General features: G+C 50.4%; 51 protein-coding genes (2 of these 51 running past the window's edge). 30 read left to right on the top strand and 21 right to left on the bottom strand.

The genetic code is table 11. The features are described from left to right. Positions 1 to 6076: the 5' portion of a GH36-type glycosyl hydrolase domain-containing protein gene (locus tag H8L32_RS21175; RefSeq protein WP_230412340.1), read on the bottom strand. 2597 nt of this gene lie to the left of the window's left edge; 6076 of the gene's 8673 nt are visible here — the first part of the coding sequence; its start codon is at positions 6074 to 6076; its stop codon lies beyond the left edge, outside the window. 141 nt (positions 6077 to 6217) lie between these two features. Here H8L32_RS21175 and H8L32_RS21170 point away from each other — a divergent pair, with 141 nt between their 5' ends. The 5 genes from H8L32_RS21170 to H8L32_RS21150 all read left to right on the top strand — a co-directional run bounded on the left by H8L32_RS21170 (position 6218) and on the right by H8L32_RS21150 (position 8792). After that, positions 6218 to 6451 carry a hypothetical protein gene (locus H8L32_RS21170; protein ID WP_222619442.1) on the top strand — a complete coding sequence of 78 codons (234 nt, stop codon included), beginning with the start codon at positions 6218 to 6220 and terminating at the stop codon, positions 6449 to 6451. Between the two features lie 41 nt (positions 6452 to 6492). Then, positions 6493 to 6873 carry a DUF4398 domain-containing protein gene (locus H8L32_RS21165; RefSeq protein ID WP_230412339.1) on the top strand — a complete coding sequence of 127 codons (381 nt, stop codon included), beginning with the start codon at positions 6493 to 6495 and terminating at the stop codon, positions 6871 to 6873. Between the two features lie 73 nt (positions 6874 to 6946). Beyond that, complete coding sequence (locus H8L32_RS21160) at positions 6947 to 7876, top strand: OmpA family protein (RefSeq protein WP_186949249.1); 930 nt, start codon at positions 6947 to 6949, stop codon at positions 7874 to 7876. 92 nt (positions 7877 to 7968) lie between these two features. Further along, on the top strand, positions 7969 to 8544 hold the full coding sequence (locus H8L32_RS21155; protein ID WP_186949248.1) for a BON domain-containing protein: 576 nt from the start codon (positions 7969 to 7971) through the stop codon (positions 8542 to 8544). Between the two features lie 71 nt (positions 8545 to 8615). Beyond that, a complete protein-coding gene (locus tag H8L32_RS21150) occupies positions 8616 to 8792 on the top strand; it encodes a hypothetical protein (RefSeq protein WP_186949268.1) in 177 nt (58 codons plus the stop codon). Between the two features lie 167 nt (positions 8793 to 8959). Here the strand turns inward: H8L32_RS21150 and cls are convergent, their stop codons facing one another. The 6 genes from cls to H8L32_RS21120 all read right to left on the bottom strand — a co-directional run bounded on the left by cls (position 8960) and on the right by H8L32_RS21120 (position 12630). Continuing rightward, positions 8960 to 10357 carry a cardiolipin synthase gene (gene cls / locus H8L32_RS21145; protein ID WP_186949247.1) on the bottom strand — a complete coding sequence of 466 codons (1398 nt, stop codon included), beginning with the start codon at positions 10355 to 10357 and terminating at the stop codon, positions 8960 to 8962. Positions 10358 to 10598: 241 nt separating this feature from the next. Then, entirely contained in the window at positions 10599 to 10931 is a 333-nt protein-coding gene (locus H8L32_RS21140; protein WP_186949246.1) for a hypothetical protein, read from the bottom strand. A 37-nt stretch (positions 10932 to 10968) separates the two neighbouring features. Further along, positions 10969 to 11121 (bottom strand): DUF3309 family protein, encoded by a 153-nt coding sequence (locus tag H8L32_RS21135; RefSeq protein WP_186949245.1) that lies wholly within the window; start codon positions 11119 to 11121, stop codon positions 10969 to 10971. Between the two features lie 363 nt (positions 11122 to 11484). Next, positions 11485 to 11781 carry a sll1863 family stress response protein gene (locus H8L32_RS21130; protein ID WP_186949244.1) on the bottom strand — a complete coding sequence of 99 codons (297 nt, stop codon included), beginning with the start codon at positions 11779 to 11781 and terminating at the stop codon, positions 11485 to 11487. Between the two features lie 87 nt (positions 11782 to 11868). Further along, positions 11869 to 12396, bottom strand: a complete 528-nt coding sequence (locus H8L32_RS21125) for a hypothetical protein (RefSeq protein WP_186949243.1) — start codon at positions 12394 to 12396, stop codon at positions 11869 to 11871. Positions 12397 to 12447: 51 nt separating this feature from the next. After that, a complete protein-coding gene (locus H8L32_RS21120; protein WP_186949242.1) occupies positions 12448 to 12630 on the bottom strand; it encodes a CsbD family protein in 183 nt (60 codons plus the stop codon). A gap of 523 nt (positions 12631 to 13153) precedes the next feature. Between H8L32_RS21120 and H8L32_RS21115 the strand changes: the two genes are divergently transcribed. The 4 genes from H8L32_RS21115 to H8L32_RS21100 all read left to right on the top strand — a co-directional run bounded on the left by H8L32_RS21115 (position 13154) and on the right by H8L32_RS21100 (position 15828). Beyond that, positions 13154 to 13696 (top strand): hypothetical protein, encoded by a 543-nt coding sequence (locus H8L32_RS21115; protein WP_186949241.1) that lies wholly within the window; start codon positions 13154 to 13156, stop codon positions 13694 to 13696. 82 nt (positions 13697 to 13778) lie between these two features. Next, positions 13779 to 14090: a BON domain-containing protein gene (locus tag H8L32_RS21110; RefSeq protein ID WP_186949240.1), complete on the top strand. Its 312-nt coding sequence runs from the start codon at positions 13779 to 13781 to the stop codon at positions 14088 to 14090. Positions 14091 to 14639: 549 nt separating this feature from the next. After that, positions 14640 to 15278 carry a Crp/Fnr family transcriptional regulator gene (locus H8L32_RS21105; RefSeq protein WP_230412338.1) on the top strand — a complete coding sequence of 213 codons (639 nt, stop codon included), beginning with the start codon at positions 14640 to 14642 and terminating at the stop codon, positions 15276 to 15278. A 109-nt stretch (positions 15279 to 15387) separates the two neighbouring features. Continuing rightward, positions 15388 to 15828: a BON domain-containing protein gene (locus H8L32_RS21100; RefSeq protein ID WP_186949239.1), complete on the top strand. Its 441-nt coding sequence runs from the start codon at positions 15388 to 15390 to the stop codon at positions 15826 to 15828. Positions 15829 to 15880: 52 nt separating this feature from the next. Here H8L32_RS21100 and H8L32_RS21095 read toward each other — a convergent pair whose 3' ends face one another. From H8L32_RS21095 to H8L32_RS21085, 3 genes are all read right to left on the bottom strand, one after another. Then, positions 15881 to 18277: a tetratricopeptide repeat protein gene (locus H8L32_RS21095; protein ID WP_186949238.1), complete on the bottom strand. Its 2397-nt coding sequence runs from the start codon at positions 18275 to 18277 to the stop codon at positions 15881 to 15883. Between the two features lie 345 nt (positions 18278 to 18622). Next, positions 18623 to 19846, bottom strand: coding sequence for a Yip1 family protein (locus H8L32_RS21090; protein WP_186949237.1), 1224 nt, complete (start codon positions 19844 to 19846; stop codon positions 18623 to 18625). Positions 19847 to 20206: 360 nt separating this feature from the next. Continuing rightward, on the bottom strand, positions 20207 to 20944 hold the full coding sequence (locus tag H8L32_RS21085; protein ID WP_186949236.1) for a DNA/RNA non-specific endonuclease: 738 nt from the start codon (positions 20942 to 20944) through the stop codon (positions 20207 to 20209). Between the two features lie 414 nt (positions 20945 to 21358). Here H8L32_RS21085 and H8L32_RS21080 point away from each other — a divergent pair, with 414 nt between their 5' ends. Beyond that, a complete protein-coding gene (locus H8L32_RS21080) occupies positions 21359 to 22276 on the top strand; it encodes a GNAT family N-acetyltransferase (protein ID WP_186949235.1) in 918 nt (305 codons plus the stop codon). 54 nt (positions 22277 to 22330) lie between these two features. Here H8L32_RS21080 and rtcR read toward each other — a convergent pair whose 3' ends face one another. Further along, positions 22331 to 23944, bottom strand: a complete 1614-nt coding sequence (gene rtcR, locus H8L32_RS21075) for an RNA repair transcriptional activator RtcR (protein ID WP_186949234.1) — start codon at positions 23942 to 23944, stop codon at positions 22331 to 22333. A gap of 418 nt (positions 23945 to 24362) precedes the next feature. On the opposite strand from rtcR, the gene H8L32_RS27850 reads away from it, so the two are divergent. The 8 genes from H8L32_RS27850 to H8L32_RS21040 all read left to right on the top strand — a co-directional run bounded on the left by H8L32_RS27850 (position 24363) and on the right by H8L32_RS21040 (position 33182). Then, positions 24363 to 24818: a hypothetical protein gene (locus H8L32_RS27850; protein WP_230412337.1), complete on the top strand. Its 456-nt coding sequence runs from the start codon at positions 24363 to 24365 to the stop codon at positions 24816 to 24818. Continuing rightward, positions 24815 to 25927 carry a vWA domain-containing protein gene (locus H8L32_RS21070; protein WP_230412336.1) on the top strand — a complete coding sequence of 371 codons (1113 nt, stop codon included), beginning with the start codon at positions 24815 to 24817 and terminating at the stop codon, positions 25925 to 25927. The genes H8L32_RS27850 and H8L32_RS21070 overlap by 4 nt, the downstream gene beginning before the upstream one ends. Positions 25928 to 26833: 906 nt before the next feature. Further along, positions 26834 to 27175, top strand: coding sequence for a zinc-ribbon domain containing protein (locus tag H8L32_RS21065; protein ID WP_230412335.1), 342 nt, complete (start codon positions 26834 to 26836; stop codon positions 27173 to 27175). A gap of 350 nt (positions 27176 to 27525) precedes the next feature. Then, the gene (locus H8L32_RS21060; RefSeq protein ID WP_186949232.1) at positions 27526 to 28761 is read left to right on the top strand and encodes an RtcB family protein; all 1236 of its coding nucleotides are present in this window, start codon (positions 27526 to 27528) and stop codon (positions 28759 to 28761) included. A gap of 178 nt (positions 28762 to 28939) precedes the next feature. Continuing rightward, positions 28940 to 29974: an RNA 3'-terminal phosphate cyclase gene (rtcA, locus tag H8L32_RS21055; protein ID WP_222619441.1), complete on the top strand. Its 1035-nt coding sequence runs from the start codon at positions 28940 to 28942 to the stop codon at positions 29972 to 29974. Between the two features lie 445 nt (positions 29975 to 30419). After that, on the top strand, positions 30420 to 31628 hold the full coding sequence (locus tag H8L32_RS21050) for an RtcB family protein (protein WP_186949231.1): 1209 nt from the start codon (positions 30420 to 30422) through the stop codon (positions 31626 to 31628). 3 nt (positions 31629 to 31631) lie between these two features. Next, positions 31632 to 31805 carry a hypothetical protein gene (locus tag H8L32_RS21045; protein WP_186949230.1) on the top strand — a complete coding sequence of 58 codons (174 nt, stop codon included), beginning with the start codon at positions 31632 to 31634 and terminating at the stop codon, positions 31803 to 31805. Between the two features lie 234 nt (positions 31806 to 32039). After that, positions 32040 to 33182, top strand: coding sequence for a DUF1624 domain-containing protein (locus H8L32_RS21040; protein WP_186949229.1), 1143 nt, complete (start codon positions 32040 to 32042; stop codon positions 33180 to 33182). A 38-nt stretch (positions 33183 to 33220) separates the two neighbouring features. Here H8L32_RS21040 and H8L32_RS21035 read toward each other — a convergent pair whose 3' ends face one another. Further along, positions 33221 to 33694 (bottom strand): YbaK/prolyl-tRNA synthetase associated domain-containing protein, encoded by a 474-nt coding sequence (locus H8L32_RS21035; protein WP_186949228.1) that lies wholly within the window; start codon positions 33692 to 33694, stop codon positions 33221 to 33223. A 434-nt stretch (positions 33695 to 34128) separates the two neighbouring features. On the opposite strand from H8L32_RS21035, the gene H8L32_RS21030 reads away from it, so the two are divergent. Next, positions 34129 to 35505 (top strand): MBOAT family O-acyltransferase, encoded by a 1377-nt coding sequence (locus H8L32_RS21030; protein WP_329605213.1) that lies wholly within the window; start codon positions 34129 to 34131, stop codon positions 35503 to 35505. Continuing rightward, positions 35505 to 36512 (top strand): alginate O-acetyltransferase AlgX-related protein, encoded by a 1008-nt coding sequence (locus tag H8L32_RS21025; RefSeq protein ID WP_186949226.1) that lies wholly within the window; start codon positions 35505 to 35507, stop codon positions 36510 to 36512. The genes H8L32_RS21030 and H8L32_RS21025 overlap by 1 nt, the downstream gene beginning before the upstream one ends. A 54-nt stretch (positions 36513 to 36566) precedes the next feature. Here the strand turns inward: H8L32_RS21025 and H8L32_RS21020 are convergent, their stop codons facing one another. After that, positions 36567 to 37433 (bottom strand): LysR substrate-binding domain-containing protein, encoded by an 867-nt coding sequence (locus H8L32_RS21020; RefSeq protein ID WP_186949225.1) that lies wholly within the window; start codon positions 37431 to 37433, stop codon positions 36567 to 36569. A gap of 104 nt (positions 37434 to 37537) precedes the next feature. Here H8L32_RS21020 and H8L32_RS21015 point away from each other — a divergent pair, with 104 nt between their 5' ends. Genes H8L32_RS21015 through H8L32_RS21005 form a run of 3 tightly spaced genes read left to right on the top strand, consistent with a single transcriptional unit; the run spans position 37538 to position 38898 of the window. Continuing rightward, complete coding sequence (locus H8L32_RS21015; RefSeq protein WP_186949224.1) at positions 37538 to 37900, top strand: carboxymuconolactone decarboxylase family protein; 363 nt, start codon at positions 37538 to 37540, stop codon at positions 37898 to 37900. A 3-nt stretch (positions 37901 to 37903) separates the two neighbouring features. Further along, positions 37904 to 38308: a tautomerase family protein gene (locus tag H8L32_RS21010; RefSeq protein WP_186949223.1), complete on the top strand. Its 405-nt coding sequence runs from the start codon at positions 37904 to 37906 to the stop codon at positions 38306 to 38308. An 11-nt stretch (positions 38309 to 38319) separates the two neighbouring features. Continuing rightward, positions 38320 to 38898, top strand: a complete 579-nt coding sequence (locus tag H8L32_RS21005; protein WP_186949222.1) for a DUF4865 family protein — start codon at positions 38320 to 38322, stop codon at positions 38896 to 38898. 109 nt (positions 38899 to 39007) lie between these two features. Here the strand turns inward: H8L32_RS21005 and H8L32_RS21000 are convergent, their stop codons facing one another. Beyond that, on the bottom strand, positions 39008 to 39430 hold the full coding sequence (locus tag H8L32_RS21000) for an Ig-like domain-containing protein (RefSeq protein ID WP_186949221.1): 423 nt from the start codon (positions 39428 to 39430) through the stop codon (positions 39008 to 39010). A gap of 231 nt (positions 39431 to 39661) precedes the next feature. On the opposite strand from H8L32_RS21000, the gene H8L32_RS20995 reads away from it, so the two are divergent. Continuing rightward, a complete protein-coding gene (locus tag H8L32_RS20995) occupies positions 39662 to 40366 on the top strand; it encodes an SOS response-associated peptidase (protein ID WP_186949220.1) in 705 nt (234 codons plus the stop codon). A gap of 71 nt (positions 40367 to 40437) precedes the next feature. Here H8L32_RS20995 and H8L32_RS20990 read toward each other — a convergent pair whose 3' ends face one another. After that, positions 40438 to 41340 (bottom strand): LysR substrate-binding domain-containing protein, encoded by a 903-nt coding sequence (locus tag H8L32_RS20990; RefSeq protein ID WP_186949219.1) that lies wholly within the window; start codon positions 41338 to 41340, stop codon positions 40438 to 40440. Between the two features lie 103 nt (positions 41341 to 41443). Between H8L32_RS20990 and H8L32_RS20985 the strand changes: the two genes are divergently transcribed. The 3 genes from H8L32_RS20985 (at position 41444) to H8L32_RS20975 (ending at position 43638) form a co-directional block, all read left to right on the top strand. Then, positions 41444 to 42742, top strand: a complete 1299-nt coding sequence (locus H8L32_RS20985) for an MFS transporter (RefSeq protein WP_186949218.1) — start codon at positions 41444 to 41446, stop codon at positions 42740 to 42742. A 124-nt stretch (positions 42743 to 42866) separates the two neighbouring features. Next, on the top strand, positions 42867 to 43037 hold the full coding sequence (locus H8L32_RS20980; RefSeq protein ID WP_186949217.1) for an alpha/beta hydrolase: 171 nt from the start codon (positions 42867 to 42869) through the stop codon (positions 43035 to 43037). Between the two features lie 145 nt (positions 43038 to 43182). Continuing rightward, positions 43183 to 43638 (top strand): cache domain-containing protein, encoded by a 456-nt coding sequence (locus tag H8L32_RS20975; RefSeq protein ID WP_186949216.1) that lies wholly within the window; start codon positions 43183 to 43185, stop codon positions 43636 to 43638. Positions 43639 to 43726: 88 nt separating this feature from the next. On the opposite strand, the gene H8L32_RS20970 is transcribed toward H8L32_RS20975, so the two are convergent. Both H8L32_RS20970 and tviB read right to left on the bottom strand, forming a co-directional pair. Then, positions 43727 to 44770: an NAD-dependent epimerase/dehydratase family protein gene (locus H8L32_RS20970; protein WP_186949215.1), complete on the bottom strand. Its 1044-nt coding sequence runs from the start codon at positions 44768 to 44770 to the stop codon at positions 43727 to 43729. A gap of 28 nt (positions 44771 to 44798) precedes the next feature. Then, positions 44799 to 46073: a Vi polysaccharide biosynthesis UDP-N-acetylglucosamine C-6 dehydrogenase TviB gene (gene tviB / locus H8L32_RS20965; RefSeq protein WP_186949214.1), complete on the bottom strand. Its 1275-nt coding sequence runs from the start codon at positions 46071 to 46073 to the stop codon at positions 44799 to 44801. Here tviB and H8L32_RS20960 point away from each other — a divergent pair. Further along, positions 46072 to 46251 carry a hypothetical protein gene (locus H8L32_RS20960; protein WP_186949213.1) on the top strand — a complete coding sequence of 60 codons (180 nt, stop codon included), beginning with the start codon at positions 46072 to 46074 and terminating at the stop codon, positions 46249 to 46251. The two genes, tviB and H8L32_RS20960, sit on opposite strands and share 2 nt — an antisense overlap. A gap of 241 nt (positions 46252 to 46492) precedes the next feature. After that, positions 46493 to 48484 carry an ATP-binding protein gene (locus H8L32_RS20955; RefSeq protein WP_186949212.1) on the top strand — a complete coding sequence of 664 codons (1992 nt, stop codon included), beginning with the start codon at positions 46493 to 46495 and terminating at the stop codon, positions 48482 to 48484. A 174-nt stretch (positions 48485 to 48658) separates the two neighbouring features. Here H8L32_RS20955 and H8L32_RS20950 read toward each other — a convergent pair whose 3' ends face one another. From H8L32_RS20950 to H8L32_RS20935, 4 genes are all read right to left on the bottom strand, one after another. Beyond that, positions 48659 to 50542 carry a polysaccharide lyase family protein gene (locus H8L32_RS20950; protein WP_186949211.1) on the bottom strand — a complete coding sequence of 628 codons (1884 nt, stop codon included), beginning with the start codon at positions 50540 to 50542 and terminating at the stop codon, positions 48659 to 48661. Positions 50543 to 50635: 93 nt separating this feature from the next. Further along, entirely contained in the window at positions 50636 to 53596 is a 2961-nt protein-coding gene (locus H8L32_RS20945; protein ID WP_186949210.1) for a sugar-binding domain-containing protein, read from the bottom strand. 372 nt (positions 53597 to 53968) lie between these two features. Beyond that, the gene (locus tag H8L32_RS20940; RefSeq protein ID WP_186949209.1) at positions 53969 to 56455 is read right to left on the bottom strand and encodes an adenosylcobalamin-dependent ribonucleoside-diphosphate reductase; all 2487 of its coding nucleotides are present in this window, start codon (positions 56453 to 56455) and stop codon (positions 53969 to 53971) included. 654 nt (positions 56456 to 57109) lie between these two features. Further along, complete coding sequence (locus tag H8L32_RS20935) at positions 57110 to 57271, bottom strand: hypothetical protein (RefSeq protein WP_186949208.1); 162 nt, start codon at positions 57269 to 57271, stop codon at positions 57110 to 57112. 15 nt (positions 57272 to 57286) lie between these two features. Between H8L32_RS20935 and H8L32_RS20930 the strand changes: the two genes are divergently transcribed. Next, on the top strand, positions 57287 to 57671 hold the 5' end (the start) of the coding sequence (locus H8L32_RS20930) for a hybrid sensor histidine kinase/response regulator (protein WP_186949207.1). It continues 4652 nt past the right edge of the window; only the first 385 of its 5037 coding nucleotides appear in the window; its start codon is at positions 57287 to 57289; the stop codon falls past the right edge of the window.

Below are 57671 nucleotides of genomic sequence, written 5' to 3'. Positions count from 1 at the left end.
CTTCGTTGGAAATCTGTTCTACCAGGCGCACAAAAATGCCGCCGGGTCTCTCTATGGCATGGGTGCCGGTGACAGAAGAGATCAGGCCGATAATCTGGTCCTGCAATGCCTGTCTGTAGTTGGCGTGATCTTCATTCCAGATTACCAGATCCACCGCCAGGCCTTTGGCGCGCCAATAGGCATGTGCCTGCACCAGTTGCCGTACCAGTTCTATATTGTCCTGATGATTGATTTGCAACAGGACAATAGGCAGATCACCCGAAATGGCATAACTCCACAAGCCTGACTGGCCGCGGTGGTTGCGTATCAATACGCTGGCATCTGCACGCAGCAGGGGATTGACATAAATGACCGAATTGGCCAGCCTGCCATATAGTTGCGCATCGGTTTCGGTCGCATTCAACTGCCGCAAGACCACCTGATTATGGGTCCATGACAGTTCTATCACGCGGTCAGCCAGATGCTGATCCTGGTATTTTTCTATTAATGCCAGACAGAGATCACGGTTTTCAGCAATGCCGGTCACCACGTCAATAGTGACGACCTGTTCTGCTTCCAGGGTAATCTGGCAGCGTATGGCAACCACCGGGTCCAGCACTGAACCATGACTGCCGGATAGCCTGCCAACCCGCATTGCATCCGGTTTTTCCAGTGTGTTGCCACGACCGATAAATTTTGCGCGGTCGGTCTCATACGACAGTTTGTCCATCCCCGCACCATGCAGCGCTATCAGATGGAACATGCTGGGTACTTTTTCATCGACCGAGCGGGGACGGCGTGCACAGACTATCGCATGTTGCGCCGGCAAAATACTGGTTTCCACGAACAGTTTGCTGAAAGCAGGATGCATGGCATCTGCGGCTGCTGGTGCCAGCACTACTTCTGCATAGGTAGTAAAGTCTATGGTGCGGCGAGTGCGTGAACGGTTGGTAATGCGGGTGCGACGCAATTCGATGTCATCTTCCGGTGACACCACAATTTCGGTATGCATATCGAGATTGTTGTCACTGCGGCGGAATTCCGCACGACCTTCCGAGAAGATGACTTCATAATTGGGTGAGGTTACCAGGCAGGGCTGGAAGGCGGTTGACCAGTAGCGTCCGCTTTCCACATCCCTGACATAACAGAAGGTGCCCCAGTGATCACGTGTGCTGTCTTCTGCCCAGCGGGTGACGGCAAGATCATTCCAGCGGCTATAGCTGCCGCCGGTATTGCTGATCATGACGTGGTAGCGACCATTCGACAAGAGCTGTACTTCGGGTGTCCTGGTGTTGACGTGATGGAGTATCCGTAAAGGCATTTCCTGACCAGCATGGCCGGTACGGATATCAGCCAGTTCCGTCGTATTCGAGTAGGTGGCAGTAGCCTTTGGTACCCTTTCGTGCAACAGCGACATGGTTGCCTGGAAAAAAGGATCAGATTCAAAGCGTCTTTGCAAAGGACGGTCCAGCAGCAGGTAAGCCAGCGACAGAAATCCCATACCCTGGTGATGCACCATGAAAGAACGGATCACCGTGTATGCCTGACCGCGTGGCAGACGTGATGGCGTGTAGTCTATGGCTTCAAAGAAACCGAATTTTCCTTCAAAGCCCTGGGCCGACAACTGCTCCAGATTGCTGCAGGCCTGTTCTGGCACCACCATCAGTGCCATCATTGATGCATAGGGGGCGATCACCAGATCGTCACCAAGGCCGCGTTTGAAGCCCAGTCCTGGCACACCGAATGCGCGATACTGATAATTTAACTGCGCATCGAAAGTGTTGTACCCCGATTCGGAAATACCCCAGGGAACATTGCGCTGCTGTCCGTATTCTATCTGCCGTTGCACGACCGACCGGTAAGTCTGGTCCAGCAGGGTATTCTGAAAATTAGGCATGACCAGCAGTGGCATCAGGTATTCAAACATTGACCCGCTCCACGACAGCAGGATGGGTTCGCCGCCAGCGATGGTTAACTGTCTTCCCAGTGCAAACCAGCTTTCCTGTGGAATTTGCCCTTGTGCGATGGCGACAAATGTAGCCAGTCTGGCTTCTGATGCCAGCAGATCATAGCAGCCAGCATCCCGTCGTCTTTCGTGCACGTTGTAACCGATGGTCAGCAAGTGCGTCGTGGCGTCATACAGGAAGTCATATTCCATTCTGGCAAACTCGCCTGTCTGCAGTATCAACTGCTGGATTTGCAGAATACGCATGGCTGCGCGCTGGCTGGCTTCGCTGATCAGCATGGCCAGGCTATGATTTGCAGCTTCAGGTTCTGTGCGCTGATGGCTGGCAAGACTGTCGTTTTCCAGAGATGGCAGGGCATCCACCAGTTTTGCCAGCGTCTGCAAACTGGGGATGATATCCAGTTCAGGGTGGGCTTGCATCCATTTGGCCGGATCCGGCAAGCTGACCCAGGGCGCAAGAAAGATGATTTCATCCAGTTGCGCGTGACATTGTCTGCTTAATGCAGATGCCCATATCTGGACCGGGGCATCGCTGGCCAGATGCAAATGATTTAAATACACATCGGCATGGTAAGTTAGCCTGCGCAAGCAATCATGGATAACAGTCAGGGAATGGGCCGAGGTCAGGCACAGGTTATCCAGATCGGCAGCAAATCCACTGAGTTGATCTGGTATTTCACCGTTGAGTTCCTGTTTCAAAATCTGAAATGTGTCACGCAAGCCGCAAAAAATATTGGCTTGACAGATGGGGGCATCGATCAGCTCACGCAAGCCAGGTCGCAAGGTCAGCAAATGACCGGCGAGGTTGCCGCTATCCACCGTGGAGATATACAGTGGCTGCAGCGGACTCAGGGTTTTGGTGTCATACCAATTGTAAAAATGCCCCTGGAAACGTTCCAGTTTGGCCAGGCTGCCAAAGGTATTTTGCGTGCGCTGCAACAACTGACCGGCTGGTATATAGGCAAAATCATAGGCGGCCAGGTTGGCCAGCAGGGACAACCCCATATTTGTTGGCGAGGTGCGGTGTGCAGTGACTGCAACAGGCTGAAATTGCACATTGTCAGGTGGCAGCCAATTGTCTTCGGCATCGACATATGTTTCAAAGAAAAGCCAGGTCTTGCGTGACAGGGCATGCAGAAAAGCGGTTTGTGATGGTGACAGATGTGCATCACGTCTGGTCTGGGCACGGCTGATGCGATAAGCCAGCAACGGTGAGCCTGCCCAAAGCAGAAGAAACGGCAAGGCTGCTGCCAGGGCTGCGTTTTTTTCCCACAGCAGCCCGGCCAATATCAGCAGAGACAGGGCCGGTGCCATCCACATGCGACGTATGCTACTCCATATACCGTTTCCATTCTGGTGATTGCTGATGATGGAAGGATTCCATTCCAGCAAATGGTGGCGGCTAACGATAACCCGCCATTGGGTACGGATGATGGCGTCGGCATTTGTCCAGGCTTCAAAAGGTAAAAAGGCAAGATTCAGGAAAGCCTGCATGAAATGCTGCCTGGTTGAGCGGAGCAGGGAGAGTAAATGCTGGCGAAAGAAAACATCTTCAGGCTGCTGAAACAGGCCCAGGAAAAACGCGCTAAGCGATGGCAGCAGCAAGAAAGCAATCATTACGCTATTCCACAGCCATGCATGGCTGATGGCGCTCCAGCCAATGATGAGAAACGTTGTCAGCGCAACCGGCACCAGGCTGCGTCTCAAGTTATCCAGCAATTTCCAGCGCGACAACATAGACAGCGTATTGGTATGCCGGGTTTTTCCCATGCCAGGAACTTTGGGCAGCAGCCATGAGGCGATCTGCCAGTCACCGCGTATCCAGCGATGCCTGCGTTTGACATCGGCCAGATAGGACGACGGATACTCTTCATACAGTTGTACGTCACTGAGCAAACCGGCGCGGGCATAACAGCCTTCCAGCAGATCGTGACTCAGAATACGGTTTTCCGGCATACGGTCTTTCAGCGCATGCTCAAAGACATCAATATCGTAAATCCCTTTTCCTATGAAAGAACCTTCTCCGAACACATCCTGATAGACATCAGAGACACTGCGCGTATACGGATCAATACCTACGTCACCGCTGCATAATAATTTATAGAAAGAGGCATCTTTTTCCGGCAGACTGACAGCCACGCGTGGTTGCAAAATACCGTAACCTTCGACGACTCTCTTTTTATCTTCATCGTAACTGGCGCGGTTCAGGGGATGTGCCATGGCTGCCGCAAATTTGCGGGCTGCATCACGCGGCAGTTCGGTATCGGTGTCCAGGGTGATGACATACTTCATGCGCTCCAGACCGCTGACATTACCAATGATGCAGGTGAAAACCTGGTCGCCCCCGCCACGCAGGTAGCTATTCAGAGCGCCCAGTTTTCCACGTTTTCTCTCATAGGCCATCCAGATTTTTTCTTGCGAATTCCATACTCTGGGCCTGTGCATGGCCAGAAAATGATCACCGCCCGGACGTGGATATTTACGGTTCAGCTCTGCCGTATTGCGGCTTAGACGGTCCAGCAAGATGGCGTCTTCGGGAAGATGTTCCTGATCGGCATCCGTGAAGTCTGTCAGCAGGCAAAACCGCAGATTGGCATCACTGTTGGCCAAAAAGCGTATTTCCATGGCATCGCATAAATTGTCAATGCTTTGCAGGTCGATCAGCAGCGATGGCACGACCACCAGAGTGCTGAATTCGACTGGTATCCCTTTTGAAAAATCCATGCGGGGCAAGGGGCGCGGTAGCGCAATCAGTGTCACTATCCAGTTCACCATATTCAGAGCAAACTGGCTGCTGGCCAGCAGGCTGGCCAAAGTAAACGTGATCAATATATAGACATTGGTGGCATATTGTCTGGCCAGACCAAAGAGCAGGCCGGTAGTCAGCAAACTCACAATGATGATGCTGCCTATGTAAATGCTGAATGCAGATTTTCGTCCGGCATGCTGTATCAATTCTGGCAAGGGCAAGTGGATGGCAGCGGAGCGTTCCAGTTCGGTGACGCCTTTGCCAACCAGGAAATAACCTACATGGGCGCTGCGGTCAGTATGTCCTTTTTTGACTGCGCATTCATGCGCATAACGGATGGCGTTGCCGGCGATCTCGGATTCGGTCAGGGTACTGCGTTTGGCAATTTTCTCAACAGCGTGCCGGTACATATCACGGGTAGCAAAATCCATCCCGGCATAAATGCCGGCCGGGTCATCACGCAGAAAGCGATCAACGACACTCATGTTTTCTACAAATTCACGCCAGTCCATGGCGGTAAGAAACCGCAAACTGCCTATGCTATTGCTGATGGAAACCTGATCGGCAGCCTGTTGTTGTGATTCCTGATGCACCAGTTGTTCTATGGTCTGCCCGTTTTCTGCCAGTCGCTGAGATAGCCAGTTCAATGGCAAGGCCAGGGCAGGCCCCTGGCCTTGCAGGCGCCTGACCATCTCGGCAACAAAGGCACTTTCCAAAGGGGGGTGCGAACGCGACATGTCTGCCACCAGCAATATCAGGTTGCTGGGATCATTGTCGGCGGTTTCTGTCATCCTGCTTGCCCATGATGCTGCCAGATCGCGACTCTTGTGGGCATTGGTCAGACGCGTCGCAACCCGACGCAGGTTTTCTATCAGCGCCAGACGCAGCATGATGGGAATAGCCCATAGTTCACCCAGTTTCAGGACGGAAACCAGTTGATAGGCGCTGATGAAGCGGCTCAGATTTTCCGGATCAACCCGGCCATCACCATGTGAGATTGTTTCGAGTGCAATGTCATAAACCCGTGGTCTGCCTGCTGCGCTGCCGCGCAGCAGTCGTGGTAGTTCTTTGCTGTAGTTCTTGGGCAGGTGACGCCTGGCGGTACGTATTTGTTCCTCAATCAGATAAAAGTTGTCGAGTAGCCACGCTGCTGCCGGTGTCACCTGCTGACCATCCTTGACGGCTTCGGTCAGCAGACTGCAGGTATTCATGATGATGAGCTGATTGTCCGCCAGTCGTGACAGCAACTGGTCACGGCCAAACACGGAACTCAGTTTGTGGCTATTGGCGAGTATGCGGCCATGCTGTTCCATTTGCAGGGCGCTGTACAGATCTGCCCGCAAGGGCAATTCTGCCGCACCGGCAGCCATGTACGAGCCCATTCGCATTTGTCCATTTTTCCAGCTGTTTTTCAAATAGTGCAGGCTGGCGGAAAGCATTGTTTTTGCTGATTTCAAGGCGCTCACTTCTTTCTGTTGTGCAGAAAATTCAGCTATGCAAACGAAGTCAGTCTTGTATGCGATATGCCTGGTCTTCCTGCTTGTTTGATATTGCAGACAGCCTGGATAAGAGAGCGAATCGAAGCCGCTCATGCCGTGTATGTGCGTCATCCGGATGCTATAGGTGGTGCCCGTTTATATCAGTGCGCTACCGAACATTGCATGGCATGGATGACGCCGTTCAGGAATGTGCGTCAGCGCACAGACCGCAGCATGGAGCAGGCCTATAACGATAACCTACAAGCACAGAACATCTGATTGTTACGTTGTAGTTAAGCCGATATTTAATGGAGAAAATGATGAATAAAAATTTCAAATACTGCATAGCTAGTGCATTCGCGATGACCGTATTGCTGGGTTGCAGCAGCATGAAGACACCTGCTACTGCAGAGGTAGCAGTTTCAAAAGAAGCGGTGGACAACGCCGCCGTGGCTGGGGGTGCTGAATTTGCACCTGCCGAGATGAGTTCCGCACGTGAAAAACTGGCGCTGGCAAACAAGGCCATGCAGGATAAAGACTACAAACTGGCGAGCGATCTCGCCACGCAGGCACAGGCTGATGCCAAGCTGGCACAAGGCAAGGCAAATTCTGCCAAGGCCGAAAAGGCAGCCAATGCCTTGCAGGACGATATCCGTATCTTGCGGGAAGAGCTGAATCGCGCCAATAGCAATAAGCAATAAGCAGTTTGGCGAACAGTCTGATTACGCAAAACCACTATCGCAGTCTTTATTACCAATTACTCGGGAAACCATCATGAAGAAAATATTCTTACCAGCAGCACTGCTGACCACTCTTGTACTCGCTGCCTGCAGCAGTATGCCAAAAACTACCAGCTTGCTGGAACAGACTCGTATGGAGTATCAGGCAGCGCAAAACAATCCGAATGTAAGCACCCTGGCGCCTTTGGAAATGAGCCAGGCAACTGTTGCGATGAATGACGCTAATACTGCCGCAAAGAACGATGAAAACTCAGAAAAAATCGATCGTCTGGCTTACCTGGCAAAACAGAAGATAGGCTTGGCACAGGAACTGACCAAACAAAAAATGGCAGAAGCCAGCGCCGCCGCGGCAGCGCAGACACGTGACCAGATACGTCTGGATCAGCGAACCAGTGAAGCCAACCAGGCAAAACTTCAGGCAGATCAGGCAAAAGCGCAGGCCGAGCAAGCCAGGTTGGCAGCACAAATCGCCCAGGCCGAAGCAAGCGATGCACAAAAACGCATCATGGATGAACAGGCCAAAGCCAATGAGATACAAAACCGCAATGCAGCGCTGGAAGCCCAGTTGGCAGAGTTGAAGGCGAAGACTACCGAGCGCGGCATCATCATCACCCTGGGTGACGTGCTGTTTGGTATTGATCAGGCGAAATTGACGCCGGACGGCATGCGTACTACACAAAAACTGGCCGATGTCTTGCAAAGCAATATGCAAAGAACAGTGCTGGTAGAAGGTTATACCGACAACACCGGCTCCAAGGCACATAACCAGGATCTGTCAGAACGACGCGCCGCTGCCGTGCGCAGTGCACTCGTATTGATGGGCGTGTCACGCGACCGTGTTGCCATACGTGGTTATGGCGAGTCTTATCCTGCAGCAGAAAATGACACTGCACAAAATCGTCAGTTGAATCGCCGCGTTGAAATTGTCCTCTCGGACGCCAGCGGCAAGACAATTCCACGCTAACAATTCCGCTCTAACAATCCCGCGCCTTGTTGCATTTCCGGTATGCAACTGCAACAAGGCCTTAATTTCGTCATAGTTTACAAGGAGGAATGATGACTAATTTTCGCCAAACCAAATACATCCTGCCCGCTATTTCTATCAGCCTGTTAATGACGCTGATGGCGTGTAATAAAGGTGCAGATACCAATGGACCCAACGCTGCAACTACCATAGGTGTTGAAATTGACGACTCCGTGATTACTACCAAGGTCAAAACTGCCTTGATGGCGGATGACACAGTGAAAAGTATGGACGTGAAAATAGAAACCCGTAAAGGCGAAGTACTGCTGAGCGGGTTTGCAGATAATCAGGCCCAGATCGATCGCAGCATGGTTGTGGCAATGACGGTCGAAGGCGTTAAAAAAGTCGACAACAAAATGAGTCTGAAAGAAGGTGTACAGACCGTCGGCAACAAGATCGATGACAGCGTCATTACTGCCGGCGTTAAAGCTGCATTGTTGGGTGATGCCCAGATGAAAAGCCTGGATGTATCTGTCGTCACCCGTAAGGGCGAGGTACAGCTCAGTGGCTTTGTTGACAGTGATACCCAGTCCCAGCGTGCTTTGGGTATTGCCAAAGGCGTGTCAGGTGTGACCAGTGTTGTCAATAATCTGGCGATCAAGAAATAAGAATGGCTGCCCGGCGCAACATGGCCGGGCAACGCCAGATAGATTGATAGCCCACATGAACAGGATCAAAAATGAATAAGCAGAATGCTATGACGCCGGAACAGGAAAAGAAAATCGAGTCGCCACCAGTCCCGAATCCGCAGCATAAAGAAAAGAAAGAGAATGCCCTCGATGAAGCCCTGGATGAAAGCTTTCCTGCCAGTGATCCGGTTGCTGTCTCGATTACGCCACCGTCCAAAAAAACCTGATGTCACCCGCCTGCTTTACCTTGAGCATGGTGGTGTGCCATCTGACCTGGCTTATGCAGTCGACCTTGCTGGCATGGGGGAACAAGTTTTCAACTGCAGGTTTAAGCACCATCAGTAGTTCAGCCTGTATTGCAGCCGGCAATACAGTCGGCAATACAGTCACAATACTATAGCCAATACTCAAAGCGTCTTGCCAGCCACTCCTTCAATTTGGTAGTCACTGGTCGTTGCTGCCATTGCTCCATCTGTATTTCACGCGACAGTCGCAAGTCTTCATTAAATGCATTTTCCATCGACAGTGCAAATTCTGTATCGATGACAACGACATTGATTTCCTTGTTGTGCAAAAAGCTGCGGGTATCGATATTGGTTGAACCGACCGTTGACCAGACCTGATCAATGACAGCAGTTTTTGCATGCAGGACGGCAATCTGTAATTCATAGATCTTGATTCCTGCTTCCAGCATCTCTGTATAAAAGGATTGTCCCGCATGGAAGACCAGGCCGCTATCAGTGACGCCGGGCATAATGATTTTGACATCCACACCGCGTTTTGCGGCAGCGATCAATGCCTTCAGGATCTGAGCATCGGGAACGAAGTAGGCTGAAGTAATATGAATCGACGTGCTGGCTTCCTGTATGGCCAGCATATATGCTTTATAAATTGCCGGGTTGCCCTCCGGTTCGCTGGCCAGCACCCTGACCATCTTGTTGCCGCGATTTTGTAAGGGGGGAAAATAGGATTTCTCGGGCAAAGGTGCATCACCGGCATTGGTCCAGGTATCCAGGAATACCCACTGTATTGCAGCCACTGCCGGGCCTTCTATCTTGATATGGGTATCACGCCATCCTACTGCAGCCTGGTCTTTATTCTTTGAACGAAACAGGGAACTATTGGCATAACTGGCGCTGATATTGACACCACCTGTGAACGCGACTTCACCATCGACAATCAGTATCTTCCGGTGATCACGCCGGTTCGGTCTCCAGGGGCCGTTTAATTTGGTGGGATTGACGGGATTAAACGCCAGCATTTGTATACCTGCAGCCTGCATTTTATCGAAGAAGCTTTGTGGTGTGCCTATCGTACCCACGCTGTCATAGATGATGCTGACCTGTATGCCGGCTTGTTGCTGCGCTATCAGCAGGTCAGAAAATGCGGTTCCCAGTTCATCCTGGTCAAAAATATAGGTTTCCAGATGAATATGGCTTTTTGCCTTTTTGATGGCGTCCATCATGGCAGCCATGGTTTGCGGGCCATCGAACAGCAGCGTGACCTGGTTGCCTGATATCAGGGGACTGCCGGTGACTGATTCTTCCAGCACGGCCTGGGCCGCCTGATCCGGGCTGAAATTCTTCCAGCGCTGGCGCATCAGGGCAACGGTTTTCTTGTCGCTTAATATGCCTTTTGCATTTTTTACTGTAGGGGCCGTCTTATTACTGCCAGCAGAATCAACAGCAGAAGCATCCAGGTAGTTAATTTCTGGCAACGTAGCGCAGGCATTCAACAACAGCACCGCTGTCAGTGGCACAGCCAGGCGGATAGCCTTAGTTTGACGCACCATGCCGTTTTCCCTTCATCAAAGAAACAGGCACCTGTACCTGTGGCGCCTGTATATACTCAAATACGAGTCAAACACGAGTCAAACATGTCTGCGGTGGATTGCGCTGCTGTGTACTAGGTACATTTTTATATATGCGAAACGCATTCTGCTCTCACGCATCATTCAGTGCAGAAATAAGTTTCCACCCTTACCATTGCGTATGTCAAGAAGCTTGCACAGTGAGACCTGACAGATGCAGCTATCACCGTGCCCTGATACCGGATTTGCTATACGCTGCGGCCATATCCTGCTGCAAGGTTTCTTTGGCAGCGCGCAGACATGGGCCTGCATCCTTTTTCCCCATTTGCTTGCAGGCGATCGAAGATTCCTGATACACGGCTTCGGCTTCTTTTTTCAGTGTCTTGAAATAGGCCATGGGTGTCATTTCTTCCTGATACCAGCGCGCCGGATCGCCTTGCTGCGTCACAGCATCATTCGGTTCGGCAGCGTGTGCCGAGCTGACCAGTATTGCAGTACTGAGCAGTGCCATCAAGGTCAGTACACGCAGTGCATTGATTTTTGTATTCGTTTTCATACTAGCTCCGTTATGTGAAAATAATTAAAGCATCAAGTTATATCCTGCCCGTCAGCAGCAGGACGATCAGCACGATGACGATAAGGCTGGTGGCACCGCTGGGACCGTAACCCCAGGATCTGCTATGTGGCCAGGCAGGAAACAGGCCGATCAGTACCAGTATCAATACGACAAGAAGAATAGTGCTCATCAAGGTCTCCCTATTGACCACAAATAGCGATCAATAAAATTAAAAACTGCATTAGAACTCATTTCATAAATAGGGATGAGTGCGAGCAAGGCGATTCGGGATGCAGTGCAAGGCGTGACGCGTAGCTAAGGCTGGTTCCTTAGCAAGCGGCACAACGCTGCAATGCGCCCGAATCGCCAGCTCCCGAAGGGTTTGCCTCATAACGCGTGCTGGACTGCGTTGGACTCGTTGTCAATAGACCCGCTATTGACTGCCTCGTCCGCCTTGCCAGCCCACGTTATGAGACAAACGCATCTCACCCCTATTTATGAAATGAGTTCTAGTCATACTGAAAAGCTGCGCTGTGTTTGTCCTGCCCGTTAATTACTTGTCCTTCAATTGCTCTTTGAAGTAATGAAATGAATTCACAAACGCATCCCTGATTTTTTCGGTGCTGTTGATCATGTCTTCCCAGGTTTCTTCGCTAGCGACCTTGATTTCGGCCAATTTGTCTTGAACCTGCTGCGATTGCCTGCGCAGTTTTATCATTTCTTCTGCATAGTGCGCCTGCGCTGCTGCCTTGGTATTCGCGACTTTGGTTTCTATCTCTGCCAAGCTGACATTCAATTCGTCAAGCTGGGTTTTGATGCTGGCTATGTAGGCTTCTCGTTTGGCTTTCATGATGGTTCACCTTCCTGTTGATTTCAGTCTTTCTTGATCTTTCTTGAGACTAGACTGGCTTACTTATACATCTGGTCTTGCGTGGTTTTACATACGTGCATATTCATCGTGCTGCGTCTTCCACGCCAATGCACGATATTCGTCATTTGTGCTGCTAGTGGATTGCGGTGAATGACTGTTTTTTGTTTCCAGATCGCGCTCAAATTGTTGTAAGCGGACGTCGGAAATGCCCCAACCCAGCAATGCACCTATCAAGCCACCCAAAATGACTCCGAATACCGCGCCTGTGACAGCGGCTTCTATTGGTTGTGTGATGAGCAGATTGATTCCGGGTATGACAAAAGGTGATATCAATACAGCCAGCGTCGCATTGATCATGCCCAGAGTGCCACCCACTGCCATGCCCATGGAACTGCCGGTCGACATATTCGATACCAGTTCACTTTCCAATGCCCAGGCGGCAGATGGATGGTTCTTGCCTGTTTTCGCTCTCATTGCTCCATTTTTCTTGATATCACCGCGTCTGGTGGAAGGGCGATTGTGCTGCGGATATAACTTCATCAAATCATCAGACCTGTGATCGCTAGATTGCAGGGTTTCAATGCTTGTGGTCATGATCATTCCTCCGTTGGAGGGCGCCAGCCTGGCGTCCCTCTGTTCTGCAACTTATTTTTTGACGATATCTTTGATGGCTTCTTGCGCATCACCTGAAGTTTTTTCAATTTTTCCTTCGACCTGCTTCAATTGGCCTTTTATTTCCTGTTCTTTGCTGCCTATCAATTTACCGGTGTTTTCTTGCACTTTACCGGCGATGTCTTTGGCTACGCCCTTGATTTGATCTTTGTTCATGAGATTTTCCCTGGTTGAGATGCTGCTGCGTATTCTCTGCGAGAAATGAATGGCAGCTGTTGAAAAAATAGTGCTGCAGCATGTAGTAAGACAGTTAAACCGGTTTCTTTACGCGCTATGCAATCAGGCTGAAAAGAATGTTTGTTCGTCTTTCACATGTCACGTCACTTGTACCAAGCTTATTGTTTTTCAATAGCCAGTTCTGTGCGTTGCCGTACAAAACAATGTTGGCAGGAGCCGGGTAAAACGAATCCTTCTGCGTTGGAGTGCCTTACCGTACTGGAAGGCACCGTCTGCTACCGTCTTCGTCACAGATTTCTTGCCAGGACAATGTTGCGTAAGTTGCGAAAATCCTGTTTGAGAAATTGTTTTTAAAAAATTTTTAGAAATAAATAAATTTATGTTCGATACCGTACAGAAGTGAACCACGCCCCATAGCACAATTTGGTATCGGACTTCTCCGACGCGATATTCATATCCGGTAATTGATGTTCGCTGGATATTCACTCTAAAGAGGAAAAAAATGAACAAGAAATTAGCCATGTTAATCGTGTGTTCGGCAGCATTCTCCAGTGCAGCCTGGTCTGCTACGTCAGAAAAATCTGCCGCTTATACAGCAGCAAAAGATACTGCCGCGACAGAATACAAACTCGCCAAAGCCAAGTGTGATGCTATTACCGGCAATCCTAAGGATGTATGTATTGCAGAGGCCAAAGCTGCACGCGTACATACAGAATCAAATGCCAAGGCAGAATACAAGAATACGCTGGCTGCACGCACCAGCGCTGCCAAGGATATTGCTGACGCCGATTACGATGTAGCAAAAACCAAGTGCGGCAGCCTGACCGGCAACGACAAAGATGTCTGCGTCAAACAAGCCAATGCAGACAAGATTGCTGCCGTTGCCAATGCCAAGGCAGACAAAAAAGTAGTTGAAGCACGTGTCGATGCCAACGACGACAAACGCAATGCCGAATACAAGGTTGCCATTGAAAAATGCGATGCCTTGGCTGGCCCAGGAAAAGACAGTTGTGTCGTGGCAGCAAAAACGAAATTCGGTAAGTAATTTTGATCTGAAGGGCAGGTAGCCCCTGTCTTTCATTCTTTGTTGTTTTTTAAAGTCCCCTCAATCATCCTGAAAGCTAAAAATGAAAATCGCTCAACGCATCATCACATTGATACTCTCTGCATCCTTGCTGGCTATCGCCGGTTGTGCTGCTACTCCTACACGTGAAGGCACCGGTGAATATATTGATGACTCTGTCATCACCACCAAAGTCAAAGCTGAAATACTGAACGAACCTACTCTGAAATCGGCCGAAATCAATGTCGAAACCTTCAAGGGTACAGTGCAGCTCAGCGGCTTCGTCACTTCTAGTGCCAACATCGAAAAAGCGGTCAGCATTACTCGCAATGTCAAAGGTGTTCGTGCCGTCAAGAACGACATGCGTCTGAAATAAGCTCTAAAAAATATCTCGCCATGCCATAGGTAATAGCGAGTTTGTTTGAGAAAGAAAAGCAGCCACATGGCTGCTTTTCTGTTTTTATTTACTTGGCTCACTTATCTTGCTTATCTCGCTTACTGCGCTTATTTGATGTTCTTGAGTGCACTTGATCGCGTATTCATTCAATCTGTTATGAATTGAAGTTGTATGAAATTGCATCAAACTACGTGGCATAACGCACATACGCTTTTGCTGATAAGGTTTATGTTGTTCTGGATGGCATTTTATTTGCAACTATGAAATGCAGATGTCAGATGAGCGTAGTGTTGATGGCCAACATGTTATGCGTTGACAGATAGTGTGCAAATGGAGACAGAATAATGACCGATTTGAAATCTGGTTTTTCCATGCTGAAAATGAGTAGCTTTACAGTACATTGGATAGAGCATTTTTTCCTGGAAAATAACCAGAAAAAAAAAGATTGGGCCGCTTGTGATATTGCCTTCTAAAAATCATTTGTTGGCCAGGTTGCCTGCAGCGGATCAAAAGGCATTGGCAAAAAAAATGCATACACATGCATTTGTGGTGGGTACAGTCTTGTACCGTAATGATGACAAAATGGATACCGTTTATTTTCCGAATGATTGCCTGCTGTCTTTGATGGCAGAGGTCAAAGAAGAACAGGTGCTGGAAATTGCTTTGTTGGGGCGGGAAGGGATGTTGGGTTATTCCGGGCTGGCAAACCATCAGCATTCCGGCTTGCGGGTGATCGTTCAGCAGTCAGGCAGCGCAGATTGTATCAGTGCAGCCGAATTTGGACAGGTGCGGGAACATAGCAAGGCGGTACAGGAAATGTGTTTGTCTTATGGCGAAATGCTCTATGCCGAAGCCAGCCAGATCGCGGTTTGCAGTCATTTTCATTTGCTGGAAGCGCGCCTGGCCAGGTCCTTGTTGACCATGCGTGAACGGCTTCAGTCAGATCATTTTTTTATCACTCATGAATACCTGGCGCTGGCATTGGGGGTGCGACGGGTGGGCGTGACCAAGGCAGCCAGTGTTTTGCAAAAACGTGAACTGATTTCATATAGCCGTGGCAAGGTCAGTGTGCTTGATGCAGTCGGCTTACAGGCGGTCTCCTGCTCTTGTTTTCAACGCATTATCGGACATGCCACTTCCAAATCTTTTACGCAAGGCCGGCGGTGACAGGGGCCTGTACAGGCGCTGTTACCAGCAACACCAATGATCATATAACAAACAACGGCTGCAATAAATAAGTTCAGCTTGCCTTTTGACGTAACCCGGAGTTTGACGCATGAGATCGGATAACGAAATACAGCTGGATATCCTCTCCGGGCTGACATGGGAAACCAATATTACTGCCGCCGATTTTGGAGTTGTGGTGAAAGATGGCGTGGTTACCCTCAGTGGCAAGGTGGCCAGTTTTGCTGAAAAACGCTGTGCAGAGTTGGCCGTCATGCGCGTTTTCGATATAACTGCATTGCATACGAAAGTGGAAGTACATCTGCCGATCGCTGATGTAAGAACGGATAGAGATATTGGATTGGCACTGACGCAATTGATGCAGGGTATGGACTATCTGGACGAAGAAAAGATCAGCTTCATTGTCGAGAATGGTAACGTGACTGTCAGCGGTGAACTGGAATGGGAATTCCAGCACAATGCATTGATGCAGGAGGTTGCCGGGTTGACCGGTGTGCTTGACTTGCGCAGCCGGTTAACAATCCAGCCCTGAAACGCACCGCATTAAATGAGGTTCCAGAGCTGATTTTTTTGAGCAGTCAGGGCTATGTGGTTTTGCTGGCAATTAACTCTTGCAACTGGTCATGAACACGGCTGATCACGGCATTCCAGTCACCGTGTTCAGCTTGTCTGAACAGACGTATGGACGGATACCATGGTGTATCTTCACGATGGCGCATCCAGCGCCAGTCACTACCAATTCTGGGCAGCAATACCCAGCATGGTTTGCCAAGTGCACCGGCAATATGGGCAATAGCGGTATCAACACAAATGACCAGGTCCAGTTGATTGACGATGGCTGCCGTATCAGCAAAATCTTTGATATCCGTGCCCAGTGACAGAATAGGCTGGTTGGCTGCCGGTTGCAGCGCTTCCGTTTCTCCCTGGCCTTTTTGCAGACTGACAAAGCTGATATGCGACAACTGCCACAGAGGGGCCAGCGTTGCCAGACCCGGCAATGAGCGGTTCATGTCATTTTTATGCCCTTCGCTGCCTTTCCATACCAGGCCGACCTTGAAACCGGCATTCGGTATACGGCTTTGCCATTGCGCTGCCCTTTCAGGCAAGACCTTCAGATAAGGGAAGGTCGAAGGGATAGTCTCCAGTGTGGTCTTGAAATGAAAGGACAGGCTGAGTGCAAAACACCAGTAATCATGTGCAGGCAAGGTATCACCGTCGGTCAGGATGCGGTCCACGCCTTCAGCCGTTTCCAGTAATGCCTTCAGTGGCAGCTTGCAGAAAACGCTGATTTTGGCAGCGCCGGCTTGTTTCAACAATGTGACGTAACGGATAAACTGGATGTAATCACCGAAACCCTGCTCAGGCCAGATTACCAGCGATTTGCCGTGCAGTGATTCGCCCTTCCATTGAGGAAATGGAACATCCGGTTTCATGGTATTGGATTGCTGGGTGCGATTATCGTAGCGATATTCATGATAGGACCAGGCTTCTGCATAATGGCCTTTGGCCAGTAACAACAAGCCAAGATTGAATGCAGCATTGGTCATGCCAGAATTGAACTTCAGCGCCTGTTGATAACTTTTCTGCGCTTCATCCAGTTGTTCACAGTCTTTCAATGCCATGCCCAGGTTGTTGTAGGCTTCCGCCATATCCGGTTTGAGCGCTAGTGCGCGGCGGCAATTAGCCACGGCTTCGTCGAGTTGGCCGTGGGCATGCAAGGCGTTACCCAGATTGCTATAGGCTGTAGCCAGTTCGGGGTCGATTGCCAGTGCCTGGCGAAAATAGCTGATCGCCTCGTCGAGTTGCCCAATATCCCTGCAAACATTTGCCATATTATTGAGTGTGTCCGGCGAATCTGGCGCTATAGCCAGTGCCTGACGATAGCTGGCGATAGCGTCATTGTGTTGCCCCAGTTTATGCAAGACGTTACCAAGGTTATACAGTGCGTCAGCAAAATCTGGCTGGATTCTTAAGGCTTCCCGGCAGCTTTTCAATGCTGCATCGAACTCCTCGATTTCATGTGAGGCCGCACCGATATTATTGTGTATATGTGCCAGATCCGGATTCATTGCCAGTACCTTTCTCCAACTGGCAATGGCTTTTTCTGGCTGATTTTGGGGGATGAAGCTCAGTGCCAGGTTTTCGTGGGCTTCGATATTCTGAGGGTGTATCGAAATCGAGCGTTCAAAGCTGTCTATTGCTTCGGCAAACTTTTCCTGGCTATGCAACGCAGTACCCAGGCACAGATAAGCATGCGGCAAACCTGGATTGAGGGCGATGGCCTGTCTCAGCGTGTCAATAGCCTGATCCAGATCATTCATCTTGAACAGGGCATGGCCAAGATTGGTCAGGATGTCGGCATTGTCTGGTTGTATGTGCAGGGCATTTTTAAAATTTTCTGCGGCCGCAGCAAACTGATTGCTTTCATAGTCGATGTTTCCCAGATAATAGTGGAGCTCAAGAGACTGTGGGGTGATTGCCAATGCCTTGATGATGACCTGTCTGGCTTCTTCCACTTGGCCAGTCTGGAATAACAGTAAACATAATTCCCGGTAGGCGAGTTCAAAATCCGGTGCCAGTTCAATCACCTTTTCATAGCTGGCTCTGGCCAGTTCTGCTTTCCCTTGTGCCTGATACAGGCCGCCCAGGAAATAATGGGCGTCAGAGATGGATGGGTCCAGACTCAGTGCCTTTTGCAGATGCGGTTCAGCTTCGTCCAGACGGCCTTGCTCTTTAATCACAAAGCCAAGATTGCCATGTGCCTTTGCCAGGCCAGGATCAAGTGCAATCGCCTGACGATAGCTGGCCTCGGCCGCTGCAAGCTTGCCTTCGGCAAGATAAATATCACCTTGCTTTTTTTGTTCGGACGCGTTTTTTTCTGGCAGTGTTGAAGGCTGGCTGACAGCTGTCTGTGTTGGCAATGGTGCTGATTCAGAAGCAGTTTTTTTGCCGGAAAAAAGTTGTTTGATCTTGTTCAGCATCGTCTTTGTCTATATGCAAGATTAAAGTTGAGTGAAGTTTTGGGGTTTTGTTGCTGTATGTCGTATCCAGACGCCTTACATACAGCTTCCCAGGCTTTGACGCGCAGTATAACCTGCGTCTCGGCTATTTTGCTTTCTGGAAAGCTGACACAGCCGGAATTGATGCTGGAAACTGGATTGATGCGACTTGGGTTAGCATCCGGATTCATGTCCTGCGATGAGATCGGCGCAGTCGTCGTAACAGGGGAGGTGGGGTGGGGGAATAATTCTGACATTCCTGACTCTGTCAGGAGTTATTCTGATCATGGCGACACCTGCCGGTGTCGCCACAGACGCGATCAGGTCTTATTTTGCGCCATCGTTCTTCATCGCTTCCAGCTTGTCGTAACCGACTGCGGCAGACGCCGCCTTGATTGCTGCCATATCGACATTCTGGCCATGGGTTTCAACTATGAAGCGGCCTGCTACCAGCAAGCTGTATTCACCGGACGAGCCGTCTTTCTGAAATCTTTCATGCGTAGGGCGTCCATTGACCTTACCCATTTTTTCGTAACCGCCATCGGTTTCCTTGTCCTGTTCCATCATGCCCCAGGCAAACATGGCGCCGAACATTTTGCTACCGCCGGTATCGGTTACCGTTACCTGGATCTGATGGTTATTGTCATCGGTATAGCGCGCATCGGCTTTGGAAATCTTGAATTCGCCCATGGCTGATTTTTCACCTTCCAGGCTGCTACGCTTCAAGCCGCCGATGGTGTCAGGAAATAGTGCTTTCAGCTTATCCTTGTCCACCACTTCAGCCTGGCTGCCAGCACCCATGACGGTACCCAGGGCTTCGGCGGCTGCTTTTGCTTCAGCTTGCGGGTCACCAGATTTTTTTGCGGCCTCCATTTTTTTGTTGGCATCTTCCATCTGTTTACCCATTTTCTCCAATTCACCCAAAGCACCTTTGGCCTCTTCGGATTGCGCCGAGTGCAATGCACCTGCACCATACAGCGAAGCACCACCTACCGCACCAACTACGGTAGATATCACCACCATCAGGACGATGGAGCAAATTACCGAAACAGCGGTGTAGGCCGCCGCTTTTTCTTTCGGTGCCTTCATCAGCACGGGCAGCCCCAGGTACAAGACGTAAAAGCTGTAGAACGCAGCGATTATGCCGAGCATGCCCAGTGAGGGAATAATGTTCAGTATCCCCGCCAGCCAGGCCGGTGTAAATGCATAAGCAGTGACCTTCAACGCCTGCATGGGATTTTTTTCACCACCAAAATTTGGTGCCAGTGCGTTGATAATGAGAGAAATCAGGTAAATAGCGACCAAACCCAGCACAAAACTCAGCACCAGCGTCGTGACGCCGAGCAGGATGGGCGTGCGTATTGTACCGACAAGGGGGAGGCTAATGCCTATGAGAGTCATGCCAATGAAGCTGGCAAGTACCGGGATGGCAGACAGTGGCGCAATATAGTGCTGGTAGAGACTCGCCGTAGTGGTGCTTTCTTCCGCAATGACTGGCCATTCTGTTTGTGGTGTCAGCGTGATGTTTTTCGCACGTTCAATCAGATTCATGGATTTTCCTTCGATAAGTAGGGTAAGGCGCTATGGCGTGCGGACATATCTTTTGCGGTTTGCCTAAAAGATATGTCTGTACGCACTGATACTTGTAACGGAAAACAATAAAGCGAAAAGGATGCTACTTAGCTTTTGACTAACTGGCAAATTTTATTACAGAATTTTGCAAGTTAGTCATTAAACCAGAGTTGTTTGTGGCAGTTGCCTATATTTTGGCGTGAAATACCAGCAATAAATCATGAATTATGCCAAATTGGCAATGTTTATTGATTGCCCTTCAGCAGTTTCAAGAGTGAATTTACCTTGATTTGTCTTGCGTATTGTCTGCATATTGTCTGCGCATTGTCTGCGTATGGTTCAGATATCGATCTGTCCCAGGCGAGGGAAAAATCGTATGCCGGTTTTGTTCACCAGTTCCTGATAGCTGATGGGTTTGCTGGCACGGGCGGTGTCTGAATTTTCTATCCAGTGGGCCCAGGCACGTCCTGCACTGGGGTCATAGACCAGTTTGAACAGGTATTTGGGTACCCACACCTTGTTCGGCCCTACTGTGGCCGGGCGGGCATCATAAACCGGGCCAGTGATGACGTATACATCGCCCTGCGCACGCGAAATGTACTGGCGCGTTCCCTTTTCTATGGAAGCCCAGGTCTTGCGATTATTCAGTGGTGCCTGCGGCACCATATTGGCCAGCGAAAAACTCTGCGCCATGGCTTCTGTGCCAGCCATATCTCCGGCAGGTGCCATGTGGCCTCGATCAAAGCCCGAACCTTTGTAATCGTCCAGTTCTGCGCGGTCCGCGCGCGGCAGGCGGGCATCGGCAAAGAAATGATTGGTCCTTTCATTGTCTTTGGCCAGCTTGATGGTCTGGCGATTCAATTTTTCAGCGACGTAGACGGGCGTGCGGCTTTTGCCAGAGTGCAGCACGGCGAATGAAGAAAAGCACAGTGCACGGGTGCGCCATTCTGACTGGCGTGGCAGGTCGGGGATTTGCCCCTGGGCAAAAAATTGACGGCATTCAGAAAATTCCGGTGCTGCAGAAGCATGAATACCAATAAGGGATACAGCAAGACCAACAATGACTTGTTTGAGCATGGCTAAATAAAAAGTGTAAGGAAAAAAGACAAAGCAATGTCGCCGTCAGGCGCGTGTCATGACGGCTTTAGTGCATGAGGTGAAACAAATGGAGGGACGGAGGAGTGATGCTGTTGATGCAACAGGCGTGATGCTGGGTATAAAGCAGATGAAGACCTTAGTAATGCAAAAGGGGTCGCATTCTACACGGCATTTTCCTCAAGCCAGGCAATTCATATTTTTGATATGAAAACAAATGCCTTATTGGCAAGTGGTATTGTTTTGACGGTAACAAATTGAAACGTCTTTTTTTTAGGAAGCATGGCATATTGTTATTGATTGCCATGTAAGTTATGTCGGCGTTCACGTGCGCCTTATTTATATTTAATTTGTACTTATTCTTGCGGCAAATCTTCACCCTCTTTTAGAAGTGTCATGTCAGCTCAGCTTTTCCTTACGGTCGTAAAAAACAAAGTTATCACTCTGGATAAACGCTGGTTAGTGCTGTGCCTTTTGCTTACGGTCAGCCTGATTTATTGGCTGGATGAATATACCGGGCAACTGACTTTTTTTGCACCCTTCTATATTTTCCCGGTGGCGATGAGTGCCAGTTTATTGTCACGCCGGTGGACTATTTTCTTTGTCAGTTTGTGCAGCCTGGCGCGGGTACAGGTATTTAGTCAGACCTTCCCGGTTAGTTCTGCCTTGATGGTTTTTGATGTCGCTCAGAGTTTTTTGTTGTTTACTACTATCGCTGTACTGGCAATCCTCATCCAGAGGATGAGCCAGCGTCAATCCAAATATGCAGATTTCCTTGAAACCCATCTGCGTCATTTACGCCGGCAAAAACGCATCAAGGCCAGTATCAGGCGCGCCTTGCCGGAGGATGCAGATGAAATCGTGGAAGTTGCGGTCTGCGGTGCCAGGAGTGGCGGCCTGTCGGAAGAATTGTCAAATACGGTGCTGCAAAAGACGCTTGCCAAGGCATTCAGGCAAGGTATTGTCGAGGGCCAGACAATACGGGATGTCTGGATAGGCGGTAAGCAAAAAGTTTCCGTCGAATTCTGGGTATCCATGATCAATGGACGTGTTGCCGGCTTTTTCATGCTGTATGGTCTGGACAGCATGAATGGATCAGAGCGCGAATTGCATGCCATGGTGGTGAAAGACGATTATCTGGGTCTGGGCATAGGGTCGGCCATGACCGATTTTTTCTGTATGCATTTCAAAAACCGCCGCCTGTTTGCTGCCTGCAAGCCTGATTCCAAAATGATGAAAATGCTGACCCGCAGAGGGTTTGCGTTTTTCTGTTCTACAGATAACGAATACGTCATCATCGAGCGGCTGAATTAGTGCTGAATTAACGCTGACAATTTGCGTACATTCTGCCTGCCTCCTGCGGCTTGCCTATGTTGACTGGTTCAGTGTCGCCCAGCTTAAGCCAAATTTATGCAAATACTTTTTCAGCCGGTCAGCATCATTCGGGTTGGCTTTCGTGTTGCGTGAAGCGGCAAATAGTTTCCGGCCTGCTTCTGACAGCGATTTGCTGTGCAGGCAGATGCCCAGTACCACTTTGAGCTGCAAGGCATCAAATAAATCCAGCCCTGCGATTTGCGCTATATCCAGATAGGCATGCAAATCAACTTCTGACGCAATGCCAGTCTTGTCTCCGGCATAGGACCATAGGCGTTGCAGGCGCTTGATTTCATCCTCGACGATGCTGTCATTGATGCGCCCCGCATCTGCCAGGGTTGCCATGCGGGTGACTGATGCCGACAAGTCGCGGAAGTTACCTGTCCATACCGCTTGCGCAGATGTGGCAAAGGCCATGTAGCGATCCCGGGCTTCTTTATTGAAGCGTACCATTTGTCCATATTCGGCACTGAACTGTGCCAACTGGTAATCCATGTTCGGTGCGATATCCTCTGTCCGTTCACTCAGGCCCGGCAATTCATAGGTCCATAAATTGATGCGGGCAAACAGGTCTTCACGAAAGCGACCGGCTGCGACTTCCTTGCCCAGATCGCGGTTGGTACCGGCCACCAGCTGGAAATCGCTTTGTACTTCATGGTCACCGCCAACTGGCAAAAAACGCTTTTCTTCCACCGCTTTGAGCAGCATGGCCTGTTCATCCAGGCCAAGTTCGCCGATTTCATCCAGAAATAACAGGCCTTTGTGAGCAGCTCGCAACAAGCCGGGGCGATCCGACATCGCACCTGTAAACGCTCCCTTGATATGGCCAAACAAGGTAGAGCCAGCACCATCACCGCGCAGAGTGGCGCAATTGACTTCAACAAATTTTCCTTCCAGCTTGTGCCTGGCTTTTTTCAATTCAAATACCCGTTTTGCCAGAAATGATTTGCCGGCGCCAGTTGGGCCCATCAGCAGGATAGGCGCGCGGGATTTGATGGCGACCCGCTCAATTTCATCAATCATGGCATTGAAGCGCGCATTGCGGGTGGCGATGCCGGACTTCAAAAAAGCCACGCCATCTTCTTTTTCACGGGTAAAGCGCTGGGCAATCTGGTTGTAGCGTGACAGGTCCAGGTCAATCAGGGCAATTTCACCTGTATTCCCCTTGATTTGCCGACGTGGTGGCGAAGTCTGCAATAGTTTACCAGGCAGATAATTGGCCTCTGTCATCAGGAACAGGCAGATTTGTGCCACGTGCGTGCCAGTGGTGATGTGCACCCAGTATTCCTCAGTATCAGTATCGAAGCGATATGACCGGGCAAAATCAAACAGGCTGGCGTATACCTCTTCAAAATCCCATGGGTCTTGAATCGCCAACTGATGCGTGCGCAATGTCGTGGCCGGCGAGGTGGCGGCGATATCGTTTCTTAACTGTCCGATCAAGCCATCATGCTGACCACTGTGCAGCAACTCGATGCGATCGATGGCGATGTCGTCGCGCTGCGTCAGTGCCACTGTAGGCCGCCACTTTTCCCAGCGGCCACTGCCTTTGCCATTGTCCAGCTGGGTGCCGATAAATCCGATCACTACCTTGTTTTTGGGTTTCATATTTTGGATAAATATTTATCTATAAAGATAATTATAGTTTATTTTTGTATAAAAGGAAAAATTCAAGAAAATGAATAATTTATTAAAATATTCATGTAAATCAATGGCTTAAAGAAAATAAATGAAGATTTATCAAAGCTGGCACGGCCATTGCAATACATGAATGGAAGGGCATGCAGGCATGAAGGGAGTGCCACCACCGAAAACGATTAAGGACTGGGTGGTCTGGATAACACCAGATGTGGTCTAAGTGTTGTGATGAGCAAGGTTGCAGATGCAGGTTGCCGCTCTCCGTAAGGGTGTCAACTGGCGCGCGTTTCCAATCATCACAGCGGCCGGAAGTAATGCTCTGGTTGCCATGTTTTGCGGGTTCGAATCCCGTCGTGTCCACCAAAAACAAAAAGACTAGGAAATGAAAATGGTTAATACTCAATTGTTCCAAACGTTAAAAACATCCCTGGCAAACACATTTTTGCCAGTGGCGGATACAGCAAATTTTTCAGGTGCACCTGCTTACAAGTTCACGCCTGAACACAAGCTGGTGCAATACGCAGCAACCGGTTGCCTGAATGCGACTTACTACGCAAGTGCAGAAGCGCAACTGGCAACCGTACTGGATTTGACAAAAGAAGTATCACCACTGTTTGTCGCCCAGACTGCGATCTATTGCCGTGAACGTGGCTATATGAAAGACATGCCGGCCTTGCTGGTCGCTGCGCTGACCATGCGCAATGCAACTGAATTGCCACGCACCTTTAAACGGGTGATGAACAACGGCAAGATGTTGCGGAACTTTGTGCAGATATTGCGTTCCGGTGCTATCGGTCGCAAGTCTTTGGGCTCACGTCCAAAGAAACTGGTACAAACTGGTTGAACACAGCTAGCGAAAAAGAATTGCTGGCAGCGGCCGTAGGTACGACACCGTCTTTGGCTGACGTGGTGAAGATGGTGCACCCCAAACCAGTCGAAGCATGGCGTGAAGCTTTCTTTGCCTGGTTGATAGACAAGCCATACAAGGCCGAAGCTTTGCCGCCCGTGGTGGCAGCGTTTGAAGCATACAAGAAAGACCGCAGCCTGGCTTTGCCGGATGTGCCTTTCCAGATGCTGACAGCGATGGATTTGACGACAGAAGACCGGGCACAAATCGCCCGCCAGGCGGGTTGGCAGATGTTGCGTATGAACCTGAATACCTTTGGCCGTCATGGCGTGTATGAATTGCCAGGTATGGTTGACTTGATTGCCGACAAACTGCGTAATGCCGGGGCAATTGCCAAAGCCAAGGTGTTTCCTTATCAGTTGATGGCAGCATACAAGGCCGCCAATGAAGGCGTACCGTTGCCGATCAAGAATGCATTGCAGGATGCGATGGAAATTGCCCTGAGCAATGTGCCAGAAATAGCTGGCAAAGTCGTGGTGTGTGCGGACGTATCTGGTTCCATGTCTTCACCAGTCAGCGGTCATCGTGGTTCTGCAACGACAGCAGTACGTTGCATAGACGTGGCAGCTTTGGTTGCTGCAGCGATGTTACGCAAGAATCCGTCCACGCTGGTATTGCCTTTTGAAAACCAGGTTGTGAAATGCGATTTGAATCCACGTGACAGCGTGATGACGAATGCGCAAAAACTGGCAGCAATCGGTGGTGGTGGTACCAATTGCAGCGCACCTTTGGTGAAGTTGAACAAAGAAAATGCCAAGGCTGACCTGGTAATTTTTGTGTCTGACAATGAATCTTGGATGGATGCAAGCCGTAGCCGTTCAACGGCAACCATGGTTGAATGGAATGCGTTTAAAAACCGCAATCCACAAGCGAAGCTGATGTGTATAGACATTGCGCCGTATGGCACTAGCCAGGCAGCCGAAAGAGATGATGTATTGAATGTTGGTGGTTTTTCTGATGCTGTCTTCAAGATCATCGCCTCATTCGCTGCCGGTCAGTTGAGTGCGGAGCATTGGGTAGGTGAAGTAAAAGCAATCGATATTTAGAACCTGTTCACGATCTTACTGCGCGAGCGCAATCAGAGTCCACGCGGGGCTCATGTGCTGCTCAAAATGCTCATGTACTAGAGTACATTCCGCTTTTTGCGCTGCACTTAGTTACCCTTGCCCCGCTGACGCACGCTCGCTACAGATCGTAAACAGGTTCTTAGAGAACCTCTGACGGAGCACATGCTGTAAAAGCTTCGTCAGACCAGGTAACAAACGTTTTTGAACGCAGCATGAATGTAAATGTGATTACATCTCCAAACAGTAAAGTCACTTTTAATCTTTGTCATGCTGTGTTTCAAAGGCCATTTGAACATGGTGTTGAGTTTTAAATGCAGTACGAATGCGCAGGCGATTACATCCAAATCAATCGCAGGCAAACCTTGTCGTACAGTGTTTCTCAAGGCCGTAATTGAATGCCGCAGTACAGGTTTTGAATACGGCATGAATGCTGACGTGATTACATATGGGATGATTATCACGTTTAATCCTTGTCATGCCATATTCAATAAATATCGTTGCTGTAGTTTTTTGAATGCCGTGTGAATGCTCATGTGACTAAATTTGCAATGTTCACAGAAGTTTTTGTCACTCGGCGATTCAAAGAAATTGAAGTAGTAAAGGTTTTGGACAGTGTAAGAATGCAGACGTGACTACATTTTACGAAAATGAAGCGGTCACTTCAGATCTTTGTCTTACGCTTGTTCAATATGGTTTTACCCGAATGCCATCAGGATTACATAGGCATTAGAACTCGTGTCGATTGATGAAGTGAGTTCTATTTGGTTCGAATCCAATCTGAGCCACACCGAAAGGATGGGTTAGAAGGTCCTGGTAACACTTGTCGGGGTTTTATTTAACAGTGCTGACGTGATGAAAAGTGGAAAACAAAGACGAGCAGAAATCATGGAAAAGCGGCGCGCCCGCATACCTGTGAAAGAAAGTTTTGATATCTATGCAATGCCCACACCTGCCGGAGCGGTTATGGCTGATCGTGAAATATTAAAACACAATAATACTTACAGTTTGCTACCCTTGTTTTATGTGGACTATGCCTTTAATTGTCGTGATTGTGGATGTGCCCAGATATGGACAGGCAAGCAGCAGAAGTGGTGGTATGAAATCATGCAGGGCAATATCAATAGCGTAGCTGTTCGATGTCGATCTTGCAGAAAGACGGAACAACAAAGAAAGAAGCTTGCCAGGGAAATCCATTTGAGTGGTCTGGCAGCAAAGTACGAACATTGAAGTTTTCACGCGAATGCTGGTGAACATTCAACGGTCCTAAGTGGAGAAAGAGATGCGTGAACGGTCTCGTGTAACCTGGGTACTGTCTCCTCACAGAGACTCCTGGCCGTGCCGTTTCGCCTTCCCTTGTCGCAGCAAGTAATTGAAACTGAAATAGTTTGTGCAGTGAGTAAAAGTTTAGGCGAATGCTGATGAAACTACATCGCTAAGGACGAAGATGTCGTGGGTTCGATCCCCATCACGGTGTCATTGATTCCGTGTAGCTCAGTGGTAGAGCGCTTGTGGGCAACCACAGACGTTTCATCAACCCTTGTCGCCACCCTGAATTTAAAAAAGAAAAAAGAGAAAATATGAAACACGAAGATTACGATGTAATGCAATACGAAAATGGTCGTCCTATCAAAATGTGGACCAAAGGGGTTCCGGTTGAAGATGAAGCCAAAAAGCAATTGGCGAATACTGCGCGTATGCCTTTCATCTACAAACATATTGCCGTGATGCCGGATGTGCATTTGGGTAAAGGGTCCACCATCGGTAGCGTGATTCCTACCCTGGGTGCAGTGATCCCTGCTGCGGTCGGTGTGGATATCGGTTGCGGAATGATGGCTGCCAAAACCACTTTGCACGCCAATGATTTGCCAGATAACCTGGGTCCTTTGCGTACAGCGATAGAAAAAGCCATACCGCATGGTATGTCACCCAAGACCCGTAGCTTCAAAGGCCGCGATAAAGGTGCATGGGAAAGCCCGCCAAGTGCTGTGGATGCAGCCTGGGCGCAATTGAAAGAGGGTTTCGATGAAATTTGTTTGAAAACCCCGCGTTTGAAAAACACCAATAACTACCGTCACCTGGGAACCTTGGGTAGCGGTAACCACTTTGTTGAAGTATGTCTGGATGAAGCGAATGCCGTGTGGTTTATGTTGCATTCCGGTTCCCGTGGTGTAGGTAATGCAATCGGTAGCCATTTCATTGAAATGGCCAAGCAGGATATGCGTACCCATTTCATTAATCTGCCAGATCAGGATCTGGCTTATTTGCCGGAAGGTACCCAGCATTACAATGATTACATTGAAGCCGTGGGATGGGCGCAGAAATTTGCCCGTTTGAACCGTGAAGTGATGATGCAGAATTTGATTGCTGCAGTACGTACCGTGATCAGCAAGCCGTTTGAAACCCATGTAGAAGCGGTGAACTGTCATCATAACTATGTGCAGAAAGAACATCACTTCGGTAAAGATGTGCTGGTAACCCGTAAAGGGGCAGTGTCTGCGCGTGCCGGTGAACTGGGGATCATCCCTGGTTCCATGGGGGCAAAAAGCTTTATCGTGCGTGGTAAAGGGAATGAAGAAAGCTTCAATAGCTGTAGTCACGGTGCAGGTCGTACCATGAGCCGTACTGCAGCCAAGAAACTGTATACCGTCGCCGATCAGATCGCCGCAACCGAAGGTGTGGAATGCCGTAAAGATGCCGATGTGATTGATGAAATTCCTATGGCATACAAAGACATCGACGCCGTAATGCTGGCCCAAAGCGCATTGGTAGATGTGGTGCACGTATTGAAGCAGGTTGTGTGCGTTAAGGGGTGAAAATAGCAAGACCTCTCAACACAGAGGCACAGAGACACCGAGAAATTCAAGAGAAAACTTATCTGTCGGAACAGTTTGTCGAGATATCGAATGATATGGTTCCCTTCTGTTTTTCTCTGTGTCTCTGTGTCTCTGTGGTTAATGGTCTTGAACTTGATTTGATTTGAAAATAAAAATAATGAATAAGAAAATGATAGAACTGGATGGCTCTTTGGGTGAAGGTGGCGGTCAGATTTTGCGCACTTCTCTCAGCCTGTCCATGATTACCGGTCAGCCTTTCCGTATCGTAAATATCCGTGCCGGACGTTCCAAACCTGGCCTCTTGCGCCAGCATCTGGTAGCGGTACAGGCTGCGGCTGCCGTCAGTGGTGCCCAGGTGACGGGCGCGCAATTGGGTTCGACGACACTGGAATTTATTCCATCTACCATCCGTGGTGGCGACTACCAGTTTGCCATCGGCAGTGCAGGTAGCTGTACCCTGGTATTGCAGACCCTGGTGCCTGCCTTGCTGTATGCCGATGCAGCAAGCACTGTCAAGATTACGGGCGGTACCCATAACGACATGGCACCGCCTGCGCAGTTTTTGCAAAAGGCCTATGGCCGTGTGCTGCAACAGATGGATGCCGAAGTCAGTTTTGAGTTGAAACGTTATGGATTTTTTCCGGCAGGCGGTGGTGAAATTATCGCCAGCGTCACACCTTGTGCACAGTTGAAAAAGCTGGATATTCTGGAACGTGGCGAACGACTCAAAGGCTATGCCGAAAGTTTTATTGCCGGCGTACCTGCGGATGTAGCCAAGCGCGAATTGCAATGCGTGGGCAGTGACATGGGCTGGTCACAAGATCAGTTGTTGATCCGTGGCCTGAGCAATGATCAGGGGCCAGGCAATGTGTTGCTGATTACGCTCGAACATCAACATGTTACCGAGGTGTTTTGTGGTTTCGGTGAAAAAGCAGTCAAGGCAGAAAATGTCGCCAAAAGAGCAGTGCAGGAACTGCGTGAATACGTCGCGTCCGGCGCCGCCGTAGGTGAGCATCTGGCAGACCAGATCATACTGTTGTTTGCCCTGGCTGGTGGTGGCAGCTTTACGACCAGTCAGGTGTCCGGCCATGCAAAGACAAATGCTGGGGTAATCAGTAAATTTTTACCGGTACACACCGAATTCTCCGTTCAGGAAAAAGCTTTCCTGTGCAGTATGCGTTCGTTACGTTGATCGCATCATGAAAAAGCATAAAATGCAAAAAACATGATCTGAATTAATTGTATTGACACAGCGATTTCTTTTCATGCAGAATAGGAGTCCTTCGGGTTGCGGTAATTTCGCAATTCGATTTTTCATCAACCCCAATTCAAAGAAAGGAACGACCATGCCACGGAATACGGCTAACAACAATCAAGATTCTTAGCCCCGTGCGCGACGCTCGGGGTTAAGGCACAGCCTACCCGAGCCGGTCGTTTTTTTCGAAAACCCCGGTGAGGAAACTCGTCGGGGTTTTTCATTTTCCAGACCTGTATGGCGGTTTGAGCAAGCAGCACTTTCATGGATTGATTCCATGACGGGGCGGGCTTTGCTCATTCCAAAGAAAGCCAGATCAGTACCTGCAAAATATTGCTTGATATAGCAAAGAAAAAACACCGGCATCATGGAAAGAAAATGTATGCCTGTAGCAAAAAGCCTGCACAAGGGACGTGTCCCTGTGCATATTTTTACGGACGATATTGATCACACTGCCTTGCAGCAGTTGCTCAATATAGCCAACCTGCCTATCGTCCATCCCCATGTGGCGGCCATGCCTGATGTACATGCCGGCATAGGGGCAACGGTGGGAAGTGTAATACCAACCCGCTCGGCGATTATTCCTGCTGCAGTCGGTGTGGATATCGGTTGCGGCATGAATGCCGTGCGCACCACGTTGACGGCCAGCCAGTTGCCGGACAACCTGGCCAAACTGCGCAGCGCACTGGAAGCTTCCATTCCTGTCGGGTTTGAACAGCATGAATGGAACAAGGTACGTGGTTCTGCCCATGCCCGCGTTGGTCGGCCCCTGAATGACAGACTGGACAGGATAGTGGCCCGGCACAAGGGCATCATGAAAATGCAGCACAAGTTTGCCCAAACCTGGATCTGTCAGTTGGGTACACTGGGTGGTGGTAATCACTTCATCGAAATCTGTATCGATGAAGAACAGCGTGTCTGGATCATGTTGCATTCCGGTTCGCGCGGTATAGGAAATGTCATAGGACGCTATTTCATTTCTGCTGCAAAGAAGGACATGCAAAGACATCAGATTCATTTGCCGGACAAGGATTTATCCTATTTCAGCGAAGGCTCTGAACTGTTTGATGATTATGTCGAGGCAGTTGACTGGGCGCAGGATTACGCCCTCGTCAACCGCAGCGAAATGATGCGTCGTGCGCTGGATGTATTGGCGCAGCAGGTGACTAGCTTCAAACTGGATGGCGAGGCAATTAATTGCCATCACAATTATGTATCACAGGAAACCCATGCAAATGAAAAGCTGTTCATTACACGCAAGGGTGCCATTTCTGCCCGTGCGGGCGAGATGGGCATCATTCCTGGCAGCATGGGTGCACGCAGTTATATTGTCAGAGGCAAGGGTAATCCTGAATCCTTTTGCTCATGTTCACATGGGGCGGGACGCAGGATGAGCCGTTCTGAAGCCAAGCGCAAATTTAACCGCTTCGATCTGGCAGAACAAACTGCTGGTATAGAATGTCGCAAGGATGGTGGCGTGGTGGATGAAATTCCGGCGGCGTACAAAGACATCGACCAGGTCATGGCACATCAGCATGATCTGGTGGAAGTGGTACATACGCTGCGCCAGGTCGTTTGTGTGAAAGGGTAGAAGATGAAAATCCGTATTAAATTACCCAAATCCAGGAACCCCCTGGCTGTACTGGCAAAGCAACGCCAGGCCGGTGCCCATGGCAGTTACCGCGTCGAACGTAGCGAACGTCGGAAAGCAAAGCAGAGTCTGTATAAAGTATTGAGTGGACGAGCAAAAGATGTGGATGGTGACTGACAGGTTTGCCATATACTGATTTCGTATTGATTGAATCAGCCCTCTGTCTGAACAGGATAGAGGGCTTTTTCTTTTCGGCAATTTTTCTCATTGCAGCGACGGTATGCATAAAAAGAACAGTCTGCTCCAGTTTTTCATGACAGGACTGGAAATCCTTTGCGGTCTGCCAGTGTAGCTCGGTAGAATCGGTGCATCAAAAATATAATAACGCTTCCAGGTAAGCGAAAATATCTCATGAACAAGCAATCACGCCTGCAGGCTATCGATTTATTGCGCGGCCTGGTCATCGTGCTGATGGCGCTGGACCATACCCGCGATTTCTTTGCCCCCACGGCTTTCGATCCCCTGAATTTGCAACTGGGTTATCCGGCATTGTTCTGGACACGCTGGATCACGCATTTGTGCGCTCCCATTTTTGTCATGCTGGCCGGTATGTCGGCTTTTTTGCGCAGCCAGCACAGAGACAAGAAAGATATGTCACGTTACCTGTTAAGCCGTGGTGCCCTGATGATATTGCTGGAATGGACCTGGGTCAGCTTTAGCTGGCAATTTGGTTTCACGACTTTCATTTTGCAGGTGATCTGGGCCATAGGTGTCGCCATGATGGCGTTGGCCGGTTTGATCTGGCTGCCGCGCTGGGCCTTGATTACCTGTGCTGTTGCCCTGATCCTGCCGCATAACCTGCTGGATGCCTTGCATGGCAAGGACAGTGGCCTGCTCTTCATGGCCTGGCATCAGGGTGGGTACTACCCTTTGTGGGGAGATGTCGGTATCTATTTTGCCTACCCCCTCATGCCCTGGATAGGCTTAATGGCTGGTGCTTATGCCATCGGCCCGGTCATGTTGTGGGATGCCGGACGCAGACAACATTTTCTGTTTACGGCAGCGATAGTCTTGTTGCTAAGTTTTGTCATTTTACGTAGCGGTAATTTTTATGGCGACCCGGATGCATGGAGTGTGCAAGGGAAAAATTTCTTATACGACTTGATGTCCTTTGTGAAAGTGCATAAATATCCACCTTCCTTACTGTATCTGTGCATTACCCTGGGTATAGGCCTGGGCGCGCTGGGATTGCTGGAGCGTTATGTGCAACGCCCCTGGCCAACGCTGATGCTGTTTGGCAAGTCTCCCATGTTTTTTTACCTGGTGCACATTGCCCTGATCCATGCGCTGGGCTGGGTATATATGCAGGTACGCTATGGCCAGCAGATTGATTTTCGCAGCAAAGGCGTGGTCATCCCCGACTATCAACCGTCTTTGTTAATCTGTTATGCAGCCTGGATAGTGGTACTGGTGTTGATGTGGGGGCTGACTGGCTGGTGGAACAGGAGTCGCCAGAAGACAGGTACGGGCATGTCTGCCGTATCTGTACATTGAAACCGTTTGTCAAAGGTGAATAGCTTTGGATTGCTGCATCAGGCTGTAGCACAAATATCACATAACATCGGTTTGGCAATACGTAAATAGTCGTCTGTGTTCAGGATGATGGAGGTATCCAGGCGACCTGCATTGAAGGCAATTTCTGTATAACGTGCGACTAGCGATGGGTCCATTACCAGTTGTATATCGTCAGAGAATACAAAAGGCGGTATCGCACCTATCACGCAGCCAGTTTTTTCCATCGCCATTTCCGGGGCCGCAAAGCTGGTCTTTTTTACCTGTACGGCTGTGGCCAGCTTCTTGAAGTCTATTTTCTGGTCGCCGGGCAAGATCGCCAATATCAGATTGGCTGCTTGATCCTTGCTCTGGCATAGCATGGCTTTTGCGCCCTGACCAACTTCAGTACCACGGATGGCGGCCACTTTTTCAGACTGACCTTCGGCCGGGTGTTCCACCACGCGGAAACGGGCGTTATGGGTTTGTAACAAGGCTTTCAATTGCTCGAACATGTTGGTCCCTGAGGTAACTGATTGTTAAAAACTGCTTGTACATGTCAGCTCGCGACATTGCTACGCTTTGCACTAATTTGCACCAATGATGTTGAATATGATAGCCAGATTCAGGCAAGATGCGTGCTGTATCTCACAGCGTAGTATGAAAATACGCTTCCCGGGATGAAATGCGTTCTACAGACTGAGCTTAGACGGTAAAATGCATTTTTCTCGCAACATGGATGTGATTACGATGTCACCCCTATGCCTGAACAGACAAATCCCGATGGCCTCCGGCATGTAGCATTATCCTGGAATTTTAAAAAGTAAATATGCTTTTTAACTCTTACGAATTCATTTTCGTGTATTTACCCTGTGTCCTGGGTATGTTTTTTCTTACGGCCAAAAAATCTCATTCACTGGCGATTTTTTGCCTGGCCATTGCTTCCCTGGTGTTTTATGGCTGGCTGACGCCGCAACTGGTGTTGTTGTTACTGGCTTCGATTATCCTGAATTATGGATTCGCCCGTTCCCTGATGCAGGCAAAAAATCAGCAGACGGCCAGGTATCTGCTGATATTGGCGATCGGCCTCAACCTGGCGAACATTGGTGTCTTTAAATATGCAAAATTCTTTTTGCAGACAATGAATGCGTTACCAGGCATGCATCTGCCCGTGCCTGATATCGTGCTACCGCTGGGCATTTCATTTTTTACGTTTACCCAGATTGCTTTTCTGGTGGATGTCTACAGGGGCAAAGCACAAGAGGTTGATTTTATTCATTACCTGCTGTTTGTGACCTATTTCCCTCATCTCATTGCCGGCCCCATCATTCATCATGCACAGGTGATGCCGCAGTTGTTGAATCCAGACACGGGGCGCCTGAAGTTGAATAATGTGGCGCTTGGGCTCAGCATTTTTACTGTTGGCTTGGCAAAAAAAGTTTTACTGGCAGATAATTTTTCTGCTTATGCTGATGCAGTATTTCTGGCGGCAAAAAATGGTGAAATGCTGGCGTTGGAAACCAGTTGGGTCGGTGTTTTGTCTTATACCTTGCAATTATATTTTGATTTCTCTGGCTATTCAGATATGGCAGTCGGCTTGTCGTTGCTGTTTGGCGTGCGCCTGCCAGTGAATTTTGCTTCGCCCTACAAGGCAGCAAGCATCATTGATTTCTGGCGGCGCTGGCATATGACTCTGTCGCAATTCTTGCTGCAATACCTGTATATTCCATTGGGTGGTAACCGCAAGGGACCAGGTCGTCGCTATCTTAATTTGGGTATTACCATGTTGTTAGGAGGATTATGGCATGGCGCAAACTGGACATTTCTGGTGTGGGGGGGGCTGCACGGAATATTCCTTATGGTGAACCATCTTTGGCGCGAAGTGGTAACGAGGCATGCGGTATTTAAAATAGTATCGCCACTGACTTCGAATGCATTGAGTTGCATGCTGACCTTTGTCTGTGTGATGTTTGCCTGGATATTCTTCCGGGCAGAGAATGTATCAGCGGCGTTGGTCTTACTAAAAGGCTGTATGGGAGAGGGTAATTCTTTCATTTTTACACCCGTGATATCCATATTGTTTTGGGACATTCCATATTTTTCTTTTTTGACATTGGGTTGTTTTTTGATCTGGTGCCTTCCCAATACACAAGAAATTTTTTCTTATTGCGATCAGGTTGAATTACCTCGTAAAACCAAAAATGAAAAGAGATGGCATATTCGATGGATTCCTCATCCTCTTGTTGGACTGTTTCTCGGATGTGTCTTGTGTCTGTCCTTAAGTCATTTTTATAAAGTAAGCACTTTCCTGTATTACCAATTCTGATGACATCTGACTTCAAAACCAGACGATATTTACTGGCTTTTTTTGCACCAGTATTTTTATTTTCGTTTTTTCTTTTTTCTTTGTCTTGGTACTTTAAATTTCCTCTTGATGATATGGTCAGGGCTGGCTATTGGGTGCAAAGGGATTTTATCGAACACTCTGTACAGCCAGTAGTCTACCGAAGAGAAAACGGTAAGAATCTGGTTGCCCCGGCGATTCTGGTATTGGGAGATTCTTTTTCTGATGAGAATAACTGGCAATCTTTTTTGCCGGCTGATAAGCAGTTTAAGACATTGACTTTCCACTACAAAAATGTAGGTTGCGCCACGAACTGGATGCGCTGGAACTTGCAGCAAGAATCGCCCTCAGTTCGTACAGTTGTTGTTCAGGTGGTAGAACGCGATTTCGTTTGGCGCTTCCGTCAGAGTGCTTGTCGTGACGATATGCCAATACCCGTAGAGATATCATCTGACGTTATCACTCGTCGACACCCAGTTTTCAAATTGATCAAAGATCCGGAATATTTGCTGCGTTTAACCGAAAATTTCTGGGATGTTGAACAATTCCATGATCGTATTGTTGTAGGTGATGCTGTTAATGTTCCAATGAATACAGGGAAGTTATTTTCCAATAACAAGTCAGATCGCTTATTGTATTTCCGCATTGACGAGCGAAAGAGAGAATGGGAAAAAGCCGTGATCGCACGGTGCATTGCCAACTTGAAGTCGCTACAGGAAATGGCTGCGCAGCGCGGATGGAAATTCTTGTTGATTATTGTTCCGGATAAATCAACGGTATATAAACAATTTGTTCGCGATGCGGAAGACAGGATTAATTATCCAGATGTATTTTCTGAAATTGATGCCGCAGGAATAAACCAAGTCAAGCTTTTACCGTATTTTGAGCAGCAAGCAAGCCAGGTCGTTGATTTATATCGTCCAGGAGATACACATCTTAGTTTTAGCGGTTATCAGCTTATGGCAAAAAAAATCCAAGAAAAGCTTTAGTCGTTATTGGAATTTTGCACAACTGATCCTGGGTATCCATTTTTACCCAAAAAACTAAACCAATGCCTCAACAATAATCTCCCGCAATCTTTGTATTGCCGCGTCGGGCTCTGCTTCCATGCGATGCAAGCTCAGGCCCAGCATCGGTAAATCAGGTAATGCCGGGTTGTCGATAATGCGCAGATTGGCTGGCAGACCGATTTCTGTACGCACTGTGATTCCCAGGCCAGCAGCAACGGCGGACCAGATACCGCTGAGGCTGGGGCTGCTAAAGGCCAGACGCCAGGGGATATGGGCGCGATCCAGTGCTGCGGTAGCGCAGCTGCGCATCAGGCAGGGGGCTTCAAAGGCGACCAGGGGCAAAGGATCTTCAGGTGTATTTGTCGGTTGAAGAAGTGGATCTGCCGCGCCTATCCAGTGCATGGGATAGCTGCGCAAGTGCTCACTATGTGGAGTAGTCACACCGCCGTCCCAGGTCAGGGCCAGGTCCAACTGGCCGCTTGTCATCAGATCAAGCAGGCTGGTATTGCGGGCGATTTTGGCTTCTATCCTGATTTTGGGATGAGCGCGAGCGAAGCGGCCCAGCACATCAGTGAGTATGCGTTCACCAAAGTCTTCGGGCATGCCCAGCCTTATCCATCCTTCAAGGTCTACGCCACGCACGGCTGCCGCGGCTTCATCATTCAATTCCAGCAGACGGCGTCCATAGGCCAGCAGGGTTTCACCAGCTGCGGTGGGCAGCATGCCGCGCCCGGCTTTGCGCAAGATAGGGCTGCCAACTTGTTCTTCCAGTTTCTTGATCTGGGCGCTGACGGCAGATGTTGAGCGGCCCAGCCTGTCTGCGGCTTTGGCAAAGCTACCCAATTCGATGCCAGTCACGAAAGTACGCATGACGTCCAGGTCAAAGGTAATCTTGTTCATATAATAATCCTGTTTTTTTGAACTATTGATTTGAAATTATCTGATTTTCAGGATTAAGATAGTCCGGTATCGTGATGTTGTCAATCATTCTTCAGGAGCCCGGCATGCAAGCAGCAAGTACTATCGCCCGTGAATTAATGGGCGACATCGCTCCCAAACTCGCGGAGCTGACTGACCAGGTTCTGTTTGATGATGTCTGGCGCAGGCAGGGTTTGCCCAGCCGTGAACGTAGCCTGATTACCGTCGCCACATTGATTGCCTTAAACCGCAGCGAGCAATTACCCTTTCACCTTGGCCGCGCCATCGACAATGGCGTGACCCACGCAGAACTGGTGGAAGTAATCACTCACCTTGCATTTTATGCCGGCTGGCCCTGCGCAGCATCTGCCGTTACGGCGCTGCGCCAGTTGTCTCCTGCACAATCTGCCTTAGCTGTCTCATCCACCCCATCTTCCACCAAGGAGTAAATCATGCCCATGAGTCGCCTGTCTTTATTAAAGGGCAAATCGCCCGCTTATCTGCAAGCCTTGTCGGATGGCTTGCATCAAGCCCTGGTCGAGGCGTTTGAAGTGCCGCCCACGGACCGTTTTCAAATTATTCATCAGCATGAAGCGAATGAATTGATCTTTGACCGGCATTACCTGGGCGGCCCCAGGTCGGCTGATTTTGTGCTGATCCAGATCAATGTGGCGCGTGTGCGCAGTGAAGCCGTCAGACAGGCGTTTTACCAGCGACTGGTCGATTTGCTGGCGCAGTCACCTGGCTTGCAGCCGCAAGATGTCATGATCATCATCAGTACCAGCGCGGCAGAGGATTGGTCGTTCGGTGGCGGTGTGATGTACGACGGTGTACCCGCATTCTCATCCAGGACTTAAGGAACATGCACATGATTGCCATGCAATACAACTTTGTTCTGCCGGCTGACTACAACATGGACATTGTCCGCCAGCGTATTGCCAGCAAAGGACATATGCTGGACAACTTTCCTGGCCTGATTTTTAAAGCTTATCTGCACGCCAGAAAACTAGGCACGAACCCGCCATCAGCACAGAATGTGTATGCACCGTTTTATCTGTGGGATAGCAGTGAAGGCATGAACAATTTCCTCTGTGGTGATGGCTTTGCGGCAGTCTCGCAAGCCTTTGGCTGGCCTGCCGTCAAACACTGGCATGTATGGCATAGTCATGTAGATGACAAGGTCCGCAGTGCCAGGTTTGCGACACGCCAGGTCATACCCGTCGCAGCGTATAGCGCACTGGGTGCTCTGCGTGAAGCTGAAGTTGCCAGTGTCAAAACTGCCAGCCAGCAAGATGGTGCCTTGGCTGTGCTGACTGCATTTGATCCGGATGAATGGACACTGGTACGTTTTACTTTATGGTCTGATACCAGCGCCGCCCAGGCTACGGGTTTGCCCGCAGATGCACAATGCTATGACGTGGGGCATGTGTCGGCACCGGGGCGATAGCGGGATTGACGTGATGTGAGAAATTGCAAGGTAATTGAAACTTCAGCGCAATGTGAATGGCGTGGAGTCTCTTCACAGCGCGGTACATAGCCGGAGGCCGGGGTGTCGCTTATTTTTTCGGTTCACTTTCCAGCACGGATGTAGACCACATCAGGCGCACTTTCTTGCCTTCTGCATCCACGATGAATTGCACTTTGTCTACCCCGAAAAATCCTTTGGCTGGTGTATATTGATAACTGCCGCCGGCAAGCTGCTCCAGTTTGCCGTGCTCAGGTTTTTTTTCCACCAGTTTGACCTGGCAATCGGGGGCTTTCTTTTTATAGGCAGGTTCACGAAACCAGCCAGCAGAACGCAATTCGTCACAAGCCACTTTGGCCACATCCCAGGCGACAAATTTTTGCTTGGCGTCCACTGCAATAAAACCCCCTATGGTCAGGGTCTTGGCAACGTCTTTTTTTTCATTGGCCCTGGCAATGATGGCAGGTGGCGATGCATGGGCGCCTGCATCTTGCGGCATGTCGTAAAAAATCATCAATCTTCTTTCTGGTAACGGCAATCCCCGATAGGGAAAAAGTGTCGGCAAGTATCGCATATAAGTCTTGATGCGCATACTTTGCCAGAACGGCTGATTTGTCAAGGCGGCACTTGCGATGGCAGTGGATTTTTCCAGCCTGGTATAAGATAAGGGGTTTTCCGCAGAACATCTGTGCTGGCGTCAGAGTACCGGGCTAGCTCAGGCAAAACCTCATGAAAGATTGTTGGTATGTGTATCAATTTCACTCCCTCCACCAAAACAGGGCTCGGTTACTTTGACGTGAGCAGCAATCCGCTGGCCGAATGGGAAGGCGAGACCTGGCAGGATTATGACGCACCTTTCATCATGCACGATGCCAGGGGGCAGCGGCAGGCATTGCTGGGTCAGTACAGCATGATACCCAAATCAAAGATAGCGCCCGGCGTGAAACGTTTTTCCACCATGAATGCACGCGCAGAAACCCTGGGCGCTTTACGCAGTTATGCACCCTCATGGCAGACGGGTAAATTATGCCTGGTTCCCATGCAGCATTTCTTTGAACCCAACTACGAAAATGGTGTCGCCGAACGCTGGCGCATTGGTTTGAAAGATACAACAGATTTTGCTGTCGCCGGATTGTTCAAGGAATGGCCGGAAGCAGATGGCAGCGTCAGTTATTCTTTCACCCAGATCACCATCAATGCCGACGAGCATCCCTTGATGAGCCGCTTCCACAAACCAGGTGAAGAAAAGCGCTCCCTCGTCATCGTGCCACCGGAAGATTTTGACGAATGGTTGTCTTGCCGCGACCCCGAATTCGCCCGCGCTTTTCTGCGCCCTTATCCGGCTGAACACATGGTCACCGAAATAGCGCCGAAAGAAAAAGTGGTGAAAGCCGCCAAACCGAAAAAACCGACAATCATTTTGCCAACGACGATGGATTTGTTTGATTGAAAATGGCAGTAGATTGTGATGTGATATCCGTCAAAAATTACAGCGTCGCATCTGCAAAACTATGTGATTTATCAGGCTAGTTCCGCCGCCAATCCGACAAACGCAGCCACCAGCGGCGACACCTCATCCTTGCGTTGCGCCAGCAGCAGTGATGTGGTGGCACCGGCATCAGCGACGGGCCGGTAGCAGATGCCGTCGAAATGGATGGTGTAAAACGAGCCGGGCAGTATCGATATGCCACAACCCGCTGCAACCAGGCCGATGATGGTAGAGGCATCATTGGCTTCTTGCGTCACCCTGGGGGCAAAGCCCGCTGCATGGCACAGACGCAAAATATGCGGATAAATACCGGTGCCGGCGCTGGGTGGATACATGATGAAGGGCAGTTGTGCCAGGTCCTGCATAGGGACTTTTTTCTTTTTCGCCAGCGCATGCGTGGTTGGCAGCACTACCACCAGCGGGTCTTCACGCAAGGTCTTGAAACGCAGCGGTGAAGAAACGCCACGTGCCAGTTCACCGCCTTCGGGCGGACGTATGAAGCCAACATCCAGACTATGCTGGCTAAGTGCTTCCAGCTGTTTATTCGTTGCCATTTCACGCAAGGTCAACGTTACATCCGGATATTGCTGGCGGTAGCCATTGATAACCGCGGCAAACAAGGGTGTGAAAGGGGTGGAGAACGTAAAGCCTATGCGCAGTTCACCGGTCTCCCCGCGTTGGGCGCGGCGTGCTGTTTCGCTGGCCTGTTCGGACAAGGCCAGTATATGTCGGGCATCCTGTAAAAACAGTTTGCCGGCTTCTGTCAGGCGTACCCAGCGTTTGCTGCGTTCAAACAACTGCGCACCGACATCAGCTTCCAGCATCTGTATGGCATGGCTTAAGGGCGGCTGACCTATATGCAGGCGTTCCGCCGCACGGGTGAAGTGCAATTCTTCCGCGACAGCAATGAAATACCTGAGATGGCGCAGTTCCATATTGTTATCTAAAAAAAGTATTACTAAGTACTTTAATATATATTGGACGCTATAAAAGCGCAAATATAAGATGGCGACTCCTTGATAGTCCAGGTACAGCATCATGACGGTCGCAAGCAGCAATAGCCAACAGCAGGTCAGCGAGATTAGTGAGGTCGGTGAGGTCGGTGAGGTCGGTGAGGTCGGTGAGGTCGGTGAAATTAGGCAGGTCAATCGCATCGCTGCCGGTACACCCGCATTCAGTCGTATCAATCGTGCCATGGTGTTTGGCGGCTTTTCCACTTTTTCCTTGTTGTACAGCATACAACCACTGATGCCCTTGCTGGCTGTGCAATTCCATCTGACACCGGCTCAAAGTAGCTGGGTCCTGTCCATCTCCACCTTGTCGCTGGCTTTGTCCTTGCTGATCAGCAGTGCCATCAGTGAACGCATAGGCCGCAAGCCCATGATGGTGACCGCGCTCGCCCTGGCTGCGATCGCTACGCTCTTGTGCGCATTGACGGAAGATTTTTCGCAGTTGCTGGTCTTGCGCGGCTTGCTGGGTTTCGCCTTGGGCGGCATGCCTGCGGTAGCGGTGGCTTATCTGGGTGAGGAAATCGAAGCCACCTCCATGGGACTGGCCGTCGGTCTGTACATTGCCGGCAGTGCCATGGGCGGTATGGTGGGGCGCTTGTTGACGGCGGTACTCAGCGATTATTTTTCATGGCGCACCGCCATGGCAGCGATGGGTGTGGCTGGCATTTATGCCGCCTGGGAATTCTGGCGCAGTCTGCCGCTTGCGCGTAACTTCAAGCCAGCAAAAGATGTCTGGAGCACCATCAGCAAGGGCTTGCGTATGCATTTGTCCGATAGTGGTCTGTGCATGCTGTTTTGCCTGGCTTTCATGCTGACCGGTTGTTTTGTCAGTATGTACAACTATATTGGCTATCGTCTGCAAGGCGCTCCGTTTGGTTTTAGCCAGAGCACCGCTGGCGCCATTGCCCTGATGTATGTGTTGGGCATGGGTAGTTCGGTCTGGGTGGGGCGTCTGGTTGACCGCATAGGCCGCCGCAGCGTGTTGTGGCTGGTCTTGCTGGTGATGATGAGTGGCTTGCTGCTGACTTTGTCCAATTCATTATTCATCATGGTTCCGGGTGTTGCCTTGTTCACTTTCGGCTTCTTTGCCTCGCATTCCGTTGCCAGCAGCTGGGTTGCCCGCCGTGCCCAGGCTCACAAGGCAGTGGCGTCGGCGCTATACCTGTGTTTTTACTACCTGGGTTCCAGCCTGATAGGTTCATACACCGGCGTCGTTTGGGCATCACACGGCTGGCAAGGTGTCGTCATGTTGCTGGGTGCGCTGCTCAGCGTCGGGCTGATGATTACATTGCGCTTGCGCACGGTGCTGCCGGTGGCTACGGCGTAATCAGGGTTGTGCTCCTGGCTGCTGCATCAACCCCGGTCTGTCAATTTGCACCCATGCATGGCTGTTCATCACCGACCTGACGCCGGAACTGAAGAACATTCTCGTACCGACCACAGTCCTGTATGTGCTACCCAATGGCGTACCGCTGACTGAGGCGCAGATAGACCTGTTTTACAAAGGGGCTTATGCAGGCGTGAAAGATGTCACGCTCAAACGCATCCCGGCAAGTGCCCACTTCATCATGTGGGACCAGCCTGAGCAATTCCAGGCTGAAGTCAAAGTTTTTCTCAAATAAACCTGAGACCGCATGGCCAGTTTGTTATGCTGGCCAGCAAGGCAGGTCAGTCGCCAAGGGGGCACAATGTTTCCATGCGGCAGTGCAGCTTGTGTCGGCAAGTATTACTGTCTACACTGGATTCTCCACCTTTCCGGAGACATTCATGAAACAGTATTTAAAGTTTTTCCTGGCGTTACTGACCAGCCTGTTTGTTTCTGGCGCAATGGCGGCAGATAATCCATCTGATGCGACAGATATGGTCGAAAAAGGTCTGGCCTATATCAAGAAAAACGGTACCGAAGCCTTGATCAAGGAAATCAATAATAAAAATCCGGAATTTATCAAGGGTGATGTGTATCTGTATATGCGTTCGCTGGATGGCACCACGCTGGCGCATCCGGTCAATCCCAAGCTGGTAGGCAAAAACATGCTGGTGTTACCCGATGCTGACGGAAAAATGTTCCGCAAGGAAATCGTTGAAGGTGCAAAAACCAAAGGCAAGGGCTGGGTGGATTACCGCTACAACAATCCAGTCACCAAAGAACTGGAAAACAAATCAACCTATTACGTGCGCAGTGGTGATGTGATATTGGAAGCGGGTATCTACAAGGGTAAATAAGATTGCCGCGAATAAGCAAATGGCTACGCGGTATGCGTAGCCATTTCAAACCCATAAAATACATGTGAATACATGTGCTGGCCAGCGCTTATTCCAGATCCAGAAAACCGGCACGCTGTGCGGCAACATACCAGGGAATCGCTTCCTTGATGCCATCTGCAATTTTATACAGTGCCTGGTAGCCCAATAAGTTTTTGGCCTTGTCCACGCTGGCCTGGCTATGCCTGACATCTCCGGCGCGAAAATCACGGTAATGCGCTGCCTGCGTATAGGTGACGCCATTTTCATTCAGCGTATGTCTGATGGCGTCAAACAACTGGTTCAGCGTCGTCCGGTCACCCAGGGCGACATTGTAGACATCGCCGCGTGCGTCATCATTTGCCAGTGCAGCCAGCAGGTTGGCTTCAATCGCATTGCGTATGTAGCAAAAATCACGGCTGGTTTCACCGTCGCCGTTAATGAAAATTGCTTCCCCATTCATCATGGCAGCAACCCATTTGGGTATGACGGCAGCATAGGCTCCGTTGGGATTTTGCCGTTTGCCAAATACATTGAAATAACGCAGACCTGTGGCCTTGAATTGATAGGTCTTGTAAAACACATTTGCATACAGCTCATTCACCAGTTTGGTGACGGCATATGGTGACAGCGGGTTACCGATCTTATGTTCGAGCTTGGGCAGATCAGGGTGGTCGCCATAAGTAGAACTGCTGGCAGCGTAGGTAAAACTGGCCACCTGTGCATCCCTGGCTGCCACCAGCATATTGAGGAAACCATCAATATTGGTGGCATTGGTGGCGATGGGGTCGTTGATGCTGCGCGGGACAGAACCCAGTGCCGCCTGATGCAACACATAGTCAACACCGGCACAGGCTTGCTGGCAGTCCTGCAATTGACATATATCACCCTGGATGAAGTGGAAGTTATTCCACTGTTCTGTGCTGACCAGACTACGTACTTCATCCAGATTTCTCTGCAAGCCGGTGGCAAAATTATCCAGCCCGGTCACTTTTTGATTCAGCTTTAGCAGATGTTCAAGCAGATTGCTGCCGATAAAGCCGGCAACGCCGGTAATGAGCCAGTGTTTGGGCTGCTTCAGGAGTTGTGCTTCCAGTGTCTGTATGGTGCTCATAGGGCTTGCTTATAGTACTAATGCTGGCTTAAAGGCGTAAATCTGATGCGTCAACCGGAAACAGATATTTCAGGTCATACAGCACATGTCCGGGTTTGCCAAATTGACGTATTGCTTCTACACCAAGCTCACGGAATTGCTGATGCGCCACCGCGACGATGATGCCGTCATAGGCATGTGCCTTGGGTTGTGTCACCGGCGTCAGTTGATATTCTCTTTGTGCATCTTCAGCACTGATCCAGGGGTCATACACATCCACTTCGCAATGGTAATCCCGCAATTCAGTGACGATATCAATCACCCGGGTATTGCGCAGGTCCGGGCAGTTTTCCTTGAATGCTAGGCCCATCACCAGAATATTGGCACCATCCACCTGTATCCTGCGTTTGGTCATGGCCTTCACAAATTGCGAAGCCACATAGGCACCCATGCCGTCATTCAAGCGGCGTCCTGCCAGGATGATTTCCGGGTGATAACCTATGCTTTCGGCTTTATGGGTCAGGTAATACGGGTCTACACCTATGCAGTGGCCACCCACCAGGCCAGGGCGAAACGGCAAGAAATTCCACTTGCTGCCGGCTGCCTGCAACACCGCTTCGGTGTCGATCCCCATTTTGTTGAAGATCAGTGCCAGCTCATTGATCAACGCAATATTCAGGTCGCGCTGGGTGTTTTCTATGACTTTGGCTGCTTCCGCCACCTTGATCGATGGTGCCCTGTGGGTGCCCGCGATAATGATTTCAGAATACAGGGCATCCACCAGATCGGCGATTTCTGGCGTAGAACCCGAGACGACTTTCTTGATCGTCGTGACCCGGTGTTCCTTGTCGCCCGGGTTAATGCGTTCCGGGCTATAGCCACAGTAAAAATCCTGGTTGAATGACAGACCGGAAAAGCGCTCCAGCACCGGCACGCAATCTTCTTCAGTACAGCCGGGGTACACCGTTGATTCAAATATCACCAGGGCGCCGGCCGTCAGCGCCTTGCCCACCAGCTCACTCGCCATCAATAGTGGTGACAGGTCTGGCTGCTTGTGGATGTTGATCGGGGTTGGTACCGTGATGATGAAGCAATTGCAGTCTGCCAGCAGTGCGGCATCGGTCGTAAAGCTTAAATGATGGGCGGCTGTTAGCTCGGCCTCTTCCGTTTCCAGCGTATGGTCATAACCCGCCTGCAATTGTTGCACGCGTTTGTTACTGATATCAAAGCCCAGTACCGGGCGTTTCTTGCCAAATTCAACTGCTAATGGCAGGCCCACATAGCCCAATCCAATGACAGCAAGTTTTATGTCTGTTAATTTCATGAAAGGCATCTGGTTCTTGGCACTGTGCATGTTGTTTATTGCATTATGCGTGAAAGCAGACTTTTTGTGCGGTTTCATGCGCAAGTTGGCACTTTTGGCCTGGTCTGCACCGATTTTGATGCACTGCAAAGAAGAAGCATCAGTTGCTCAGTTCGATCTACCTGGCTCAAGCAAGTGATTGATTTGTTTAGCTAATATTCACAGTTTTTAGGAAGTGCAGATGTTTCTGCTGCTTTGTATCCATCCATTCAAAGAAATAGCGAAGCGGTGGCCCAAGAAAAAATGATCGCTTTACGCCGATTTCCAGACTTGCACCTTACAATGGCAGGCTATCGCAAACGGCCCTTTTCCCTTTATTGCCTTCTTGATACCGTATGAAGAAAATTTTCCCAGCAAAGCGACTATCCATCAAGTTAGCCATGTCCCTCTTTGTTGTGCTGGTGTGCGGTGTGCTGATCGGGAACAATGTCTGGCAAATGTGGAAAACATATGAGATGGCCTTGCGTGCAGGTGAAGTGGCAGCAGGCAATCTTGCCCATGCCATGTCCCAGCATTCCGGCGATACCTTAAAGGCAGTGAACGCCGCGCTGGTTTCTTTGGTGGACAGGCTGGAGCAGGATGAAGTACTGGCTGGCCATGCAGAGAAACTGGCTTTGTCCTTGAGCCGGCAGCGCGAAAGCCTGCCCCAGTTAAAACAACTGTCAGTCACCGATGCAACAGGCAAGGTACTGGTATCCACCGCTACAGAATTCGCCCAGATCAGCGAACTGGAAAGCGCCAATTTTATCTACCATCGTGACCATGCCAATGTCGAATGGTACATCGGTAAATCAGCACAGGTGCTGAATGACGGCAGTTGGGTATTCATGATGTCGCGTCGTTTCAATCATACCAACGGCGATTTTGCCGGCATCGTACTTGCCCACATCAACGTAGAATTTTTCCTGAAATACTTCAACAGCATTAACCTGGGCAAGAAAGGCTCCATCGCCATGCTGACGGAAGACGGCATCCTGGTCTTGCGTCGCCCCATGATGATTAGTGCCATAGGTAAAAATTACAGTAGCAATCCCATTTTCCGTCAGCAAATCTCTGGCCCAAGATCTGGCACTTTTTCTGTCACTTCCCGGCTCGACAAGGTGGAGCGTGTGGTTGGTTACAGCCGTCTTGACCAATTCCCCCTTATCGCTGTCGCCGCCCTGTCCAGGGATGAAATACTGGAAGGCTGGCGGTCCAGCGCCATCGTACAGGTCATCGGCAACGGGGTGCTGGTGATTATTCTGTTGATCTTTGGGCGTGTGATTGTTCGTCAGTTCAGCCGGCAAATACAGGCTGCCGCCAGTCTGTCGCAATTGTCTGCCATCATCGACAGTTCAGAAGATGCCATCATCGGTGAAACCCTGGCCGGGGTAATTACCAGCTGGAATGCCGGTGCAGAAAAACTGTTTGGTTACACCGCCAGCGAAACCATAGGCGCATCAACCAATATGCTGTACGCAGATGAACAGGCCGAACTTGCCAAGACTCGCCTGGCCAGTATTATCAGAGGTGAAAGCGTCAGCCACTTTGAATCCGCAGGGCGCCGCAAGGACGGTAGCAAAGTCCAGTTGTCGGTTGTGATGTCCCCCGTGCGCGATGGCGAACAACTGATTACCGGTGCATCCACCATTGCCCGTGATATCTCGGAACGCAAACAGGTCGACACGATCAAAGCTGCCTTTGTTTCCACCGTCAGCCATGAACTGCGCACCCCGATTACGTCGATCCGTGGTGCATTGGGCCTGCTGGAATCCGGCACTATCACAGAACTTTCACCCAAGGCCCTGCAACTGGTGCGCATCGCCCACAACAACAGCAAACGCCTGGTAAGCCTGGTCAACGATATTCTGGATATCGAAAAAATGGCCTCCGGGTACATGAAGTTTGAAATCCAGCGCGTAGACCTGGTTGCCCTGGCCATGCAGGCCATCGAAGCAAATGCCAGCTATGCCCAATCGCATCATTCTTATTTTGTGCTGGAACAGCATCCCAAGTTTGCCTGGGCCATGGGCGACCCCGACCGCATCATGCAGGTATTTGCCAATCTCTTGTCGAATGCCGCCAAGTATTCACCTGTCAACGAAAAAATCAGCATCCGTATTACCAGGGCGGACGAGCATTACCGCGTAGAAGTCGAAGATCACGGCGCGGGTATCCCGGAAATGTTTCGTTCCCGTATTTTTGGCAAATTTGCCCAGGCCGAAGAGCATGGCGAAAAAAACCTGGGTGGCGCAGGCCTGGGTTTGAACATCACCAAGAACCTGGTAGAGAAAATGGGTGGCGAAATCGGTTTCGAATCCGAACCTGGTGTCCGTACCGTGTTCTGGGTTACCTTGCCTGCCAGCGAGCGGCGGCGGGATGATGAGGTGTAAAGACGGCATCACACTATACAAACAAGATGATTTCAATCTATGTGTGAATGGTGGATATGGTATTGAACAGAAATCTGGTTGCCTGAAATTGTTCAAGCAACCAACACGACTTTATAGTTATCGCAGATGATTTCTTGGCGGTGATTTAGCGCTTATCCAAGATGCAAAAATGATCTACTGCGGTGTCAGCCTGGTCCCCGCAGCTTCCAGTCGCAAATAATCATATTGCGTGGTGCCAGTATTGGCTCTTCCCGTTTTTTGCGATATCACAATCGAATTTGCGCCGGGCTTTAACAGCTCCGGGGGAATTGCCATGCGGGTTTCCGAGAATGCGCCATGGCTGCCCAGGCGGACAGCCGGGTGGCTAGGTACGGGGGCCTGGTAGCTGCCGACCTGTGTTCCATTGACCCTGACCACCAGCGTGGTTTCTGACGATGCCAGCCCTATGTAAAGCGATGCCGGTGTGTCTTTGGTCGGAGCTTCGGTCAGTGAAAAATTGATGGTCCACGGGGCATTGCCAAACTGGGCATAATTCCAGTCCTTGTACCAGTCGCTTTTGCCGATGGTATAGGTCAGGCCAGTGATGAAGTCGGGTTTGATATACGTCGCCCACAAAGAATAATTGAAGGCACCGTTGCGGAATTCCTGAGAGTCGCGGTCTGGCACGCCGATCTCCCATACTGTCGGTGCAACGCGCGATGGCTTCCACACTATTGCACCAAGGTCTTGTGTGTCGCCTGCGCGGACTTCGATATTAGCTTGCTTGTAGGTGCTGATATTGCCGGCACCAAAGGCCCATAAATTATAGGTGCCAGGCAAAACGTGAGGAATGCTGAATTGGCCGTTGGCATCGGTCTTTACCCAGAATTGATAAGTGCGGCCCTGTTGCTGGAAGTCAGTACCCTGGTCGTCCGGTGCCAGGCCTATCCATGCGCCTGCGGAAGATGCCGCCGGGTTGCCGCTATCGCTTACCTTCAAGCTACCCTTGACTGTGCCGCGTCCGGATTCCTGTGCGTAGTCAGGATTTTTGAACCAGCTATAGGGCCAGGCGGACTGTTCAGCCACGGCCTGTGCTTTTGCGTCTTGCCACAACGCGTCGACAACCTTGGGCAGCGGGTCGGCAGGGTTGCCCTGATAACTGTTGGCGTAGATAAAATAAGGGCCGTAGGTTTTTTTGAAGGCGCTGCCGGCAGCCATGATCAACTGGTTGCCCATGCCATAGTGAGAACCATTGAGCATGTTCAGCAGGGTGTGGTTCATGTGTACGGTCAGTTCCCGTTTCATGGGGCCGCCGTTGTAATACTCATGGCTGGGCACGGTCATCCAGATGCCTATGCGCTTGCTGGTACTGCTCCAGCCCCATACATCAAGATTGCCCAGGTCGGCGCTATACGAATATTTGCATTCAAATTCACCGGCGTAGATGCCTGTTGTCAGCCGTGTCACTTCTTTTGGTGCACCGGGCACGCGTTCAGCAGCTGCCATGTCGGCCATGGTTGGCATTTTCTTTTGACGCAGGCTATCCACACTCAGCCAGTCAAACACCGGGCTGACATAGGCGTTGGAGCGCCATTCGCCAACATCTGTGCGCGGGTAAGATGCGGGATGATCCAGCATGGCGGTCACGTAATAGCCTTGCGCACCGCGCTTCAGACTGTAATACACATCAACGTCCATCGCCGCATTGGAGGACTTGCCTGACCAGGGGCTGTGTATTTTCACTTCTGCATAGTCGCCGTGATTGGAGCGGGGATCAACGATCAGGCTTGCTGTGCCATGCGGCCCTTCAAAAGCTGGGGCATTCCAGCTCCAGTAAAACTTACCACCCTTGTCGCCGCCACCAAAAAGATTCATGCCCTGATAGGTAAAGCTGCTGATGGTGGCATCAGTCTTGTTGATATTGATGGCGACGATGCCATTGTCGAGAATAAAGCTGTCGCCATTGTCCTTTAGCGCCACATCCGGGCCGCTACCGTTACCGCCGCCCGGTACATTGGCGTGACAGATGCTGGCGGCAAGAACGCATGCAGTGGCAAGGGCAAGGCGAATATTTTTCATGGGAATAATGATCAGTTAATTAAATTTTTGTACTGGTTACTACAGTAGCTCAGACATATGGTGACATTATTTTAGTCAGGTTTTAGCCAGATTTTAGCCAGGATCGGCCACATCACCAGTGGCGGGTGGGCTGATCATCATCGGTGGCGCGACATAGCGTAGCGGCATCCAGGCATCCAGTTTTTCCATGCTGATCTGTGTGACTGGCTTGAAAGCCGTTGACTCCATGTGCTCAAGTAAAGACTTGCGCAATGATGCCGCACCGGCCTGCCGCGCCAGACCCTTGTCTGACAAATCGAAAGAGGTGATCATTAATTTCCCGTTACCCACTGCGCATTCGAACAGCATGGCCAGTCGCAAGTTGCGGTTCCAGTCATCGATAGGAAGCACAACAGGTGACAAGGTATGCGGCAGATCGTCGATATTCATCGCTGTAGTATTGGTCAACAACTCTACCCACTGCCAATCACAGTGCGCTCCGGTCGGATATTTTTTCAATGCAGCATGATGATCATCACACCACAGCCCCAGCATCCAGGTGCGTTTGGGGTTCATCAGCCGGTTCCAGAAAATCGGTGTACGGCTCAGGGCTAGTTCGGGCGAGGGTTTTTCCGGGCTTCCGGATAAGAACAACACCTTGCCACCGGCAGACAAGGCTGCTCTGGCTTCATCCCATGATGCGGTCACCAGCACGCCATTGGGGCTGGCAGGAACCACTACAGGATACAGCCAGAACGACCATTGATTGCGGAATGATGTCCCGGACAGTTCAACTTCCAGCCGGTATGATGCCGGGGCAGGCAAGACTGACAGTTCGGCATTGATGCTACCAAGTACAATATTCTTGCCGCGTGGGACATCGCGTACCGGCAGCGCCCCGGATAGTAGCGTTTTGCCCGCGCTGTCGACAATGCGCCACACGGGTTTCACCGCAGCCAGTGTCTGCGGCCCAAAGTGCGCCAGCTCGGCAGTTGTGTTCAATGTATTGTCTGTCGTGAACAGGCGTTTCTTCAGCCTGATCAGTGGTACGGTGGCACCGCTATACTGACGGAATTCAGCCGCAGTGACATAGCCTTTCTCTTCCCAAAAAGCATCCAGCAAGCCTATCAGTGCGCCACCTTGCCCAAGATAATCGTGCAGATCCAGCAGTTGATAGCCAGAATACGATGGCGTGCGCAAATTGGCTTCGATCTCTTCCTTGTAGCAGGCAACCTGGAAACGGCCAGACGCCTGGGCGAATTCCTTGTTTCTCGGCAGCAGCCCATGTGCTTCGGCAGAGTCGCGCATGATGATGTAATTGCCGGGGTGCATATAGGCCTGGCTACCCTTGCTCACCCCTTTGGGGAAAGCTGCATAACGGGCCTGCTTGCCAGAGAATTTGGCGATCACACTAAAGTCAGGGTAAGCGCAAAACTGACCGGTTTCATGTGCTATGCAAGGCACCTTCACGCCCAGTCTCAACTTGTTGAGTGCTTCTTCATAGTCACCGCCAAACCAGCCCATAGGCCCGCGGGCGCCGCCACCAGGGGTCAGAAAATCGGCAGCGAAAGGTGTGCCCGGCCCGGCCGGTGGTGCTGACCAGCGACCAGTACCATCGCAATACAGCCGTCTTGGGTCGGCTTCGCGCCATTTTTTATCCCAGACTGGCAATTCAGTGTGATATGCCCCGGCTGGTTCATTGCTTGCGCCCAGCATCAGCAGCGAAGGATGATTGCCATAGGCTTTCAGCAAGCGTGCCGTTTCGTCGTTGAGCAGATCAAGCATCTTGTGTCCGGCATCGAAAGCATTCCACATGCCGCATTCCGCCTGAAAATAAAACCCCAGTTCATCCGCAGCAACAAAGGCCGCTTCAGGTGGGCACCAGGAATGAAAGCGCATTCCATTCAAGCCCCATTCCTTGCAGATGCCAATGATATTCTTCCAGGTGTCCACATCCATCGCAGGATAACCAGTCAGCGGAAAACCGCCGCCATCATGCGTAGAACGCAGATGAAACTGTTCGCCATTCAGCAGTATCTGGTTGCCGTCAGTCTTGATCTCGCGCATGCCAAAAGTCAGCTCGCGGCTATCATCGGCATCCTGCCCCGTGAGTGTCAGGCGCAGGTGTTGCAGCACCGGCGTGAATTCAGACCAGGGCGTGGAATCAGGCAGCGCTACCTCGAACGATGTTTTACCGCCAGTGGCAGCCCAGCGTACCGGCTTTGTGACGCCGCCAGCAGACAAGCTACCGCTGCCGTCTTTACCAGTCAGATTGCCTATCTCGACGCGAATCTGCGCCGACTTGCTCGCAACATTGGGAAACACCTGGGCATCTGCTATCCACACCGGTGAGGTAGCTGACAGCTCGATCCGGCCAACCATGCCGTTCCAGGTTGACCCCTCTGCATCCGATACCGCATGCCCATCGGCGCGGTAGGCCGGTTGCAACATGCGGTTATCGATACGTACCGATAACCGATGGGTGCCGGTACTTAACATGCCGAGATCAAATTCGTGCGCCACCACCAGTGAACGGTTACTGCCCATCAGCCTGTCATTGATATACACATCCGTCTGCCAGCGCGCTCTTTCCAGTGTCAGCGTGATACGTTTACCCTGCCATTCAGGCGGGATTTCTATGCTGCGCTGATACCAGGCGACGCCCAGAAAGTGGCGTACAGGTTGTGAAAGATAAGGTACCTGTACATTGCCAGGTTTGGTGTAAGCCTTGTACTGCGGCAGCAAATACCAGCGCATGTCACGGGGCAATGCTGCAACGAAGGGCGTCTTCGCCGTGATTTCATCACCATATCCCTGGGTTTGCAGTATGCCCGGCAATTGTATGGGCGAGCCTGACACCAGGTTTTTGGCAAACCACCTGGCAGTTGTTCCGGCATCATCCCTGTCCAGCGCGATACGCCATTGCCCCGCGATGGATATCGTCCCCACACGTGCAGGGCTGGCAGGAAGTGCCTTTGCATATAAGCGTGAGCTACCTATGGTGGTGATCGCCAATGCAATGAAAGAACGGCGGCTAATGGTGCTGGAGGTGCCGGAGGTACTGGAAGAACTCATGAACATCCCTTATGCGAATTATTGTGCATGCCAGGCTCATGAAGGAAGCGTACAAAGCCCTACCCAGCACAGGTATCGCGGGATAGTATCTGCAAATAGCCCGGCGAACCAATCACATTTAGGCATTTTGCTATATCAGTTTGGATATAGATGAAGTGGTTGCGGAAAGTTGAGGCGTTGATGTATTGATGAAAGCTGTGAGCAGACGATCTGGTTTTTTTGATAAATTTGTTTCGGCTATAACCAACGATGATCGGCGGTATCCGACAATAAAAAACGCCCTCTTTTGAAACGAGGGCGTTCTCTGTTGAAAAGCATTTAGAATTCATCCCTATTGATGAAACGAGTTCTGGCTAATCGATAGCTAGCTCATCACCCACAAGCTCCCACATACCCACAAGAAACACAGCGGCTGCAACCGTCTATTTTTTGCAGGGCATGGGCACCGCAATCCGGACATTTCTTGCCGGTGGGGATGTAGCTGATGGGGGCGGTTTCGCCTTCGTAGGCCAGGTCGTCCATGCCGTAGTAATGGGTTCTTTGCTTGAACTTTTCTGCCAGCACGGTGATGGGGATCTGGTTGCCGGCAGCGTCAAGGAAACCGCGTTTCATCAGGATGCGTTGCAGCGAATAACCGATGGCGGCGACTTCGGATTCATGGAACAGCGGTGCCTGTGAACCATCGTCCTTGGTGATCATGCCGCAGCGTACCGTGCCCTTGTCCCACACCACTTCACGCATATCTGCCAGTGCCTTGGCGATGGAGCCGCCGGAACGTGCTGCCATAGACAGCAAACGCATACTGGCCGATATCCATTGCTGGCCATCGTTCTTCTGGCCGGCAGGCATGAAGAATTCAAACGGGCGTTCTATCGTCACGCGTTCGCCGCCAACCATGCCCTGGATGTGGATGAAGCTGACGGTCAGGTAGACTGTTTTCTTGCCTTCATAGGTCATGTACTGCACTTTGGACGTGACTGATTCCAGGTCGCCAAATGGGCGGCCATCGAATTGCTTGCGCAGCAGGTCGTCATCCGGTGTCTGTTTGACTTCCGGTGGCGTTTCTGTGGAAACGGACAAAACGCTACCCAGGATGCTATTCGGGCGGTATGTTGCCAGGCCTTTGAGGCCGGCGCGCCAGGCATCCATGTACAGATTCTGGAAGTCTTCGTAAGGGTAATCTGCCGGTACATTGACGGTCTTGGAAATGGCCGAATCGATATACGGCTGTACCACCTGCAACATCTTCATATGGTCGCTGGCAGACATATTCAAGGCAGTGACAAACTGGCCTGGCAGCTTGCTGTCATCGGATACATCGTTACCCAGATGACGGTACAGGCGCCAGGCGTGGTCAGCCACTTCATAGATTTTGGCATCGCCAACGGCCATGCGTTTCTTGCGGTTATAGACCCATGAAAAAGCGGGTTCTATGCCATTGGATGCATTGTCAGCAAAGGCCAGGGTAATGGTGCCGGTAGGCGCAATCGACAGCAGGTGCGAATTGCGCAAGCCATGCTTGGAAATCGCACTGCGCACATTTTTAGGCAGCCGTTTGGCGAACACGCCGGACAGATATTTTGTACTGTCGAACAAAGGGAACTGGCCTTTTTCTTTGGCCAGTTCTGCCGATGCCAGATAGGCCGCATCACGCATGACTTCAGATACCTTTTGTGCAAAGGCGCGACCAGCATCAGAGTCATAACGCTGACCCAGCATGACCAGGCTGCTACCCAGACCAAGAAAACCCAGGCCCACGCGGCGCTTGGACATGGCTTCGGCTTTTTGCTGTGGCAACGGCCAAGCCGTGGCATCGAGCACATTGTCCAGCATGCGGGTGGCTACTGTGACGACAGCTTCAAAGCCCGAAAAATCAAATTCGGCCGCATCAGTGAATGCACCCTTGATGAAACGGGTCAGGTTGATGGAACCCAGGCAGCAGCAGCCATAGTCTGGCAAAGGTTGTTCTGCGCATGGATTGGTGGCTTCGATTTTTTCGCAATAGTACAGATTGTTTTCTGTATTCATGCGCGACAAAAACAGGATGCCGGGTTCTGCATGATCGTAAGTGGATTTCATGACCGCGTCCCACAGATCACGCGCACGGACGGTTTGGTATACCCACAGACCATCTTCACGCAGATAGGCACCGGCTTCTTTTTTGTCTTCGCCAGGTTCGGCTTTGTGCACCAGGCAGAAGTCGGTATCTTTGGCGACAGCTTCCATAAATTCATCAGTCACGCCGATGGAAATATTGAAGTTGGTCAGATCGCCCTTGTCTTTGGACCGGATGAATTCCAGGATGTCCGGATGGTCACCACGCAAGACGCCCATCTGTGCACCACGACGGGCACCGGCAGATTCGACGGTAGAACAGGATGCATTAAATACCTGCATAAAAGATACCGGGCCGGATGCACGTGAACGCGTGCCACGGACGAGGGCATCTTTCGGGCGTATGGTAGAAAAATCGTAACCCACACCACCACCACGACGCATGGTTTCGGCAGCGTCCGCCAGTGCGGTATAGATACCTGGCTTGCCATCGGTGGCGCTGGATACCGAATCACCTACTGGTTGTACAAAGCAGTTGATGAGGGTGGCGTGCAAGTCCATGCCGGCGGCAGAATTGATACGGCCAGCAGGCACAAAACCATTCTTTTGCGCCCATAAAAATTTTTCTTCGTAATAGGCCTGAAAATCTGGCTGTTCTACGCCGGCAAGCGCTCTGGCGACCCGTGCCTGTACATCGTGAATGGTGGCTTCATCGCCTTTGGCATATTTTTCCAGCAAGACATCAAGAGAGATTTCCTGGGGAGACATGTCAGTCAGTCCTAAAATTTTTTCGTTTGCGTTCATATGAAATGCAGCTTTCTTTGTTACCTGTTACAGAAATGATGTTGAATCGGCCTTGCTTGTTGACTTTGTTGACTTTGTTGACCTTGTTGCCCGGCTGCATGGTTCAGCCAGAAAAGGGCGACAGTATGGATAGATGTCCAGTGAAATAAGGCGAACGAAATAAGGCGAATCGAGTGTAAATTGGGTTTGGGGATGGTGAATATACGGTCATGGCGACAAAGGTTTCATCGTCCCAGCCTGAGGAAACCATTATATGCCGTCCCAGATTTTATTTCTTTGACCTGCCATAAACTGCCACCCATATTTAATTGCTATTGATGCAATAATAAAAAGTGGCTACCATAGGGCAGGTGTGGGTAAAACAGAGGCATTAAACCAACAGAAACAGGCAGAAATAAATAAGTTTTCTTTCACGCAACAATCAGATTCAATTTAAGCGGAAGGCATGTTACCTGCCGGTTTGTCATGGCAGAATCAAATATGTTGTTTATGAGGCAATCGGACGTTTGATGGATAATGAATGTCTGAATAACCTATACTTCTTGCTTATAATATTCCAGACAGTAACCATTGACCGATGGTTTAAGTACAAGAGAGCACACGATGAGGCTACCGCAATCGGCTACCCCGTTCACTTGCCATTCATTTTGCCATTCATTTTGCTACCCATTCTGCCGTCAATGCTGTCGTCGATACTGGTCCAGTTGTATTTTCTTTCTCACGATATTCGCGATCTGCTGCTGGTCTGATACCCATGCGGCCAGCTTGCAGAGCCTGCGCTTTGATCAGGTGGGGCGTGAGCAGGGTTTTCAGCATGAATCCATACAATCCATGCTGCAGGACAGGCAGGGCTATATGTGGTTCGGCACCCAGGGTGGCCTGCACCGTTACGATGGCACCAAGGTCATCTTTTTCCGCCATGAACCGGCCAAGCACGACAGCCTGGCAGATAACTGGGTATGGGCGCTGTATGAAGATCGCAAGGGCCGTCTGTGGATAGGCACGCGCAGCGGTGGTCTGCATCGCTATGATCCCGCAACCGAAAGTATGGTCAGGTACAGGCGTGATGCGGTCGATATCCGCAGTTCGGCAGCCAATCAGATCCAGGCCATAGTCGGCGATGGCGCGGCAGGCTTGTGGCTGGCAACCGGCGACGGGCTGGCGCATTTTGACCCTGATACCGGGCGTTTTCTGAGTATGCGTCATGATGACAAGG

Origin of the sequence: Undibacterium hunanense (genome assembly GCF_014284335.1) — a bacterium.
GTDB lineage: Bacteria > Pseudomonadota > Gammaproteobacteria > Burkholderiales > Burkholderiaceae_D > Undibacterium > Undibacterium hunanense.
The sequence above is the reverse complement of the archived record's forward strand: the minus strand, read 5'-3'. Positions and strand labels throughout refer to the sequence as shown.

Excerpts from the sequence above, each read along its gene's own strand:
- H8L32_RS21170 (WP_222619442.1), top strand. The coding sequence starts at position 6,218 with ATGCCTGGTCTTCCTGCTTGTTTGATATTGCAGACAGCCTGGATAAGA.
- H8L32_RS21165 (WP_230412339.1), top strand. The coding sequence starts at position 6,493 with ATGAATAAAAATTTCAAATACTGCATAGCTAGTGCATTCGCGATGACC.
- H8L32_RS21160 (WP_186949249.1), top strand. The coding sequence starts at position 6,947 with ATGAAGAAAATATTCTTACCAGCAGCACTGCTGACCACTCTTGTACTC.
- H8L32_RS21155 (WP_186949248.1), top strand. The coding sequence starts at position 7,969 with ATGACTAATTTTCGCCAAACCAAATACATCCTGCCCGCTATTTCTATC.
- H8L32_RS21150 (WP_186949268.1), top strand. The coding sequence starts at position 8,616 with ATGAATAAGCAGAATGCTATGACGCCGGAACAGGAAAAGAAAATCGAG.
- cls (WP_186949247.1), bottom strand. The coding sequence starts at position 10,357 with ATGGTGCGTCAAACTAAGGCTATCCGCCTGGCTGTGCCACTGACAGCG.
- H8L32_RS21140 (WP_186949246.1), bottom strand. The coding sequence starts at position 10,931 with ATGAAAACGAATACAAAAATCAATGCACTGCGTGTACTGACCTTGATG.
- H8L32_RS21135 (WP_186949245.1), bottom strand. The coding sequence starts at position 11,121 with ATGAGCACTATTCTTCTTGTCGTATTGATACTGGTACTGATCGGCCTG.
- H8L32_RS21130 (WP_186949244.1), bottom strand. The coding sequence starts at position 11,781 with ATGAAAGCCAAACGAGAAGCCTACATAGCCAGCATCAAAACCCAGCTT.
- H8L32_RS21125 (WP_186949243.1), bottom strand. The coding sequence starts at position 12,396 with ATGACCACAAGCATTGAAACCCTGCAATCTAGCGATCACAGGTCTGAT.
- H8L32_RS21120 (WP_186949242.1), bottom strand. The coding sequence starts at position 12,630 with ATGAACAAAGATCAAATCAAGGGCGTAGCCAAAGACATCGCCGGTAAA.
- H8L32_RS21115 (WP_186949241.1), top strand. The coding sequence starts at position 13,154 with ATGAACAAGAAATTAGCCATGTTAATCGTGTGTTCGGCAGCATTCTCC.
- H8L32_RS21110 (WP_186949240.1), top strand. The coding sequence starts at position 13,779 with ATGAAAATCGCTCAACGCATCATCACATTGATACTCTCTGCATCCTTG.
- H8L32_RS21105 (WP_230412338.1), top strand. The coding sequence starts at position 14,640 with ATGCATACACATGCATTTGTGGTGGGTACAGTCTTGTACCGTAATGAT.
- H8L32_RS21100 (WP_186949239.1), top strand. The coding sequence starts at position 15,388 with ATGAGATCGGATAACGAAATACAGCTGGATATCCTCTCCGGGCTGACA.
- H8L32_RS21095 (WP_186949238.1), bottom strand. The coding sequence starts at position 18,277 with ATGCTGAACAAGATCAAACAACTTTTTTCCGGCAAAAAAACTGCTTCT.
- H8L32_RS21090 (WP_186949237.1), bottom strand. The coding sequence starts at position 19,846 with ATGAATCTGATTGAACGTGCGAAAAACATCACGCTGACACCACAAACA.
- H8L32_RS21085 (WP_186949236.1), bottom strand. The coding sequence starts at position 20,944 with ATGCTCAAACAAGTCATTGTTGGTCTTGCTGTATCCCTTATTGGTATT.
- H8L32_RS21080 (WP_186949235.1), top strand. The coding sequence starts at position 21,359 with ATGTCAGCTCAGCTTTTCCTTACGGTCGTAAAAAACAAAGTTATCACT.
- rtcR (WP_186949234.1), bottom strand. The coding sequence starts at position 23,944 with ATGAAACCCAAAAACAAGGTAGTGATCGGATTTATCGGCACCCAGCTG.
- H8L32_RS27850 (WP_230412337.1), top strand. The coding sequence starts at position 24,363 with ATGGTTAATACTCAATTGTTCCAAACGTTAAAAACATCCCTGGCAAAC.
- H8L32_RS21065 (WP_230412335.1), top strand. The coding sequence starts at position 26,834 with ATGGAAAAGCGGCGCGCCCGCATACCTGTGAAAGAAAGTTTTGATATC.
- H8L32_RS21060 (WP_186949232.1), top strand. The coding sequence starts at position 27,526 with ATGAAACACGAAGATTACGATGTAATGCAATACGAAAATGGTCGTCCT.
- rtcA (WP_222619441.1), top strand. The coding sequence starts at position 28,940 with ATGAATAAGAAAATGATAGAACTGGATGGCTCTTTGGGTGAAGGTGGC.
- H8L32_RS21050 (WP_186949231.1), top strand. The coding sequence starts at position 30,420 with ATGCCTGTAGCAAAAAGCCTGCACAAGGGACGTGTCCCTGTGCATATT.
- H8L32_RS21045 (WP_186949230.1), top strand. The coding sequence starts at position 31,632 with ATGAAAATCCGTATTAAATTACCCAAATCCAGGAACCCCCTGGCTGTA.
- H8L32_RS21040 (WP_186949229.1), top strand. The coding sequence starts at position 32,040 with ATGAACAAGCAATCACGCCTGCAGGCTATCGATTTATTGCGCGGCCTG.
- H8L32_RS21035 (WP_186949228.1), bottom strand. The coding sequence starts at position 33,694 with ATGTTCGAGCAATTGAAAGCCTTGTTACAAACCCATAACGCCCGTTTC.
- H8L32_RS21025 (WP_186949226.1), top strand. The coding sequence starts at position 35,505 with ATGACATCTGACTTCAAAACCAGACGATATTTACTGGCTTTTTTTGCA.
- H8L32_RS21020 (WP_186949225.1), bottom strand. The coding sequence starts at position 37,433 with ATGAACAAGATTACCTTTGACCTGGACGTCATGCGTACTTTCGTGACT.
- H8L32_RS21015 (WP_186949224.1), top strand. The coding sequence starts at position 37,538 with ATGCAAGCAGCAAGTACTATCGCCCGTGAATTAATGGGCGACATCGCT.
- H8L32_RS21010 (WP_186949223.1), top strand. The coding sequence starts at position 37,904 with ATGCCCATGAGTCGCCTGTCTTTATTAAAGGGCAAATCGCCCGCTTAT.
- H8L32_RS21005 (WP_186949222.1), top strand. The coding sequence starts at position 38,320 with ATGATTGCCATGCAATACAACTTTGTTCTGCCGGCTGACTACAACATG.
- H8L32_RS21000 (WP_186949221.1), bottom strand. The coding sequence starts at position 39,430 with ATGATTTTTTACGACATGCCGCAAGATGCAGGCGCCCATGCATCGCCA.
- H8L32_RS20995 (WP_186949220.1), top strand. The coding sequence starts at position 39,662 with ATGTGTATCAATTTCACTCCCTCCACCAAAACAGGGCTCGGTTACTTT.
- H8L32_RS20990 (WP_186949219.1), bottom strand. The coding sequence starts at position 41,340 with ATGGAACTGCGCCATCTCAGGTATTTCATTGCTGTCGCGGAAGAATTG.
- H8L32_RS20985 (WP_186949218.1), top strand. The coding sequence starts at position 41,444 with ATGACGGTCGCAAGCAGCAATAGCCAACAGCAGGTCAGCGAGATTAGT.
- H8L32_RS20975 (WP_186949216.1), top strand. The coding sequence starts at position 43,183 with ATGAAACAGTATTTAAAGTTTTTCCTGGCGTTACTGACCAGCCTGTTT.
- H8L32_RS20970 (WP_186949215.1), bottom strand. The coding sequence starts at position 44,770 with ATGAGCACCATACAGACACTGGAAGCACAACTCCTGAAGCAGCCCAAA.
- H8L32_RS20960 (WP_186949213.1), top strand. The coding sequence starts at position 46,072 with ATGAAAGGCATCTGGTTCTTGGCACTGTGCATGTTGTTTATTGCATTA.
- tviB (WP_186949214.1), bottom strand. The coding sequence starts at position 46,073 with ATGAAATTAACAGACATAAAACTTGCTGTCATTGGATTGGGCTATGTG.
- H8L32_RS20955 (WP_186949212.1), top strand. The coding sequence starts at position 46,493 with ATGTCCCTCTTTGTTGTGCTGGTGTGCGGTGTGCTGATCGGGAACAAT.
- H8L32_RS20950 (WP_186949211.1), bottom strand. The coding sequence starts at position 50,542 with ATGAAAAATATTCGCCTTGCCCTTGCCACTGCATGCGTTCTTGCCGCC.
- H8L32_RS20945 (WP_186949210.1), bottom strand. The coding sequence starts at position 53,596 with ATGAGTTCTTCCAGTACCTCCGGCACCTCCAGCACCATTAGCCGCCGT.
- H8L32_RS20940 (WP_186949209.1), bottom strand. The coding sequence starts at position 56,455 with ATGAACGCAAACGAAAAAATTTTAGGACTGACTGACATGTCTCCCCAG.
- H8L32_RS20935 (WP_186949208.1), bottom strand. The coding sequence starts at position 57,271 with ATGCTGAAAACCCTGCTCACGCCCCACCTGATCAAAGCGCAGGCTCTG.